Source organism: Nitrosopumilus sp. b3 (assembly GCF_014078525.1).
In the GTDB taxonomy this organism is placed as follows: Archaea; Thermoproteota; Nitrososphaeria; order Nitrososphaerales; family Nitrosopumilaceae; genus Nitrosopumilus.
In genome coordinates this window covers 402,606-459,183 of sequence record NZ_MU078696.1, presented here as the reverse complement: position 1 = coordinate 459,183, position 56,578 = coordinate 402,606, and the positions used below count along the sequence as shown (strand labels likewise).

General features: G+C 34.0%; 72 protein-coding genes and 2 tRNA genes (2 of these 74 only partly in view). 31 read left to right on the top strand and 43 right to left on the bottom strand.

The annotated features are described in order from the left end of the window. Positions 1-88, bottom strand: partial view of a response regulator gene (locus C6990_RS08865; protein ID WP_182130454.1) — the start only. 662 nt of this gene lie to the left of the window's left edge; the window shows 88 of its 750 coding nt (coding positions 1-88); it begins with the start codon at positions 86-88; the stop codon falls past the left edge of the window. Between the two features lie 51 nt (positions 89-139). Next, positions 140-1,216 carry an alcohol dehydrogenase gene (locus C6990_RS08860; protein WP_182130452.1) on the bottom strand — a complete coding sequence of 359 codons (1,077 nt, stop codon included), beginning with the start codon at positions 1,214-1,216 and terminating at the stop codon, positions 140-142. A 95-nt stretch (positions 1,217-1,311) separates the two neighbouring features. On the opposite strand from C6990_RS08860, the gene C6990_RS08855 reads away from it, so the two are divergent. The 11 genes from C6990_RS08855 to C6990_RS08805 all read left to right on the top strand — a co-directional run bounded on the left by C6990_RS08855 (position 1,312) and on the right by C6990_RS08805 (position 7,994). Next, on the top strand, positions 1,312-1,989 hold the full coding sequence (locus C6990_RS08855; protein ID WP_182130450.1) for a chromosome segregation protein ScpA: 678 nt from the start codon (positions 1,312-1,314) through the stop codon (positions 1,987-1,989). 52 nt (positions 1,990-2,041) lie between these two features. Continuing rightward, entirely contained in the window at positions 2,042-2,620 is a 579-nt protein-coding gene (locus C6990_RS08850) for an SMC-Scp complex subunit ScpB (RefSeq protein WP_182130448.1), read from the top strand. A gap of 63 nt (positions 2,621-2,683) precedes the next feature. Then, complete coding sequence (locus C6990_RS08845; protein WP_182130446.1) at positions 2,684-3,067, top strand: 30S ribosomal protein S8e; 384 nt, start codon at positions 2,684-2,686, stop codon at positions 3,065-3,067. Position 3,068: 1 nt separating this feature from the next. After that, on the top strand, positions 3,069-3,368 hold the full coding sequence (locus C6990_RS08840) for a signal recognition particle subunit SRP19/SEC65 family protein (protein WP_182130444.1): 300 nt from the start codon (positions 3,069-3,071) through the stop codon (positions 3,366-3,368). Between the two features lie 74 nt (positions 3,369-3,442). Beyond that, positions 3,443-3,709 (top strand): H/ACA ribonucleoprotein complex subunit GAR1, encoded by a 267-nt coding sequence (locus C6990_RS08835; RefSeq protein WP_182130442.1) that lies wholly within the window; start codon positions 3,443-3,445, stop codon positions 3,707-3,709. Further along, positions 3,709-4,665 (top strand): transcription initiation factor IIB, encoded by a 957-nt coding sequence (locus C6990_RS08830; protein WP_182130440.1) that lies wholly within the window; start codon positions 3,709-3,711, stop codon positions 4,663-4,665. The genes C6990_RS08835 and C6990_RS08830 overlap by 1 nt, the downstream gene beginning before the upstream one ends. Before the next feature lie 91 nt (positions 4,666-4,756). Beyond that, positions 4,757-5,533, top strand: coding sequence for a Fe-S cluster assembly ATPase SufC (gene sufC, locus C6990_RS08825; protein ID WP_182130438.1), 777 nt, complete (start codon positions 4,757-4,759; stop codon positions 5,531-5,533). A gap of 28 nt (positions 5,534-5,561) precedes the next feature. Further along, positions 5,562-5,774 carry a DUF167 domain-containing protein gene (locus C6990_RS08820; protein WP_182130436.1) on the top strand — a complete coding sequence of 71 codons (213 nt, stop codon included), beginning with the start codon at positions 5,562-5,564 and terminating at the stop codon, positions 5,772-5,774. Between the two features lie 45 nt (positions 5,775-5,819). Next, positions 5,820-6,494, top strand: a complete 675-nt coding sequence (locus C6990_RS08815) for a chlorite dismutase family protein (RefSeq protein ID WP_182130434.1) — start codon at positions 5,820-5,822, stop codon at positions 6,492-6,494. A 155-nt stretch (positions 6,495-6,649) separates the two neighbouring features. Next, positions 6,650-7,648: an aldo/keto reductase gene (locus C6990_RS08810; protein WP_182130432.1), complete on the top strand. Its 999-nt coding sequence runs from the start codon at positions 6,650-6,652 to the stop codon at positions 7,646-7,648. Between the two features lie 7 nt (positions 7,649-7,655). Next, positions 7,656-7,994 carry a hypothetical protein gene (locus tag C6990_RS08805; protein WP_182130430.1) on the top strand — a complete coding sequence of 113 codons (339 nt, stop codon included), beginning with the start codon at positions 7,656-7,658 and terminating at the stop codon, positions 7,992-7,994. On the opposite strand, the gene C6990_RS08800 is transcribed toward C6990_RS08805, so the two are convergent. Then, positions 7,991-9,007 carry a siroheme decarboxylase subunit alpha gene (locus tag C6990_RS08800; RefSeq protein ID WP_182130695.1) on the bottom strand — a complete coding sequence of 339 codons (1,017 nt, stop codon included), beginning with the start codon at positions 9,005-9,007 and terminating at the stop codon, positions 7,991-7,993. The two genes, C6990_RS08805 and C6990_RS08800, sit on opposite strands and share 4 nt — an antisense overlap. Before the next feature lie 103 nt (positions 9,008-9,110). Here C6990_RS08800 and C6990_RS08795 point away from each other — a divergent pair, with 103 nt between their 5' ends. The 4 genes from C6990_RS08795 to C6990_RS08780 are packed head-to-tail and all read left to right on the top strand — an operon-like array spanning position 9,111 to position 12,345. Continuing rightward, positions 9,111-9,764, top strand: a complete 654-nt coding sequence (locus C6990_RS08795) for a precorrin-2 dehydrogenase/sirohydrochlorin ferrochelatase family protein (RefSeq protein WP_182130428.1) — start codon at positions 9,111-9,113, stop codon at positions 9,762-9,764. Beyond that, positions 9,761-11,014: a glutamyl-tRNA reductase gene (gene hemA, locus C6990_RS08790; protein WP_182130426.1), complete on the top strand. Its 1,254-nt coding sequence runs from the start codon at positions 9,761-9,763 to the stop codon at positions 11,012-11,014. The genes C6990_RS08795 and hemA overlap by 4 nt, the downstream gene beginning before the upstream one ends. 42 nt (positions 11,015-11,056) lie before the next feature. Then, on the top strand, positions 11,057-12,037 hold the full coding sequence (hemB, locus tag C6990_RS08785; RefSeq protein ID WP_182130423.1) for a porphobilinogen synthase: 981 nt from the start codon (positions 11,057-11,059) through the stop codon (positions 12,035-12,037). Further along, a complete protein-coding gene (locus tag C6990_RS08780) occupies positions 12,034-12,345 on the top strand; it encodes a hypothetical protein (RefSeq protein WP_182130421.1) in 312 nt (103 codons plus the stop codon). The genes hemB and C6990_RS08780 overlap by 4 nt, the downstream gene beginning before the upstream one ends. Here the strand turns inward: C6990_RS08780 and C6990_RS08775 are convergent. Both C6990_RS08775 and C6990_RS08770 read right to left on the bottom strand, forming a co-directional pair. After that, positions 12,342-12,962: an HD domain-containing protein gene (locus C6990_RS08775; RefSeq protein WP_182130419.1), complete on the bottom strand. Its 621-nt coding sequence runs from the start codon at positions 12,960-12,962 to the stop codon at positions 12,342-12,344. The genes C6990_RS08780 and C6990_RS08775 overlap by 4 nt on opposite strands. Next, a complete protein-coding gene (locus C6990_RS08770) occupies positions 12,963-13,580 on the bottom strand; it encodes a hypothetical protein (RefSeq protein WP_182130416.1) in 618 nt (205 codons plus the stop codon). A 187-nt stretch (positions 13,581-13,767) separates the two neighbouring features. Here C6990_RS08770 and C6990_RS10910 point away from each other — a divergent pair, with 187 nt between their 5' ends. Then, a complete protein-coding gene (locus C6990_RS10910; RefSeq protein WP_255465362.1) occupies positions 13,768-13,890 on the top strand; it encodes a hypothetical protein in 123 nt (40 codons plus the stop codon). A gap of 33 nt (positions 13,891-13,923) precedes the next feature. Here C6990_RS10910 and C6990_RS08765 read toward each other — a convergent pair. Then, positions 13,924-14,024 (bottom strand) — tRNA-Leu (locus C6990_RS08765). Positions 14,025-14,143: 119 nt separating this feature from the next. Between C6990_RS08765 and C6990_RS08760 the strand changes: the two genes are divergently transcribed. Then, complete coding sequence (locus C6990_RS08760) at positions 14,144-14,458, top strand: single stranded DNA-binding domain-containing protein (protein WP_048117122.1); 315 nt, start codon at positions 14,144-14,146, stop codon at positions 14,456-14,458. Here C6990_RS08760 and C6990_RS08755 read toward each other — a convergent pair. Both C6990_RS08755 and C6990_RS08750 read right to left on the bottom strand, forming a co-directional pair. Beyond that, positions 14,452-15,057, bottom strand: coding sequence for a hypothetical protein (locus C6990_RS08755; RefSeq protein WP_342752475.1), 606 nt, complete (start codon positions 15,055-15,057; stop codon positions 14,452-14,454). The two genes, C6990_RS08760 and C6990_RS08755, sit on opposite strands and share 7 nt — an antisense overlap. Before the next feature lie 46 nt (positions 15,058-15,103). Further along, positions 15,104-16,012, bottom strand: coding sequence for a coiled-coil domain-containing protein (locus C6990_RS08750; RefSeq protein ID WP_255465361.1), 909 nt, complete (start codon positions 16,010-16,012; stop codon positions 15,104-15,106). Positions 16,013-16,148: 136 nt separating this feature from the next. Between C6990_RS08750 and C6990_RS08745 the strand changes: the two genes are divergently transcribed. Further along, a complete protein-coding gene (locus tag C6990_RS08745) occupies positions 16,149-16,460 on the top strand; it encodes a hypothetical protein (protein WP_182130410.1) in 312 nt (103 codons plus the stop codon). Here C6990_RS08745 and C6990_RS08740 read toward each other — a convergent pair. Next, complete coding sequence (locus tag C6990_RS08740) at positions 16,449-17,117, bottom strand: phosphatase PAP2 family protein (protein WP_182130408.1); 669 nt, start codon at positions 17,115-17,117, stop codon at positions 16,449-16,451. The two genes, C6990_RS08745 and C6990_RS08740, sit on opposite strands and share 12 nt — an antisense overlap. Before the next feature lie 139 nt (positions 17,118-17,256). Between C6990_RS08740 and pgk the strand changes: the two genes are divergently transcribed. Continuing rightward, complete coding sequence (pgk, locus tag C6990_RS08735) at positions 17,257-18,465, top strand: phosphoglycerate kinase (RefSeq protein ID WP_255465359.1); 1,209 nt, start codon at positions 17,257-17,259, stop codon at positions 18,463-18,465. Here the strand turns inward: pgk and C6990_RS08730 are convergent. The 16 genes from C6990_RS08730 to arsM all read right to left on the bottom strand — a co-directional run bounded on the left by C6990_RS08730 (position 18,458) and on the right by arsM (position 30,597). Beyond that, positions 18,458-18,805: a hypothetical protein gene (locus tag C6990_RS08730; protein ID WP_182130404.1), complete on the bottom strand. Its 348-nt coding sequence runs from the start codon at positions 18,803-18,805 to the stop codon at positions 18,458-18,460. The genes pgk and C6990_RS08730 overlap by 8 nt on opposite strands. Before the next feature lies 1 nt (position 18,806). Next, the gene (locus C6990_RS08725) at positions 18,807-19,250 is read right to left on the bottom strand and encodes an iron-sulfur cluster assembly scaffold protein (protein ID WP_182130402.1); all 444 of its coding nucleotides are present in this window, start codon (positions 19,248-19,250) and stop codon (positions 18,807-18,809) included. After that, complete coding sequence (locus C6990_RS08720) at positions 19,247-20,491, bottom strand: cysteine desulfurase (RefSeq protein WP_182130400.1); 1,245 nt, start codon at positions 20,489-20,491, stop codon at positions 19,247-19,249. The genes C6990_RS08725 and C6990_RS08720 overlap by 4 nt, the downstream gene beginning before the upstream one ends. Positions 20,492-20,494: 3 nt before the next feature. Next, positions 20,495-20,803, bottom strand: a complete 309-nt coding sequence (locus tag C6990_RS08715) for a Rieske (2Fe-2S) protein (RefSeq protein ID WP_182130398.1) — start codon at positions 20,801-20,803, stop codon at positions 20,495-20,497. A gap of 5 nt (positions 20,804-20,808) precedes the next feature. After that, on the bottom strand, positions 20,809-22,209 hold the full coding sequence (gene sufD / locus C6990_RS08710; protein ID WP_182130396.1) for a Fe-S cluster assembly protein SufD: 1,401 nt from the start codon (positions 22,207-22,209) through the stop codon (positions 20,809-20,811). Between the two features lie 24 nt (positions 22,210-22,233). Then, positions 22,234-23,634, bottom strand: a complete 1,401-nt coding sequence (sufB, locus tag C6990_RS08705) for a Fe-S cluster assembly protein SufB (protein ID WP_182130394.1) — start codon at positions 23,632-23,634, stop codon at positions 22,234-22,236. Positions 23,635-23,755: 121 nt separating this feature from the next. After that, positions 23,756-24,553 carry a uroporphyrinogen-III synthase gene (locus C6990_RS08700; RefSeq protein ID WP_182130392.1) on the bottom strand — a complete coding sequence of 266 codons (798 nt, stop codon included), beginning with the start codon at positions 24,551-24,553 and terminating at the stop codon, positions 23,756-23,758. Next, entirely contained in the window at positions 24,553-25,293 is a 741-nt protein-coding gene (gene cobA, locus C6990_RS08695) for a uroporphyrinogen-III C-methyltransferase (protein WP_182130390.1), read from the bottom strand. Before cobA ends, C6990_RS08700 begins: the two co-directional genes overlap by 1 nt. Further along, positions 25,290-26,225 (bottom strand): hydroxymethylbilane synthase, encoded by a 936-nt coding sequence (hemC, locus tag C6990_RS08690; RefSeq protein ID WP_182130388.1) that lies wholly within the window; start codon positions 26,223-26,225, stop codon positions 25,290-25,292. Before hemC ends, cobA begins: the two co-directional genes overlap by 4 nt. Beyond that, positions 26,222-27,499, bottom strand: coding sequence for a glutamate-1-semialdehyde 2,1-aminomutase (gene hemL, locus C6990_RS08685; RefSeq protein WP_182130386.1), 1,278 nt, complete (start codon positions 27,497-27,499; stop codon positions 26,222-26,224). Before hemL ends, hemC begins: the two co-directional genes overlap by 4 nt. Before the next feature lie 137 nt (positions 27,500-27,636). Further along, positions 27,637-27,801: a hypothetical protein gene (locus tag C6990_RS08680; RefSeq protein ID WP_160289403.1), complete on the bottom strand. Its 165-nt coding sequence runs from the start codon at positions 27,799-27,801 to the stop codon at positions 27,637-27,639. 91 nt (positions 27,802-27,892) lie between these two features. Beyond that, positions 27,893-28,015: a hypothetical protein gene (locus C6990_RS11070; protein WP_255465354.1), complete on the bottom strand. Its 123-nt coding sequence runs from the start codon at positions 28,013-28,015 to the stop codon at positions 27,893-27,895. 232 nt (positions 28,016-28,247) lie between these two features. Further along, on the bottom strand, positions 28,248-28,694 hold the full coding sequence (locus tag C6990_RS08675) for a hypothetical protein (RefSeq protein WP_182130384.1): 447 nt from the start codon (positions 28,692-28,694) through the stop codon (positions 28,248-28,250). Positions 28,695-28,750: 56 nt separating this feature from the next. Then, on the bottom strand, positions 28,751-29,428 hold the full coding sequence (locus C6990_RS08670; protein WP_182130382.1) for an MIP/aquaporin family protein: 678 nt from the start codon (positions 29,426-29,428) through the stop codon (positions 28,751-28,753). Continuing rightward, positions 29,428-29,823: an arsenate reductase ArsC gene (locus C6990_RS08665; RefSeq protein ID WP_182130380.1), complete on the bottom strand. Its 396-nt coding sequence runs from the start codon at positions 29,821-29,823 to the stop codon at positions 29,428-29,430. Before C6990_RS08665 ends, C6990_RS08670 begins: the two co-directional genes overlap by 1 nt. Before the next feature lie 15 nt (positions 29,824-29,838). Beyond that, the gene (gene arsM, locus C6990_RS08660) at positions 29,839-30,597 is read right to left on the bottom strand and encodes an arsenite methyltransferase (protein WP_182130378.1); all 759 of its coding nucleotides are present in this window, start codon (positions 30,595-30,597) and stop codon (positions 29,839-29,841) included. Positions 30,598-30,660: 63 nt separating this feature from the next. Between arsM and C6990_RS08655 the strand changes: the two genes are divergently transcribed. Then, complete coding sequence (locus tag C6990_RS08655) at positions 30,661-31,038, top strand: winged helix-turn-helix transcriptional regulator (RefSeq protein WP_182130376.1); 378 nt, start codon at positions 30,661-30,663, stop codon at positions 31,036-31,038. Positions 31,039-31,065: 27 nt separating this feature from the next. On the opposite strand, the gene C6990_RS08650 is transcribed toward C6990_RS08655, so the two are convergent. From C6990_RS08650 to C6990_RS08610, 9 genes are all read right to left on the bottom strand, one after another. Beyond that, complete coding sequence (locus C6990_RS08650) at positions 31,066-31,368, bottom strand: P-II family nitrogen regulator (RefSeq protein WP_182130374.1); 303 nt, start codon at positions 31,366-31,368, stop codon at positions 31,066-31,068. Further along, a complete protein-coding gene (locus C6990_RS08645; RefSeq protein WP_182130372.1) occupies positions 31,365-32,450 on the bottom strand; it encodes a sodium-dependent bicarbonate transport family permease in 1,086 nt (361 codons plus the stop codon). The genes C6990_RS08650 and C6990_RS08645 overlap by 4 nt, the downstream gene beginning before the upstream one ends. Before the next feature lie 51 nt (positions 32,451-32,501). Then, entirely contained in the window at positions 32,502-33,488 is a 987-nt protein-coding gene (locus C6990_RS08640) for an inorganic phosphate transporter (protein WP_182130370.1), read from the bottom strand. A gap of 9 nt (positions 33,489-33,497) precedes the next feature. Next, on the bottom strand, positions 33,498-34,127 hold the full coding sequence (locus C6990_RS08635) for a DUF47 domain-containing protein (protein WP_182130368.1): 630 nt from the start codon (positions 34,125-34,127) through the stop codon (positions 33,498-33,500). 130 nt (positions 34,128-34,257) lie between these two features. Further along, entirely contained in the window at positions 34,258-35,886 is a 1,629-nt protein-coding gene (locus C6990_RS08630; protein ID WP_182130366.1) for a hypothetical protein, read from the bottom strand. A gap of 143 nt (positions 35,887-36,029) precedes the next feature. Beyond that, on the bottom strand, positions 36,030-37,568 hold the full coding sequence (locus tag C6990_RS08625) for a 6-bladed beta-propeller (protein ID WP_255465353.1): 1,539 nt from the start codon (positions 37,566-37,568) through the stop codon (positions 36,030-36,032). Positions 37,569-37,696: 128 nt separating this feature from the next. Then, positions 37,697-38,482 carry an ABC transporter permease gene (locus tag C6990_RS08620; RefSeq protein ID WP_182130363.1) on the bottom strand — a complete coding sequence of 262 codons (786 nt, stop codon included), beginning with the start codon at positions 38,480-38,482 and terminating at the stop codon, positions 37,697-37,699. Then, on the bottom strand, positions 38,479-39,477 hold the full coding sequence (locus C6990_RS08615) for an ATP-binding cassette domain-containing protein (RefSeq protein ID WP_182130361.1): 999 nt from the start codon (positions 39,475-39,477) through the stop codon (positions 38,479-38,481). Before C6990_RS08615 ends, C6990_RS08620 begins: the two co-directional genes overlap by 4 nt. A 222-nt stretch (positions 39,478-39,699) precedes the next feature. Further along, positions 39,700-40,206: a PRC-barrel domain-containing protein gene (locus tag C6990_RS08610; RefSeq protein WP_255465352.1), complete on the bottom strand. Its 507-nt coding sequence runs from the start codon at positions 40,204-40,206 to the stop codon at positions 39,700-39,702. Between the two features lie 33 nt (positions 40,207-40,239). On the opposite strand from C6990_RS08610, the gene C6990_RS08605 reads away from it, so the two are divergent. Further along, positions 40,240-40,560 (top strand): nitroreductase/quinone reductase family protein, encoded by a 321-nt coding sequence (locus C6990_RS08605; RefSeq protein ID WP_182130359.1) that lies wholly within the window; start codon positions 40,240-40,242, stop codon positions 40,558-40,560. Here the strand turns inward: C6990_RS08605 and C6990_RS08600 are convergent. Next, positions 40,557-41,315 carry an ArsR/SmtB family transcription factor gene (locus C6990_RS08600; RefSeq protein ID WP_182130357.1) on the bottom strand — a complete coding sequence of 253 codons (759 nt, stop codon included), beginning with the start codon at positions 41,313-41,315 and terminating at the stop codon, positions 40,557-40,559. The two genes, C6990_RS08605 and C6990_RS08600, sit on opposite strands and share 4 nt — an antisense overlap. Positions 41,316-41,463: 148 nt before the next feature. Here C6990_RS08600 and C6990_RS08595 point away from each other — a divergent pair, with 148 nt between their 5' ends. Beyond that, entirely contained in the window at positions 41,464-43,656 is a 2,193-nt protein-coding gene (locus C6990_RS08595) for a beta-propeller domain-containing protein (protein ID WP_182130355.1), read from the top strand. A 1-nt stretch (position 43,657) separates the two neighbouring features. On the opposite strand, the gene C6990_RS08590 is transcribed toward C6990_RS08595, so the two are convergent. Further along, positions 43,658-44,302, bottom strand: a complete 645-nt coding sequence (locus tag C6990_RS08590; RefSeq protein ID WP_182130353.1) for a hypothetical protein — start codon at positions 44,300-44,302, stop codon at positions 43,658-43,660. Positions 44,303-44,383: 81 nt separating this feature from the next. Between C6990_RS08590 and C6990_RS08585 the strand changes: the two genes are divergently transcribed. Beyond that, the gene (locus tag C6990_RS08585; RefSeq protein ID WP_182130689.1) at positions 44,384-44,860 is read left to right on the top strand and encodes a hypothetical protein; all 477 of its coding nucleotides are present in this window, start codon (positions 44,384-44,386) and stop codon (positions 44,858-44,860) included. 9 nt (positions 44,861-44,869) lie between these two features. On the opposite strand, the gene C6990_RS08580 is transcribed toward C6990_RS08585, so the two are convergent. Both C6990_RS08580 and C6990_RS08575 read right to left on the bottom strand, forming a co-directional pair. Then, on the bottom strand, positions 44,870-45,229 hold the full coding sequence (locus tag C6990_RS08580) for a tetratricopeptide repeat protein (protein ID WP_182130351.1): 360 nt from the start codon (positions 45,227-45,229) through the stop codon (positions 44,870-44,872). 106 nt (positions 45,230-45,335) lie between these two features. Then, positions 45,336-46,793, bottom strand: a complete 1,458-nt coding sequence (locus C6990_RS08575; protein WP_182130350.1) for a peptidase — start codon at positions 46,791-46,793, stop codon at positions 45,336-45,338. A gap of 106 nt (positions 46,794-46,899) precedes the next feature. Between C6990_RS08575 and C6990_RS08570 the strand changes: the two genes are divergently transcribed. Next, a complete protein-coding gene (locus C6990_RS08570) occupies positions 46,900-47,043 on the top strand; it encodes a hypothetical protein (protein WP_182130722.1) in 144 nt (47 codons plus the stop codon). A gap of 242 nt (positions 47,044-47,285) precedes the next feature. Here the strand turns inward: C6990_RS08570 and C6990_RS08565 are convergent, their stop codons facing one another. After that, a complete protein-coding gene (locus C6990_RS08565) occupies positions 47,286-48,158 on the bottom strand; it encodes a hypothetical protein (RefSeq protein WP_182130348.1) in 873 nt (290 codons plus the stop codon). A gap of 112 nt (positions 48,159-48,270) precedes the next feature. On the opposite strand from C6990_RS08565, the gene C6990_RS08560 reads away from it, so the two are divergent. Both C6990_RS08560 and C6990_RS08555 read left to right on the top strand, forming a co-directional pair. Next, a tRNA-Glu gene (locus C6990_RS08560) sits at positions 48,271-48,345 on the top strand. Between the two features lie 244 nt (positions 48,346-48,589). Continuing rightward, positions 48,590-49,285: a high frequency lysogenization protein HflD gene (locus C6990_RS08555; protein WP_182130346.1), complete on the top strand. Its 696-nt coding sequence runs from the start codon at positions 48,590-48,592 to the stop codon at positions 49,283-49,285. Positions 49,286-49,320: 35 nt separating this feature from the next. On the opposite strand, the gene C6990_RS08550 is transcribed toward C6990_RS08555, so the two are convergent. Next, complete coding sequence (locus C6990_RS08550) at positions 49,321-49,494, bottom strand: hypothetical protein (RefSeq protein WP_182130344.1); 174 nt, start codon at positions 49,492-49,494, stop codon at positions 49,321-49,323. A 223-nt stretch (positions 49,495-49,717) separates the two neighbouring features. Further along, the gene (locus C6990_RS08545; RefSeq protein ID WP_255465350.1) at positions 49,718-51,199 is read right to left on the bottom strand and encodes a thrombospondin type 3 repeat-containing protein; all 1,482 of its coding nucleotides are present in this window, start codon (positions 51,197-51,199) and stop codon (positions 49,718-49,720) included. A 287-nt stretch (positions 51,200-51,486) separates the two neighbouring features. Between C6990_RS08545 and C6990_RS08540 the strand changes: the two genes are divergently transcribed. Both C6990_RS08540 and C6990_RS08535 read left to right on the top strand, forming a co-directional pair. Further along, on the top strand, positions 51,487-51,993 hold the full coding sequence (locus C6990_RS08540) for a winged helix-turn-helix transcriptional regulator (RefSeq protein WP_182130342.1): 507 nt from the start codon (positions 51,487-51,489) through the stop codon (positions 51,991-51,993). Between the two features lie 12 nt (positions 51,994-52,005). Further along, positions 52,006-52,377: a hypothetical protein gene (locus tag C6990_RS08535; RefSeq protein ID WP_182130340.1), complete on the top strand. Its 372-nt coding sequence runs from the start codon at positions 52,006-52,008 to the stop codon at positions 52,375-52,377. A gap of 80 nt (positions 52,378-52,457) precedes the next feature. Here C6990_RS08535 and C6990_RS08530 read toward each other — a convergent pair whose 3' ends face one another. Next, positions 52,458-53,861, bottom strand: coding sequence for a hypothetical protein (locus C6990_RS08530; RefSeq protein WP_182130338.1), 1,404 nt, complete (start codon positions 53,859-53,861; stop codon positions 52,458-52,460). A 326-nt stretch (positions 53,862-54,187) separates the two neighbouring features. On the opposite strand from C6990_RS08530, the gene C6990_RS08525 reads away from it, so the two are divergent. From C6990_RS08525 to C6990_RS08515, 3 genes are all read left to right on the top strand, one after another. After that, the gene (locus C6990_RS08525) at positions 54,188-55,039 is read left to right on the top strand and encodes a hypothetical protein (protein WP_182130336.1); all 852 of its coding nucleotides are present in this window, start codon (positions 54,188-54,190) and stop codon (positions 55,037-55,039) included. A 171-nt stretch (positions 55,040-55,210) separates the two neighbouring features. Then, positions 55,211-55,366: a hypothetical protein gene (locus C6990_RS08520; RefSeq protein WP_182130334.1), complete on the top strand. Its 156-nt coding sequence runs from the start codon at positions 55,211-55,213 to the stop codon at positions 55,364-55,366. A gap of 54 nt (positions 55,367-55,420) precedes the next feature. After that, positions 55,421-55,954, top strand: a complete 534-nt coding sequence (locus C6990_RS08515) for a hypothetical protein (RefSeq protein WP_048115522.1) — start codon at positions 55,421-55,423, stop codon at positions 55,952-55,954. On the opposite strand, the gene C6990_RS08510 is transcribed toward C6990_RS08515, so the two are convergent. After that, a protein-coding gene (locus C6990_RS08510) for a multicopper oxidase domain-containing protein (RefSeq protein ID WP_182130332.1) crosses the window boundary here: on the bottom strand, positions 55,955-56,578 show its end. Its footprint extends 705 nt past the window's final position; only the last 624 of its 1,329 coding nucleotides appear in the window; the start codon falls outside the window, past its right edge — the gene reads right to left on this strand; its stop codon occupies positions 55,955-55,957.

Sequence of the window (56,578 nt, the reverse complement as noted above, 5' to 3'; positions counted from 1 at the left end):
CTTGATCAAGAAATAGATTGTAGGCAGTAATGAATTGTTTATTTTTTAGATGAGTTAGTGCTATTTCACAATTTATTTTAATTGCCAATATCAGTATCCGTTTTTTTTATTTTATAAGATTTTGTAGGAATTTCTCAACCTACGGATTAATTACAGCACGACCAACTATTTTTCTTGCCTTTAGATCCCCTAATGCTGCATTTGCCTCATCAAGGGTGTATCTTTTTGAAATCATAGGATTAATGATTCCTTTTCTTGCAAGATCAAGTAGTTCCACCATGTCAGTATAATTTCCAGTGTATGCACCTTGAATTACAATTGATTTTAAAGGAATTGTTACAAGAGATATTTCAAGAGATCCTCCAAATAATCCAACCAAAACAATGTTTCCTCTTTTACGAACAACACCCAAAGCAGTTCTTACAGTTTGGGGTGCATTTACAAAATCAATAATACTGTCAGCCCCTTTTCCATTACATATAGAAATAATTTTATCAACGGGGCTTCCAGCACCGCTTGACAAAGAACCAGATACACTTGTATTTACAACAAAGTCTGCGCCCATTTTTTTTGCAGTATCAAATTTTTTGTCATCATTATCGATGCAAATAATTTTAGCTTTAGTGATTGCCTTTGCGATTTGAATTGCCATCAGACCTAATCCACCTGCCCCAATAATTAGTAAAAATTCAGGTGAATTTTCATTTGCTTTTTTCACAGCATTATACGCAGTAAGACCAGAACATGCAAGAGAAGTTGCAGAATCAGGATTAACACCATCAAGTTTAGCTAAATATTTGTAATTTGGAATTAATGCATAATCAGAATAACCACCATCTTGAAAAACACCCATTGATTTTGGGGTATCACATAGATTTTCGTTTCCTACCTTACATGCAGGACATTCGCCACATCCAATCCACGGAAAAACTAGAACGTCTTCACCTTTAGATATGTTAGATACATCATCGCCAATTTCTTCAACAGTACCAACAATTTCATGGCCTGGAGTTACAGGATATTTAACCCCTCTATCAGTGACTTTCATGAAATTACCATCCCCTAGATCATATCCACCTTCCCACAAGTGTAAATCACTATGACAAACACCTACAGATTTTACTTTGAGTAGAACCTGACTTCCTTGAGGTTGGGGAGTCTCAGATTCAGATACTGCAAGGGGTTCATTTGGGCCTATTATTCGAGCAGATTTCACAAAGTGATTTTTTTTCTGAACAATATAAGAGTTGACTGGAAGTGAGAAAAAAATAGAGCCCTTAGATATTATTGAATAGGTTAGAAAATTACCACGTGAGCGAGGTCCAAACTCCCAATAGCATTTCTCAGGAGCCAGTAAACATACTGTTTAGCCCATCATCTGTTGCCAAAAAAGATGTGTGGGAGATTGATCTAATACAAATTTTAAATTTATTAATAAAAATTCTGGAGAAAACAGGCAAGAAGGATCTTAAAGTAGCTGGAATGGCTGCGTTATCATCATCATTAATTTACAGAATGAAAGTTGAAAGTATTTTTGCATTACAAAAAGCTGCAATGGAGAAAAAACCTATGCATCAAAGGACAGATGTAGATATCGAATTAATAGATATTCCATACAGACACGAATCCACATACCCAGTTTCATTAGATGATTTATTGGGATTACTTCAAAATTTAATTGGAACTATAGCAAACCCACAATCCAGAAGAAACAGACAAGTAGATATTGAGCCAATTGTAGCACCAGATTTTCAAGAATATTTTATTTCACTAGAAAGCATAATAGGAAAATATGAAGATCTAGTTATGAAAAAAATTTCATCAACAGGGTTTGGAATACTACAAGATATTATTTCAGAGCTGGATCAAGTTGATTCAATTAGGTGCTTCTTTGCAGTGCTATTTTTAGCAAGGGACCAAAAAGTGGATCTTGAGCAAATAGAAGACGATATCAAAATTATTTTGATAAAAGAAGAATTAACAAATTGATCAAAAATGGAGAAAAGATTTCTTTAACTAGATTTTAGAAGAGATGTAGATATTGGCAAGAATTGAGAATATGGATGAAGCAACTGCAAGAATTGAGGCGGCTTTGTACTCAGCAGGTAGACCACTTAGATTAGAAGATATAATCAGAGCTTCAGGCACGGAATCAAGGACTAAAACGCTAGAGTTGCTTCAAAATATTATGAAAAAAACAAAAACTGCCTTCAAAGCATTGGAAATTGTTATTCTACCAGATGGATCTTATGTCATGCAACTTAAACCAGAATACAGTTCAACTGTCAAAAGATACGCATCAAAACCGGTTCTTCCAAATGCCACACTTAAGACATTATCATACATTGCATATATGCAACCAATATCATCAAAACAACTTGTAGAGACAAGAGGGTCTGGTGTATATTCACATCTAAAAGAACTTCGACAGTTAGATTACATCAGCCATCAAAATGTTGGAAGATTGAAAATTTACAGTACAACAGATAAATTCCAAAAATACTTTGGAATTCAAGGAGATGTGGAAGATCTTAAACAGAGGTTATTTTCCAAAGTCAGAAAAACAGCTAGTATGAGTAAAACGAACATCACACCACAAATAGTTACAGAAGTAAATTAAAAAAAGTAATTATGGCTAATTTTTTGCGTTTTGTATAAATTAGAGTAATTCAGACAAGTTTTTGTGAGAAAATCCGTAGAGAACTTAGCTACAAGTAAAATTACTGGAGGTAGAAGACACCCACTAAGAATTAGAAGAAAATATGAAACTGATAGGTATCCTAATGAACCAAATACAGGAGCTCAAATTACCATTACAAGAAGGGTTCGAGGAAATAATAGTAAAACAGCATTGAAGTCAATTGATTTTGTCAATCTAGCAACAGGAGATGCAAAAGTAAAGAAAACAAAAATTCTCAAAGTATTAGATAACGCAACAAACAATGATTACAAAAGAAGAGGCATCATTACAAAAGGTGCAATTCTTGAAACACAAGAAGGTAAATGTAAAGTTGTTTCAAAACCAGGACAAAACGGAATAGTTAACGCAATTTTACTAAAGGAATAAAATGAAAGATTACGAACACATCGTAATCTGGTTGGATTATTTTAATAAGAATTTAAAAAAATCAAAAGGTAGACGTTTAGGATTAGAGAAATGTGTTTTTGATCCTTCGCTAAAAGAATTAATGGATGCAACTACTGCTGCGGGATTTAAAATCACAGAGTCTGATGACAAAGTTAGATTTCCAAAAAGACCATTTGTCAGGTCAGGGTATGTCGTATTACCAAAAGAATCTTCAAAGACAAAAATTCTTAACAAGATTTCAGAAAAACTCGTATCAAAAAGAAGTAAGCACTCAAAATAAAACCAAATCTAGCTCTTAGCTAAAGTAAAGTTGACAGAAGTCTATGATAAGAATATCATGATTAGTATTTTTAATTGCAGGAGGTAGGCGAAATAATGCACCTAGCCGGTAGTGGCAGGGTAATCATCCAACTATCTAAAGAATTAGTTGAAGGACAGATACTCTGTGACGAGAAGGGAACTAGAGTTGCAAAAGTAAACGAAATGATTGGTCCGGTAAGTAGACCATTTGCATCAGCAACGCCATTAACAAACAGTATCAAAAAATACATTGGCAAAAGCGTTTACGCAACAGAGCAATCTCCTGTCAATAAACCAAAAAAATTTAGGAGAAGAAAATAATGAACATACTAGAAAAACAAAACTGTCCTGAATGTAAATCTACATTAGTAGATGACATGCAGAATGGTGAAATCATCTGTTCTGGTTGCGGCGTAGTAGTCGATGATCAGATAGCAGATTATGGTCCAGAAACTATTAGCTCAAATTTCGAAGACAAAATGAAATTAGCAAGAGCTACAGGACAAACAACTTATTCCCAGCATGATTTGGGGATAACTACTGAGATTTCAATCAGTGCAAAAGACTTTAGCGGAAAAACAATCAACCGCGATGTTGTAAACCAAATGCACAATCTCAGAAAGTGGCAACAAAGAGTAAGAGTTTCCTCACCAAAAGAGAGACGACTTGCAAATGTTTTAACAAAAATGGGAGAAACATGCGATAGTCTTAGTCTTTCAAAAAATGTTTTGGAAACTGCTTCTATGATATACAGAAACTTGGATGGACATGTTGATGTGAAGGGAAAATCAGTAGTTAGCATAACTGCAGCTACAATTTACATGGCATGCAAACAATGTGACGTAGTTAGATCATTGGAAGAAATTTGTCGCGGAATTTGTCCGGCAAAAGATGTAAAGTCAAAAACAAAACTTGCAGCAAGATACTACAGAACCATGGTAATGGAAATGGGACACTTAGCATCCCCAGTTGTAACCATGGACAAATACATCTCAAAGATAGCCAACATGACACAAACTGAGGTCAGAGTTGAAAGACTAGCCTTGGAAATTGCAGAAAAAACTAAAGATAGCAGTATTGCAGATGGAAAAGCTCCAAATGGAATTGCTGCAGCATATCTGTACGTGGCATCTGTATTACTTGGGCAAAACGTTCTACAAAGAGACGTTTCAAGTATTGCAGGAGTAACAGAAGTTACTATCAGAAATAGATGTAAAGAAATTCTAACATGCTACAAACTCAAAATTACTTTAAGACCATCTCTGGCCAAATATTAAACCCCCCCCCCTCTTTTCATTTTATTAAAAATCACATTAGGATCAGCTAAATTTCGTCGGTATTATATAGAGAAACAAAGGAATGCGTATAATGGCAGTTTTAGAAATTAAAGATCTCCACGTTTCAAGAGAAGGAAAAGAGATTCTCAAAGGAGTCAATCTAAAGACAGGGCCTGGAGAAGTACATGCCATTATGGGACCAAACGGTTCTGGAAAAAGTACACTAGCTTACACATTACTTGCACATCCAAAATACGAAGTAACAAAGGGGGATATTTTGTTAGATGGTGAGAGCATTTTAGAATTATCAGCAGATGAAAGAGCCAAAAAAGGATTATTCTTGGGATTCCAATATCCAACCGAAGTTTCAGGTGTAGGATTTTCTCATTTTCTCAGAACAGCTTACAATTCATTGAGTAAAGCACTTGAGGGAGACGACAGGGAAGTGTTCATCACAGTTAGAGAATTTCAAAAATACCTTAAAGAGAATTTAGAAAAAGTTGGATTAAAAGAAGAATTCCTATCAAGATATCTAAATGAAGGATTCTCAGGGGGGGAGAAAAAGCGTGCAGAAGTATTGCAAATGGCAGTACTAAAACCAAAGATTTCAATTTTAGATGAACCAGATTCAGGATTAGATATTGATGCAGTTCAGGCAGTTGCACAGGCAATTAGTAAAGTTTCAGGCAAAGATGCAACAGTGATTGTAATTACTCACTATGCAAGAATTTTAAAATTCTTAGACAAACTTGATTTTGTCCATGTATTTGCAAGAGGCCAAGTTTTGAAAACAGGTGACGCATCTCTTGCAGATAAATTAGAAGCAGAAGGTTATGATTGGGTTTTAGAAGAACCGCAAACTAATTAGATTTAACTAGAAATATTTTCTATAGACATTGATTTACAAAGTACACGTAGAGTTCTCTAAAGAATTTTTAGAAATAAATGACAAACAAATTAACATTGGAATTAAAACAAAACCACTCAAAGGCGAAGCAAACAAGGAGATAATCAAAAAAATTGCAAAACAGTTTGGCATATCAAACTCATTAGTTCAAATAAAATCAGGTCATAAATCACGAGATAAAATTATAGAGATTCTAGAATAGAGAATCTAGTTTTTGTTTAAATAGGGTCTCAAAATTGTAGAAATCATGTCAGAAGATAATGATCAATATTATTTTAATTTCTCATTTTTCAAAGTAGACCCTAAATGGAGATGGATGGCAGATTTGGCAAAAGAAGAATCTGCAAAAGAAGTTGAAAATGTAATTAATAATTCAGGAATAATGTTTAGATCATATTCAAATTTGGGATTAAGAGATGATGCAGACTTTTTGTTTTGGTTTGCAGCAAAATCAGTAGAGGAAATACAAATAGTGATTGAGAAAATTTACAAAACAGTTTTTGGAAAATACATCCTTCCTTCTATGACATATTTGTCATGTACGAGACCATCAATTTATGTTCAAGAACAAAAAGCCCATGGATTTGTAACAGGAAATAATCCAAAAAAACACGTCATTGTTTATCCATTTACAAAAACTAGAGAATGGTATCTACTCCCAAAAGAAAAACGTCAAGAGATAATGGATGAGCATATAGAGGTAAGCAAAAAATATCCTCAAGTGGTACTAAACACAACATATTCTTTTGGAATACATGATGAGGACTTTATGCTAGCCTTTGAAGTAGACAATATCAGAGATTTTCAGGATCTAATTATGGATTTAAGAGAAACTCAAGTTTCAACATATGTTAAAAACGACATTCCAATGATCGTGTGTGTTAAAAAAGATCTTGTTCCATTGATTTCCAGTTTAGGATAATTATTCAAAAATAGAGTTAGAATACAAGTCAATAACATCTCAAAAATCAAAATATCACGCATGCAAATCTCGGATAAACATAAATGATGAAATTAGACACGAAAAAATAGTTTTGAAATATATAATATCAAAATCAAAACTCGAGGAGATAAAAATTGAGATATAATAAACTAGGTAAAACAGACATCAAAGTATCAGAACTTGGATTTGGTGCATGGTCTATTGCACTTGATTGGTGGGGTAAAAAAATCGAAGAAGGCGAAGCAAAAAGAATGCTCAAAAAGGCATATGATTTAGGAATTAACTTTTTTGAAACAGGTGACATGTATGGTAAAGGAAAAAGTGAAAGACTAATCGGCGAAGTCTTCAAAGATATGAGAGACGAAATTGTAATTTCTACAAAATACGGGTATGATTTTTCAGAAGTTGAACAAATTGGACACAGCGAACTACCACAAAGATTTGACGAGGATTTCACTAGAAAGGCATTAAGAGATAGTTTGGAAAGATTACAAACAGATCATTTAGACATGTATGGTTTACACAATCCAAAACTAAAACATATCAGAGATGATTCAATTTTTAATGTATTAGATAATTTCATCGAAGATGAATCAATTAAGACATATCAAGTTGCTTTAGGCCCTGCAATTGGATGGACGCAGGAAGGTCTAGAGGCAATGGAGAGGCCAAATGTCAGTGCAGTTCAAACAGTTTACAACATTTTAGAACAAACACCCGGAAATGAATTGATGAGAAAAGCAGAGGAGAGAAATGTAGGGGTTCTAGTAAGAGTTCCAGAAGCATCAGGAATTTTAACAGGAAAAGTAAATGCAGAGACCAAAATTGATGAAAAAGATCATAGATCAGTAAGAAAAGGAGAATGGATTAAAGCATCATTGGAAAAAGTCGAACAACTAAGGCCTATTGCAGAAAGGAATGGATTAACAATTACAGAATTGGCAATGAAATTTATCATGACAAAGAAAGGATTTGCATCAGTTTTCCCCACAGTAGTAAGTGAAGAAGAGATTGTAAATTATGTTGATATGACTAAAGGAGAATATATTTCAGCATCAGACATGAAAGAGATTGAAGAATTGTATAACACATGGCCATCTTACGAATTAAAGGCAACACCTCAGGCAAATTAAGCATCAAATGGACATTCCCATAGATTCAGAAAAAACTTTAGAAGTCATAGAGAGAATGAAACTTGCCAAAATTGGCAATTACAAAAAATGGAAAATAATTATAAAAAAAATCAAAAATGAAGAGCCATTAAATCCGGGAGAACTAGAATATTATACAAATCTGACTAGAATTTACAAGGATTCAGCCATCTCTAGTAGAAGTAAAATATACCATACAAAGCTCTCAGAATTGGATGAAAAACCACCATGTATATCATGTGGGAAGAATTCAGATTTCTATTGTAATATGAATGACCAATATTTTTGCACCGTTCATGTTGTCGGACATGACGAAAATGAGTTTTAGGAAGCAGGAACTTTCTCTTCCAAACTAAAAGAGTTCTCTACAAAATACTCAACTCGTGTTTTTTTGAATTCACGAGAACTAAAGAGAATTTTATAATCATCAACATGTATTTGGTCCTGAATTGTTTTTGCCATTTCATTGGCCTCATCATGGGTTTTACAGTGAATCATTGAAAATACATTGTATGGCCAGTCAGCATATGTAGGTCGTTCATAACAATGACTCACCTGAGGAAATGATCCCAGAGTTTCTCCAACTTTTGAAATTCTATCTTCTGGTACTTTCCAAACAATCATTCCATTTGCAGTAAATCCAACTTGCCTATGTCTTAATATTGCTGCAAATCTTCTCATCACACCAATTTCTTCATAGTATTTCATTTTTTCAAATAACTCGTTTTCAGTAATTCCGAGATTCTTAGCAGCTTTTACAAAAGGTTCATCAATTATTTCCATATCTTTTTGTAATTCACGGATAAAATTTTTGTCGTCTTCAGTGGGAACAAATTTAATATTTTTGATTTCTTTTTTCTCTTCTGTTGGTGCAACTTCATGTTTTTTGTCATCTACCATGTCAAGTTTTACTCCAATCTTGAATAATTGTAAAGTTGGAAGCATTCTAACTTTTTTAATACCAGAAAGTACATTGAATTTTTCAAGCTCATCTTTTAAATCAGCACCTGGAGGAACAGCTAACGTGAACCAGAGATTAAATTGATGATCTCGCTCATAGTTATGGCTAACACCAGGATGACGATTAATTTGACTAGCAACATATTCTAGTTTATCGTCTTCAATTTCCATTGCAACCAATGAACTAGTATATCCAAGTTTCCTAGTATCAAAAATTGCACTTAGTTGCCTTAGAACACCAATCTCTTTTAACTGATTGAGACGTTCTTTGATGAGTTCTGGGGTAGTGTTAAATTTTTCAGCAATAGCATCAAAAGGTCTTGTAACAAGTGGAAAAGTCCATTGAATTTCATTTAAGAGTTCTTTATCAGATTCATCCATCGAAGTCATCAAGTCAATATTTTGACCATTCAATTAAAAATGTAGCTAGAAATTTACTCCATGATTTTTAATACATAAATAGAAACTCCAGTCCTTTTGATCGATGATAGTTGATCTTAATCTTCAAAATAAGATGGTAATCGTCATCGGGGGAGGAAATGAGGCAGAAAAAAGAATCAATTCCCTATTAAAGCAAAATTGTGATATACTAGTAATCAGTGATTCGGCAAGTATCAAAGTAAACAAATTAGTAAAAGCCAAAAAAATCAAATTCAAAAAACAAAAAATTCAAAATACAAAATTTATTTCAGAATTTAAACCACATATGATTATCACAACAACAAACGACAAAAAAATAAATCAGAAAATTATCAATGCTGCAAAAAGAAAAAAGATTATTGTATATAGTTCAGATAATCCCGAAGAGAGTGATTTTTCCAATCCAGCAATAATTGATTTTGATAACATGGTCCAGATTGCAATATTTACAGGAGGTCAAAGCCCTGCAATGTCAAAGAGAATTAAAGCCAAAACAGAAAAGCCACTCAAGGAATTAATTACAAAAGAAGACATTGCGCAGATTAGAATTCAAAAGATCGCAAGGAAATTTGCAAAGGAAACTATCCCCTCACACACTCAAAGAAGAGAGTGCCTGCGTAAAATCATCAATGATAATGAGATTGATCAGTTAATAAAAGACGGACAGATAAAAGATGCTGAAAAGCGAGCAATTACAATATTGAGGAATTGGAAATGAAGCAAAATATCATCAATGCACGTGTTACTTTTCGTAACTCACCAATTCACATTCTTGAACAATTTACAATAAAAAATATGGAAAGTGCATATGAGCAGTTCAAAAAGCATTCAGGATTAGATGAGTGTGTAATAATTCAAACATGTAATAGAATCGAATTATTTGGGAAATCAAAAACATATGATATAGATAAAATCAAGAAAACATGGGCAACAATTACTGGACTTGAAGAAGAAGCGTTTGATGAAAATATCGAATGTGTAGAAAACAAAGAGGCTCTTCATCATTTGTTAAAACTAACATCAGGATTAGATTCAATGGTATTAGGTGAAGAACAGATTCTAGGTCAAATAAAAAACTCTATCACTTCTGCCAGAGAAGTTAAAGCATCAGGGCAACATCTCAATAAATTATTTGATAAAGCAATTCGAATAGGTACAAGAATTAGAAACACCAGCGGTATCGGAGCTGGGGGAATATCAGTAGGATCTATGGCAGTAAAGCTTGCAGAAGAGAATATAGATGAATTAAAAGAAAAGAAAATTTTGCTAATTGGTACAGGTGAAGTATCTACACTTGTTGCAAAGTCATTACAAAGAAGAGGATATGCTTTTGATGTTACCAGTAGAACACTCGGAAGATCAGAATCATTTTGTGAAACAATGGGAGGAAACCCAATTAAATTCGAACAGGTTCTACCGGGTTTTGGAAAATATGACGTAATGTTTGTGGCAACAACAGCACCATATTTTCTTGTAACAAATGAAAGGATTTCTAATGCAATGAAAGAGAAAAAAGGCGGAATGATGATTTTAGATTTATCAAATCCAAGGACAGTTGATGAAAAAGTTGCAACGATTGGAGGTATCAAGCTAATGAATCTAGATCAAATTGCAGAAATGGTTGAGAAAAATATGAATGCACGATTAAACAAAGTAAAAACAGTTGAAAATATAATTAGTGAGGAAGTTTGTGTATTAGAAGCCTCAATGAAAAGATTAGATGCAGAGCCACTAGTGAAAGATGTATTCAAAAACATAGAGAATCTAAGAGAAAAAGAATTACAGAAAGCGCTACAAATGCTTGATGAAAAAGATGAGAAAAAAATTAAGATTATTGAAGAGTTGACAAAAGCAGTTGTTGAAAGTATCGTATCAACCCCAATGAACAATATCAGGAGGGCATCTGAGCAAGGAAAACCAGACGTTTTAGAATTGGCAAGTAAGCTATTTGACTATAAAAAACAATAACAGGCAGACTAGGATTATATTTTACCCATAAAGAATTTCATTATGTCATTTCCAGCAAGACGATTACGTAGGCTAAGAACATCTGAAAAAATGAGAGAATTGATTCAGCAGACTACACTGTCACCTAAAGATTTCATTTGTCCAGTATTTGTTCAAGAAGACCTTAAGACCAGAGTTAAAGTAGAATCAATGACAGAAATTGAAAGGCTGCCTTTAGAAGAGGTAAATGAGGAGGTAGAAATAATTAGCGATTTAGGAATTCCTGCAATCATGCTTTTTGGAATTCCAACTCAAAAAGACGAGTCTGGGACTTCTGCATTTGATGATAATGGGATAGTTCAAAAAGCTATATCTAAGATTAGAGAAAATTTTGGAGATAAAGTTGTAATCATGGCAGATGTATGTCTATGTCAGTTTACATCAACAGGTCATTGTGGAATAATTCAAGGAGATAAAATTGATAATGACACTAGTTTGGATACTCTATCAAAAATTGCGGTTAGTCAAGCAAAGGTAGGAGTGGATACAGTATCACCATCTGCAATGATGGATGGTCAAGTTGCCGCAATAAGAAAAGCACTTGATGATGAAGGATTTACAGATGTGTCAATAATGTCACATTCAGCTAAACATCGTTCAAATTTTTATTCACCATTTAGAGATGCTGCAGAATGTGCTCCAAAATTTGGCGATAGAAAAACATACCAAGTTCCATACACAAACGCAAGAGAAGCCATGATGGAAGTAGAAACAGACATCAATGAAGGAGTAGATATCGTAATGATAAAACCTGCATTATCTTATTTGGATTTAATTGCTGAGACCCGAAGAAAATACAACATTCCAGTTTCTGCATACAGTGTATCTGGAGAATATGCATTAGTAAAAGCAGCATCACAATTAGGATATGTTAATGAAAAGGACATTACAGAGGAAATCCTATACTCAATCAAAAGAGCTGGTGCAGACATGATAGTAACATATTTTGCAAAATCTGCTTCAAGATTTCTTCAAGAATCATGAGAAACGACGAACGATTTGAAATTCAAAGAGCATTTGATTTATTGCCACATGTTGTAGGCTCTAGTTGGGCAGTCATATGGTTCAGAATGAAGGGGATTAAAAAGCCAACAAGAGAAGAATATAGAGATAAAACATTAGAATTTTTAAAAAAAATAGAACCAGTTTTCGATTCTTACCCTAAAGATGAAGAATTTTCAGAAATTATGAAATACATCGAATATAGAAAAAATGAAGAATATGATAAGATAAAAACAGGGGAAAACAAAGAGGTTGAAACTAGATATGATAGATATGTGGATTATGGCTAAATCTCATCTTTAAGTTGTTTTAAAAATTCCTTCAAAATTTCAGTTCTCTTCTTTGCCTCTGCTTTTCCAGATTTTGTATTCATCAGAGATTCTAGAGTAAGTAATTTTTTGTAGAAATGATCAACTGCCCATATATTATCATCTGGATTTCTTTTTTTGCAGAAAGGATCATCTATGTCATAAAATGGTCGTTTTAGTGAACCACTTGTAGCAAAAACTCTAGCAATTCCAATGGCACCTAATGCATCTAACCTATCAGCATCTTGGAGAATTTTTCCTTCTATAGTATTAGGAATTTTTTTTTGTGAAAAACTATGATCTCGAATGGCATCAGAAATAATCATAATTTCTTCATGGGAAAAATTATATTTTTTTAAAATACTTTGTGACTTTTTTGCACTTTCAATTGAAGATAGTTTTGAGCGTTTGTCAGATTTTGGATAAGATACTAAATCATGTAATAAAGCAGCACTCAAAACTAGTTTCTCATTTGCTCTTTCTTTTTTACATATTTTTTTGGCATTTTTATAAACTCGCATAATATGCTCAAAATCATGAGCAGGATCATTTTTGATTATTTTTTTGACTTCGTCTTCAAGTGAATTAAGAACTTTCATTTAGATTCTCCAAATTTTTGGTTTGACAAATTTTAATTTTTTCTGAGTTATTAAGACAGTCCAATTTATAGATGCAAAAACTATGATAGCACCAATTCCTACACCATCAATCAATAAAATTCCTGTGAGACGATCTTCAAATATTTCAAAAAAGGGTCTTAAAACAGCATCACCAAAATAAATCATGACAATATATGAAAGGGTTCTACCAAACCAAAATCCCAGATAGATACTTAGACTCTTTGCACGCATTAATCCATATGCAATAAACAGCATATTGCTTGGAAGTGGCGTGGCTCCAAACAGAAAAGATGCAATAATGTATCCATATTTTTTCCTATTTAGATAGTCACCAATAATATCAAGATTTGATTTCTGTTCTTCTCCAACAAATTTTCTAAATAATCCACTAATTTTTTTAAGAAAGAATCTCCCAAGTGTAGCTCCTGTTGCACCAACCATTGCAAGAATTACAATATTCAAACTTGGATCAAGAAGGTAGAAGGATGTCAAAACTATCCAACTAGGCGGCATCAATATTGGAGCAGTATTAACACCAATCAAAACAAGAAAAATTCCTAGATATGAAAATTCACTAAAAAATTCAAAAATATCCAACTTCTTTCAAGAAATCTTTCTCATTTTTTGTTTCTAAACCCTTGGATCACCATTCAGTCAGAAGAAAATATCATTCTGATCTAAAAAATTAAAAGAATTACAAGATTTTTGAAACAATGATAATGTTTTGTAACAAATTGGATCAATCATGCAATATCTTTATAAGCAATTTGTGCCTAAACCAAATATGTCCGAGTTAGTTTGGAAATGTTTTAGATGCAATCTATCTTTCAAGGACGAAGAACTGGCAGAAATGCATAAAAAAATATCAACACATACCACAACCAAAGTAAAAGCAATTGTTGCTTAATTTTTCAATATCAATTATTCAATCATAATAAAATGCAGAGGGTGGGATTTGAACCCACGAACTCCTGAGAGAAGGGATTTCCTATTATGAAGATCTTGAGTCCCTCTCGGTTGACCGGGCTTCGATACCTCTGCAATGAGTTTGTGTATAGACCAATATTTCTCAATTACTATTAGGACAAAAGAGAAAATTGATCTGAAATTTCATTATTTTTGAGAAAGCTTATAATCGTGCTAATTTGATTCAAAAATAGATGACAGAGTTCATACCAATTTCACAAGCAAAGAAAATGCGCAGTGGAGTTAATGTAAACGCCGAAGTTAAAAGTAAAGGAGACCCAAGGACTGTAAATCTAAAAAGTGGAGGAACAGTTGATGTCTGCGATGCAGTTATAGCTAACGGTGAAACTGAAGATGACCAAATGAAACTCACGTTATGGGGTGACGACATTAAAGCAGTTAATGTTGGAGACACCGTTGTGATCACTAATGGATACACAAATGAGTTCAAAGGCGAGGTATCACTTACCAAAGGTAAGTTTGGTCAAATGGAAATAAATCCTCAATAACTTCTTTTATTGCCTTGATTATTTTTCAAATCTACTAGTATTACTGTTGTTCCGATTACCGAAATAATTATTCCAAGAATTAATAAAAATCCAGAGAAGGCTAGAATTAGTACAGTATTCATAGAAGTGTCTGAATTTGATAGAGGATCAAAATTATCTGGATCTTCAGAAAACATTGCTGTGACATGAACATTTCTTGTTCCAATATTTTTAATTTCTAAATTTAATGTGTCAGATTGAGCGATGTTTAGCATCTCAAAAAGAATAGGATCATTTTGAATAAAATCGCCATAATCATCTCCAAAAATATTTGAAACTTTTATTGATAATTTATCACTGGGGTGATAATCAGTTATTCTAATTCCCCATAATAATGGAACATCTGATGAAAATATACTATAGGAAAAATAAGTTGAATCACCAGGCATGATTTGAATTTCATCAGTTATTTCATCAAACATTTCTTCAAATAAGGAATTAGAAAAATTGTTTATTTCGGAAATATTGTTTGGAACAATAGAAGAGGCAACTGAAAGCGAGATAACAATTAGTCCCAGTCCAATGATGGAAATTATTGGACCACGTTTCTTCACAATCATCTTATGGAGCCAACATGTTTTATTTCTAGAAACAATATAATGAGATTTATCGCTTAGATTTCTTTACTGGTTTTCTTTTTGCTACCTTTTTCTTTGCTGCAGTTTTTCTAGCTGGTTTTCTTTTTGCTACCTTTTTCTTTGCTGCAGTTTTTCTAGCTGGTTTTCTTTTTGCTACCTTTTTCTTTGCTGCAGTTTTTCTAGCTGGTTTTCTTTTTGCTACCTTTTTCTTTGCTGCAGTTTTTCTAGCTGGTTTTCTTTTTGCTACCTTTTTCTTTGCTGCAATTTTTCTAGATGGTTTCTTTTTGGAAGATTTACGTTTATTTGCTAAAAGTACCCGTAGTTTTGAAGAAGCTTTTTCTAATGAATTTTTAGCAGATTCTTCAGTTTTTATTCTTTTTTCTAATTCTTTTTCTAGTTTTTGAGCAGCCTTTCGACTTTGAGTAATTGTTTCACGTAATGTTGGTTTTGATTTTGTTTGTTTTTTAATTTTTGAATCTATTTTTGATTTAACATCAGAATAATTTGAAACGTCGTCTGAAATCTTTTTGGCAGTTTTTTGCCTGTTTTTTATTTCGGACTCTAATTCTTCCACATGTGTCTTTAATGAGCGTAATCTACCCTCAGCATTCTCTTTTTCTTCTGGATTTTCAGCAAATTCTATTTCTTGCTGGGCTTGTTCTATGGCCTCTTTTTCACGGATTAGTTTTTCCTGAGCAACGGCTACTAATCTTTCAATACTCTCTAGTTGTGAGTTTTTTTGTGTGAGTACAGTTGATACGTCAGATACATCCTCTCGTTCTGATTCAATTTTTTTATCAATTGTTGTTAAACCAGACGAAGATCGTTTTTCAGCAGAACGAACTTGTTTGAATTCTTGTTCAGCTTTTTGTCTAAGTTTTGATGCTTCCTGTTTCTTTTTTCTTAATTGAAGAACTAATTTTTCTAATGATGCCAATGATACAATCAAAGAAAAAGAATCGGTTAAGTTGTTAATATAATCAGGATTTGACTTACCTGTTAAGAAAATTAACTAACTTTGATCGCAAAAATCATTTTTTAAAAAATATTAGTCAATAGGTTTTAAGAAGTGTATGGATTTTCATCCAAAAGATTTGCCAGTATCAAAGACATATGATCTAAAAAATGAAAAAGATGCTTTAGATGCAGTTGAGGATATGATAAATCTAGGATTCAGAGAAAGAAGAGAAGGATTCAGAGTCCTTATGCCAAAAGAAACTAAATTAGCTAAAAGGATAGGATACTCTGTAACAACGGGAGTTACTCACGGTCTCAGACAAAAAAATGAAATTAGAGATGTCAGGTATTGGACATATCATCATGATGATGAACATTATGCAATAGTTTTGATAAGTAATTCTGCATTAACTGATTTAGGTTTTTGATTTCTCAAAAAGTTTGTAAAGTTTTGTGCGTTTTGCCATTACTCCTGCAAGCATTATTCCAATTACAGTACCACCAATGACATCCATTGGATAATGTTGTAGAACATAAATTCTGCTCAGAGATATCATTGTAGGATATAAGAACATCAGATATGCTCCACGGGGGAATCTCTCTGAGAGAGCATATCCCAAAATTATTGCAAAAATCATTGATCTTGCAGCATGGCCTGATGGGTATGATGCATCAAATCCACCCTCACAGAATAATGCAAAAGTATCACGGCTGATTGTTACAGGAAAATCAACCCCCTCATACTCAAAATCAGGCCTATCTCTATCCACCCCACATTTGATATAACCCGTAAGGAGTGTTGCGATTACAATTAAAATCATAAGAGTAATTCCTACTCGTCTAGTTTTCGGGATGATTAAAACAATAATTCCAAATATTAGCATATTGAAAACATCGCCGCTTTCTGTTACATATTGCATAAAGATGTCAATTGTAGGATTCCCAATATTTTGTGAGAAAAATAAAACAATGCTTTGATCAAAAGTTTCAGTGACTCCAGAATAAACCAAGGAAGTTAGAACAAGAAATAATCCAGTCAGTAAAACAAAGGAGCGGGACCTAATATCAAAAATCCAGTTTTTCAATTAATTAAACCTCAAGCTGGTAGTTTTTAATTTTTGTCAGTAGATAAGTTTTGAAAGTATCAATCACGGTTTGTAAATATCATTAGTGAAAATAAATGATCGGCTCAAAGAATTTAACCAAGTGGATAATAGAAAGGGCGTGAAGGTACTCACACTAGATGATTTTGATCTAAAAGGAATGACTGTTTTTGTAAGAGTTGATATGAATTGTCCAATAGATCCAGACACCATGGAAATTTCAGGTACCAAAAGAATTGAAGAGGCAATTGGGACTTTACAAGCACTAAAAGAATCCAAAGTAGTTGTGGCATCACATCAAGGAAGGGTTGGCAATAATGATTATACCGGAATGGACAAACACGCAAAAGTTCTTGAGAAATTAATGAATAGGGAAATTAAATATGTTGAAGATACTATTGGCGAAGCAGCTCAAGACGCAATTAAAAATTTAGAAGATGGAGACATTTTACTTTTAGACAATCTAAGGTTATGTGCAGAAGAAAATTATGAGTTCACACCAGAAAACGCTGCAAATACAATAATGGTTTCACGATTATCAAAATTCTTTGATCTGTGTGTTTTAGATTCATTTCCTAGTGCACACAGATCACACCCATCAATTGTTGGATTCCCACAGGTAATACCTGCTTGTGCAGGAAGAATTGTAGAGAGGGAAGTTAGAAACCTCGACGAAATAATGACTGTAGCCAAGGCCCCACATGTTATTGTCCTAGGTGGCTCCAAAGTTCCAGATAGACTAGAAGCAATTAGGCTATTAATTCAAAATGGGCGTGCAGATCATGTGTTATTGACAGGTTTGATTGCCAATGTGTTCATGCGTGCACAAGCCAGAATCAAATCACCTCTCGGAATTAAAAGAGAGGACGAGGTAGTAGCAAAAGCTCATGCTTTGATTGGAGAATATCCAGATGTATTTGCAACACCTGTTGATATTGCAATTGACAAAGATGGAGCAAGAGTAGAGATGGATGTAAGAGAAATTGCAAAAACTGATAAAATTTATGATTTGGGCCCCAAAACAATCGAATATTATTCAAAATTAATTGCAGGTGCTGGTACTGTCTTTATTAGCGGACCGGCAGGATATTTTGAAAAAGAAAATTTCAGTTTTGGAACAAAAGCATTACTTGATTCAGTTGCTAACTCCATGGCAACCACAATTGTGAGTGGCGGTCACTTGACATCTGTTCTTAAAAGACTCGGGCTAGCAGAAAAAATTAATCATGTTAGTACTGCAGGTGGAGCACTAGTGCTTTACCTCACAGGAGAAAAACTACCAATGATTAAAGCGTTGGAAGATGCGGCTAAAAAATACAGATCTAAATAGAAGATTTACAAGAAGTGTTTGGACATATTCTTTCTTCTGATGGGCCAAGATAGATATCATGATTACAAGAATTGCAATGAAGTTTCTCAATTGGATCAAATAATTTCATCCATATCGTTGTAAAGTTCTGTGCAATGTTTCTGACAAGACCAGAATCACAGATTTCGTTAAAAAAAGATTCAGTATCATCTATAATCCAAGAAGGATCAAGATCACCATTTTTTTTTATAATTTCAAAAATTTCATCGTTAGTAAATTTGCCATCAGGATCATTGTATTTTTCAAAAATTATTTTTCGTATTTGCAATGATATTGGTATTGTAGGAGTAAAATCACTCATACTAATACAGATTTGCTGCCTCTTCTTTTAGTTTATCTACATCAGGAGTATCTTCCATATTCTTTCCAATGTAGGTGTAAAGAGCAGATTTCAGTACTTTGAGAGAAAGTAGTGCACATTTTATTCGTACAGCCTGAAGATGCTCAAGACCCAATTCACTTAAGACATCATTCTTTTCAATTGCTCTTGCTTCATCAAGAGTCTTACCTTTGGTAATTTCAGTTAGAACAGAAGAGCAAGCCATACAAATTGCACATCCTTTTCCATGAAATTTGATATCTGTTACTTTGTTATCATCAATTTTCATGTCAATGTCTATACTATCACCACAAAGTGGATTAGAATCATGAAATGTAACATCATGGTTTTCAATCTCTCCATAATTTATTGGATTTCTAGAATAATCCACAATCATTTCATGATAAATATCTGCATTACCACTCATAATTTGAACACCTTTGCCACAATGTTTAATGAATTTACCAGAATATCAATGTCTTCTTTAGTATTGTAAATGTAAAAACTAGCCCTTGATGTTGCAGCAACATTTAGTCGCTCCATCAATACTTGAGCACAATGATGTCCAGAACGCACTGCAATTCCTTCTTCATCAATTATTTGAGCAACATCATGAGGATGTACATCTGCAAAATTAAATGAGATCACACCACCACGTTTTGACATATCCTTTGTACCATAGATATGGAGTCCTTTGACTTCAGATAATTTTTCAATAGCGTACTTTGTCAGTTCAATTTCGTGCTCTCGTATAGTGTCCATTCCAATTTTTGTAAGATAATCAATTGCAGCACCCAATCCAACAACATCTGCAATATTTGGAGTACCAGCTTCAAATTTGTATGGCAAGTCATTCCAGGTTGTTTCATACTTGTGAACTTCTCTAATCATATCACCACCACCATGAAATGGAATCATAGTTTCTAAAACAGATTTTTTAACCCATAAAACACCAATGCCTGTTGGACCCAACATCTTGTGTCCTGAAAATGCAAAAAAGTCACATCCTAGTTTTTCAATGTCAACTTTCATGTGAGGTACTGCCTGAGCACCGTCAACTAGTGTAAGAACTCCTGCTGCTTTACATTTTTCAATTATTTTTTCAGCATTAGTAATTGTTCCAAGAACATTTGACATTAAACTAAAGGTCACAAGTTTGACTTTACCTGTTGCAAGATATTTGTCAAGATCATCTAAAATTAGTTCACCATTATCATCCATTCCGATGTATTCTAGTTTTGCATGTTTTTCTTGCGTAACTAATTGCCAAGGTACAATGTTACTATGGTGTTCATATTCAGTAGTAACTACAATATCACCTTCGTTAATGTGAGGCCTACCCCATGCATATGCAACTAGATTAATTGCTTCAGTGGTTCCTCTAACAAAGATAATTTCTTGACGATTTTTAATGTTAATGAATTTTGCAATTTTATCCCTAGTTGCCTCATAAGCCTCAGTTGCTTCTTCTGCTAGGGCATACACGGCTCTATGGATATTTGCATTATGGTTTTGATAATAATCAGTGATAGAGTCAATTACCTGGTTTGGTTTTTGGGTAGTTGATGCATTATCAAGATACACAAGTTGTTTGTTATCTCGAACAGTTCTTTGGAGAATTGGAAAATCTTTTCTTATATTTTCAAATAATGATTCGGTACTTTGCATTTCTTAAAGCTCCACGTAAATTTCGTTGTCATCTATTTTAACATTGTATACTTTGAGAGGAGTTTCTGCAGGAAGATTTTGAGGTTTACCATCATCTAAATTAAAAACAGAAAGATGTAGTGGGCATCGCACTCCTTCTTCGCTTAGAATTCCAGTGGAAAGGTCTGCATCTGCATGAGTGCAGATTAAATCAGTTGCATGAATTTTTCCTTTGAGATTTGCAAGTAAAAGTTTTTTATCATTATGAGTAAATCCAAAAAGTTGTCCTTCTTTTACCTGCTCTAAATTGCAAGCTTTAATCCATTCTGACAAAATATTCACCGATACTTGTAATGTTGCTCAATCTCTGCGTCTTCGTTATAACGTGTCTCTTCTACTTCAACAAATTTAGTTAATTCTGCATCAGTGTTAATTGTTAGTTCACGGTTTTCCCATTTAGATTCAATAAGATATGCAATCCATGCTCTTACTTGGAAGGACATTTTCCTGGAAAGTGGTTCCAAGAATCCTTCAACAATGGTTCGTTCTGCCTCTTCATGAGTCAGACATCTAGTTTTAAGATAAAATATTTGCTCTTCGTCAATTTGTGCAACAGAGGCAGAGTGAGTAGCCTTTACATCATTTGTAAATATCTCTAGTCCAGGAATTGCATCAGATTTTGCATCCTTATCTAAAAGAATAGAACGGCCAGACAAAAAGGAATTTGACTTTGCAGCATGCTCTTTAATGCGTATCATTCCCTTGAAGAGAGATTTTGATTTGTTTCTAAGAATTGATTTTTCAACTACTCTTGCTTCAGTTGATGGACTTTCATGATTGACATTAGTTTGAATATCAAATGATTGTTCATCATTTCCAAATATTACCTCAGAGTCATTTGCAGATGCACCACTCCCATTAAGGAAATAATCAATTTTGTATCTAGATAGAACAGAGCCAAACAAGCCAGAATACCAATTTACTTTGGCATCTTGTGCCAAATCAGTACGCCTTGTTGAAAAGTTTACTGTATGTTGATCCATTAACTGTAAAGTTGTAACATCTAGCTGTGCATTGGCTGCAACATTTGCGTTTAGTAATTCGAGATATGCAGGTTGTTTTTCTGTTTTAGGAGAATAGATTTCTTGTACAATTGTAGCTTTACTACTTTCATCTGCAAAGATAATATTTCTAGCAATAGTCGAATTTCCATCTTCAGAAAGACATGCCAAAAAGTGAATTGGTTTCTCCAAGATAAGGTTGCGTGGAATATGGATGAAAACTCCTGAGTTAAATGCTGCGTTGTTTAATGCGGTAAATTTATCGTCTTTAGAGTTTGAGGCTTCTAGTGCCTTTTTTACCAATTCAGAATTATTTTGAATTGCATCAGAGATTGATGAAACTACAAGACCTTTGGATTTTAGATCATCGGAGATATTGATTTTATGAACATTTGTTCCAATCTGAATGATACATGTTTCATTTTCTAGCTCAGTTAATCTCTTGTTTAGAAAACTTGGAATGGTTTCAGTTGTAGATGTTGAAAGTAATACTTTTTCTGGATCCATTTTTTTGGCATCAGTGTATTTGTTGTATAGTGGAGACATTTCAAGTGGAAGGCTATCATAGATGGTTAGAGAATTTTTTCTATAGTCTTTGAGCCATTCAGGTTCATTTCTTAATGAGGAGATCTCATCAATATGGCTTGTGTTGATTTTTGATAGGGCTTCTTGAGACATTTTTAATCAAAGTGAATTGGGAGTTTATCCCACAGAGTCATCCATTTCTAGTTTGATGAGTCTGTTGAGTTCTACTGCATACTCCATTGGAAGTTCTTTTGTAAATGGCTCCATGAAGCCATTGACAATTAATGAGAGTGCTTCCTCTTCAGTAAATCCTCTACTCATCAAATAGAAAATTTGTTCATCACCAATTTTTCCAACTGTTGCTTCGTGTGTAATTGTTGCATCTTCCTGATTAATTTCCATGTATGGATATGTATCAGTCTTGGATGTGTCATCTAAGAGTAATGCGTCACATCTTACAGTTGCTTTAACATTTGTAGCACCTTTTGCCACATTGAGTAAGCCTCTGTAAGTTGAACGTCCATCTAATCTACTTACTGACTTTGATGTAATTTTAGAGGTAGTATTTGGTGCAAGATGAACCATTTTAGCTCCAGTATCTTGATGTTGTCCTTTTCCTGCAAATGCAATAGATAGAGTTTCACCATATGCTCTCTCACCCATAAGATAGATTCCCGGATACTTCATTGTTAGTTTACTTCCAATGTTTCCATCAATCCATTCTACTGTTGCACCTTCATATGCATAAGCACGTTTTGTAACCAAGTTATACACATCACTACTCCAATTCTGGATTGTTGTGTATCTTAGTTTAGCATCTTTGTGTGCAACTAGTTCTACAACTGCAGAGTGAAGTGATTCTGAAGAATAAACGGGAGCAGTACATCCTTCAATGTAATGAACTTCTGAACCTTCATCAGCAATGATCAATGTTCTTTCAAACTGACCAATGTTTTCAGCATTAATTCTAAAGTATGCTTGTAATGGCATGTCGACTTTGACACCTGGTGGAATGTAGATAAATGAACCACCACTCCAAACTGCACTGTTTAGTGCGGCAAATTTGTTATCCTCTGGAGGGATAATTTTACCAAAGTATTTCTTGAAAATCTCTGGATGCTCATGAAGAGCAGCATCGGTATCTAAGAACAAAACTCCTTGTTTTGCCAAGTCTTCTCTTAGAGAGTGATATACAACTTCAGATTCATATTGTGCACCCACACCAGCTAAGAATTTCTTTTCAGCTTCTGGAATTCCAAGTTTATCAAATGTTTTTTTGACATTGTCTGGAACGTCTTCCCAGTTCTTTTCTACTTTGTCTGATGCTTTTGCATAATAGTAAATATTTTGGAAATCAATAACACTAAGATCTCCACCCCAAGTTGGCATTGGTTTTTTCATAAAAATTTCAAAAGATCGTAATCTAAATTCAAGCATCCAATCGGGTTCGTTTTTCATTTTACTGATGCTGATTACAGTTTCCTTAGACAGGCCTTTCTTGCTAAGGTGGACATAAAGTTCTGTAGAGTCTTTAAAATCATATTTGGAATAATCCATATCGAGGTTTTCTGTTGCCATGCCCATCATAACCCCGTTATATTATAAATACATGAGGAAAAATAGGCACAGCTAAATAGCTTCAGCTAAATCCAAGTGCATAGTTCACAATCAAGTATTGAAAATAATTAAGCACGAAAGATTATACAGTTAGAGTATTTTTCATTGCATCAAATGCTCCTGCAACTGTATGAACTTGGGATACAATATTTTTAACATTGAATTTTTTTAATTCATCTGAAGTGAATGGACCAATAGATACCACAGATAATTTTCCAAGGTTTTCAAGTAATTTATCATCATCATAATCTTTTGACATTATCTCAAAGAATCCACGAACAGATGATGCACTGGTAAATACAATGCCGTCGACTTTGTTCTGAGAGAATAGTTCCCTAAACTCATTCCATTGAGTAGTATCTCTAAATGCACAAACATCATAAAGATGAATTTCAAGTACATCAATTCCAATTTTGTTTAAAAGTTCTTTAAGAAATGGTGTAGATGCACCACTGCGAGGTACAATCACTTTTTTTCCAACTGCATTAATTTGTGTGAATTCCTCCCCCACACCAACAGATGAAAAGGTAGTAGGTTGAAAATTTACTTTGATTCCTTCATTTTCAAGAGCTATTGTTGTTTTTGGACCAACAGACATGACCATAGTATTTGCAACAGCCAATTGCAGTTTATCTAATTTACCAATATTTTTTGCAGTATCAAAAAGAAGTTTTACTGCCTTTGAACTCATAAAAACAGAGTAATCTGGATTGTATTTCTCAACAGATTCTAAAAACTCATCAACAATTTTTTCTCCCTTACTTACAAGTTCAATTGTAGGTAACGGGAGTGGTTTTGCATGATTTTCTTCAGCAAGTGAAATGAATTCATCGGCGTCATCTTTTGAACGAGTGATTGCTATAGTTTTTCCATCAAGCATTATTTCCACCCAATTGAATCTGAGAGATTTACAACATTTCCAATAATAATATTTGTTGGAGGGGTAATTTTATTTTCTTTAATTTTTTTTGCAATGTTTGTTACTGTCCCTTTGATCATTTTTTGACTAGGAGTAGTTCCATTTTGAATTACAGCTACAGGAGTTTTATTATCCATGCCTCCAGCAATTAGTTGTTTACAAATAATATCAATTCTTGAAAGCCCCATCATTATTACTATAGTATCAACAGACTTTGCTAGTCTTTTCCATTTTACAATCTCTTGTTTCTTCTCTGGATCTTCATGGCCCGTAACAAAAACTACCGATGATGCATGTTTTCTATGAGTCAGAGGAATTCCGGCATAAGTTGCCGAACCAATTCCAGAAGTAATTCCTGGAACAATTTCATATTTTATTTTATTTTCTTTTAGAAATTCTGCTTCTTCACCACCGCGTCCAAAGATTATAGGATCACCGCCCTTTAGTCTAACAACATTTTTTTTTATTTTTGCATATTTTACCATCAATTCATTAGTGGTAATTTGATGAGTTGTGTCATCACCCACGGCTCTGCCAACGTAAATTTTTTCAGCAGATTTTGGAATCATTGAAATTATTTTTTTGCTTACCAATCTATCATACAAAACAACATCTGCTTTTTGGAGTAATTCAACTGCACGTAGCGTAATTAATTTATGATCTCCAGGTCCTGCTCCAACAAGATACACTTTTCCAGTCATGATTTATTCCATTCCTCCACTTTTTCTCTCCAATTTAATGCAAGATCATTTACACCCTTTTTGCGCAATTCTTCCCCAGCACTTTTGCCGAGAAATTTAGGATCATTTTTGCTACCTGTCTTACTTACATGAAGTGATTGCTTCCCATCAACAGAGAATGCAAATACTGTTAATGTCATTTCAGAGCCATTTGATTTTGCATATGCACCTAGTGGAAATCTGCATCCAGAATCCACATAATCAGATAATGCTCGTTCTGCTTCTATCTCTAATCTAGAGTCTGCATCCTCAATTTTTTTTAGCATGGAAATTGTATTTTCATCATCGGCTCTAGACACAATTGCAATTGCTCCTTGTCCAGGTGATGGGGAAAATGTCTCAATGGATAGTGGCGAAAATTTCACATCAACCCCCAATCTTGAGATTCCAGCTTGTGCAAGAACTATTGCATCAAAATCTTCTCCAGATGCTTTTTTAATTCGGGTTTCAATATTTCCTCTAATTGGTTTGACTGTAACATCAGGCCTAATTCTAGATACTTGAACTGCACGTCTAAGTGAACTTGTTCCAATTACAGCGCCTTTCTTAATATTTTCCAAGGAAGAGTCATCAGATGAGATAAAGACATCATTTACTGCTTCACGTTTTGGAATTGATGCGATGATTAAACTCTCATCTAATTCTGAGGGAACGTCCTTTAAACTATGTACTGCAAAGTCAACCTCTTTTTGAGATACTGCTCTATCAACTTCTTTTTCAAAAATTCCTTTCTGATTAATTGTAAATAATGGTCTAGAATCAGTATCGCCTTTAGTAGTGATGGATTTAATTTCATACTCGCAATCAGGATTTACTTTTTTTAGTTCTGATATTACCCAGTTTGTCTGAGCAATGGATAGTTGACTACCTCTTGCACCTACAATGTATTTCATTTTTTCACCGATTTTAGTGCTGCATCATATGCATCAAGTGTTTTGTTCAGAACATTTTCTGTATGGGCATCAGAGAGAAAAACAACTTCAAATTGTGAGGGTGCAATGAATATTCCTTTTTTCAGTAAAGTTCTAAACATTTTCTGAAATTTCTTAGAGTCTGCTTTTTTGGAGGTTTCATAATTTGTCACAGGTTTATTTGTAAAGAAAATCTGAAACATTGAGGCCGTAAAGTTGATTTGATGAGGAATATTCATGTCAGTTGCCATATCATCAAGTGCAGTAGAAAATAACAGATTGAATCTTTCTAGTTTTGAATAGAGTTTGTTTTTTATTTTGTTTATGGTCTTAATTGAAGCAATTGCAGCACTAACAGAAATAGGATTTCCTGCAAAGGTACTTGCTTGGTAAACCTTTCCTCCAGGAGACAACAAATCCATGATTTCTTTTCTTCCGCCCACTGCAGCAATTGTAAAACCATTGCTCAAGGCTTTTGCCATTGTAGTTATGTCAGGTTTGATTCCAAAATGTTCTTGGGCCCCACCAGGTGCAACTCTAAACCCAGTAACAACCTCATCAAAAATTAAAGGAATGTTATTTTCTTTGGTAATTTTTCTTAAATCAGAAAGAAAATTCTTTTCAGGCAAAATCAATCCCATGTTGGCTAAAATGGGCTCTACAATTACACCTGCAATATCTTTATGTTTTTGTATAGTCTTTTGAAGATCTTCAATGTTGTTATATTGTACAACTAGAGTGTTTTTTGAAACTTCATCCAATCCACCATCTGAAACAGAAATTCCATTATGGGCAGAGCCAGAACCAGCTTTTACCAATACAGAATCATGGGCACCATGATAGCATCCTTCAAATTTAATTATTTTTTTCTTTTTTGTAAAACCACGAGCTAATCTAATTGCAGTCATTGTTGCCTCACCTCCTGTATTTACTAATCTTACTTTGTCAATAGATGGAAAGTTTCCAATGATTAATTTTGATAATTCAATTTCTGATTCTGTTGGAGTACAGTACAGAGTCCCCTTTGAAAGCTGATTTGAGACAGCAGAAATAATTTCTTTTCTTCTGTGTCCCAAAAGTAATGCACCGTAACCATTACAAAAATCAATAATCTTTTTGTTTTCTGAATCCCAAAGATATGCACCATTAGATTTTTTTGTAAAGAATGGGTATGGTTCAAAATACCTAACAGGGCTATTAACTCCTGAAGGAATGACTTTTTTTGCATCTGAGAATAATTTCGAATTAGTCATCACAATTGGCTAAACTAGGTCATTATTATTCGTAAAATAATAAAATTAAATGGTATTTAGGCACAAATTATCCCACATAGGGGCGATCTGATGGTTCTTGTTTGCACCAACAGTTAGGACTGCATAGATATTTTTGATTTTCAAACATCATATTCTCCTGTATTGTTCTTCCCATCATTGCCATCAAGATGAATCGACTTTGTGGACTCTCGTACAACCTGTTTAATGATGTCTGCTACTTCTTTTGACAATAAAATTTTTGAAAATGAGGAATTGTCTTGCTCAAGGAAGGTAGTAGCACACATTAAACACAGTTAGAGATAATTTCATAAAACATAATTGTGATTATTTTCCATAGTAATCTAAAAATTTGTAATCTATATAGAAATTTGTAGTTCATGTAAGTTTATTGCAAATGTCATCACAGTAAGGACAAAATAAAACATCTTGGGCAAATTTTCCACGTCTTAAAATTTCTGTTTCATGATTTCCACATTTTAGACATTTGATTTTTTGCATGTAACAACTATTAATTTTTGATCTAAAAGAATACTCTAAATGATTTATGATAAAGATGTAATTAAATACAATTTACATAATTACCGAATTATGACTATATTCTTTATTACAATTATGGTATCGTGGTAAAGTTTTTTGATTACAACGATAACAAACATACTGAAATAAAGTATTACAATTTTTGCATTTGGAAAAATTTTTTAAAAAATAGCCACACTTTCTGCAACATTCATCAGGCATAATACACTTGAGTCTTTTTTGGTGCCCAATCAAAATCACGCAACATAAACAATATTTTTTTTGCTAGATAATTTGGGATCACATCTAAATCACATACTATCAGCATCAATCCTTTAGAGTATGGAAAAATTAATTCCAAGAAGGTTTCCCTTTGAACTATAATGAAATTTAGAGGGCCAACCAAATCATCAAATTCTTTGGATAGAGATGTCTGTAATGTTCTTTGCATGTAAAACATTTCTATTTCAGTTTTTGACATTTTTTTAACGATTCTGTCATTGCGAAATTTGTATTCGATTGCTCTTCCATTTTTGTTCAAAGATGACACAAAAAAAATTCTCTCATTTGAAGCCAAAATGTCCTCACATAGGCGTGTAATTCCTAAATTTTGTTCAACATTTGATGATATCATGATTAATTTTACACAAGACAAAGACAAAAGATGACAGTCTTTAGATTTGATAACAACCTGTAATCTATGTAGTTGATAGATGTCTATAATTCCTGTTTTCTTTGATTCTTAAATTTTTTCCTAAACAAAAATGCAACAATAGTTGTTCCGACAAATGGTGCACTCCAATAAAGCCAAAGATTATCCATCACACCAGACAATAAGGCAGGTGCCAAGGCTCTTGCAGGATTCATTGATGCGCCAGAAATAAATGCCAAAAAGAGAATATCTAATCCCACAATACCACCAATTGCAATTCCACTGAATCCTTTGAGTCCTTTTGTGTACACTACTGTAAAAATAACTGCCATAAGCAATGCTGATGCTAAAACTTCTACTGGGAAAATTAAAAATATCGAATAGTCAAAATTTGGCGCATTTGCTCCAAGATTTGCTTCTTCTCCAATAAACATCATCACAAATAAAGAACCAAGTATCGCTCCAATTAGTTCAGCTGCAAAATACCAAATGATTTGAATTTTAGAAATGTGGCCAGTGATATAATAACCGATGGTTACTGCAGGATTGAAATGTGCAAGGGATATTTTTCCAAACGAATAAACTCCAATGATTAACGCAATAAAAGGCGTGACTGCCGCAAACCAAATACCATATGGCCCTCCAATTTGAACATCATATACAATAGAACCTGTAGCAAAAATTACAAGAATAAAAGTACCAATTAATTCAACCGTAAAGATTTGTAGATTAGAATAAGACATTATTTGTTCTCTAAATTTTTTATTAGATTCATTACTTCATTTTTTATTTGATCACGAATCTCTCTAATTTGATCAAGATCTTTTCCTTTAGGATCTGATATATTCCAATCAATCACATCTTTTACAAATAGTGCCGGACAAGAATCACTTTTCATACAACCCATATTTACGGTAACAGATTCAGAAATCATTTCAGGGGTAAGTTCTTTAGGTTTTTGATTTGTTATATCAATCCCAATTTCAGCCATTACCTTTACTACATTAGGATTAAGTTCAGATTTGGGTTGAGTGCCTGCACTCATTACATCAAAGTTAGCGGCATATTTTCGTAGAAATCCTTCAGCCATTTGACTCCTTCCTGCATTTTCAACACAAACAAAAAGAATTTTTTCCATATCTCAAAAAATAAATTATTTTATTGCCTTAATTACAAGACTAGAGATTTTCCTGTTGTTAAATTTTTCTCCATCTATATATGATCTTTCTTCCAATATTTCGATTTTTTTAAATCCAGCTTGTTGAATGCATGAAACATAATTTTCTTTTGTAAGAGCCCCATCAATACACTCACACCATTGATCGGAATTAATTTCTCCTGAAGGTAATTCGATATCAGTGATTAAATCAGAGATAACCATTCGGCCATTTTTTCTTAAAATTCTAAAAACTTCTTTGAATGCATTTGTTTTATTTGTAGTGAGATTAATGACGCAGTTACTAATCACAGCATCAACAGAATTAGGATTTAATGGAATGTTCTCTTCAATATCACCCTTCTTAAATTCAACATTAGAAAAATTTCCTTTTAATGCATTTTCTCTGGCTTTTTCCAACATTTTATCAGTCATGTCAATACCAATTGCTTTTCCAGAATTCAACACTTTTCTTGCTGCCAAAAAAATATCAATTCCAGCTCCTGAACCTAAATCTACTACAGTTTCACCTTCTTGTAGATTTGCATGGTTAATTGGAGATCCACACCCAACACCCAAAATTGCTTCTTGGGGAATTGATTCAAGATCTTTTTGATCATAACCAATCATTTTTGTTACATCTATCGGAGAATCTCCACTATCACACTCACCAGGCATGCAACAGCAGTCAGTATTTCCAGATACTACAATCTTTGAATATCTTTTCTTAATATCGTCTTTAATCGAACTTTCCATGTTACGGTTTACAAGGTAAACTATTAAAGTTGTAAAGAGAAAAGCATTGTAGTTAGTGTAATTATGGAAACTAAAGGGAAAAAACTACATATTATTGAAAATAAATGTGAGTTTACTGGGTATGATGCATCAAAACTATTGAAAGAGACTTCAATCATTAGAAAATTAATTACTAAAAGAGCAACGCTTGAAATTTTGTTTCCATTGTGCTGTACAACAGAACCTGTAAGACACAAACAATTCAAAGAATCTCTCAAAGGAATTAGCAGTAAAACATTATCAACTAGATTATCAGAACTTGTTTCTGAAGGAATACTAGAACGACAAATGTATGCAGAAGTACCTCCACGTGTTGAATACAAATTAACAAACAAAGGACAAGAATTGATTGAATCAATTTCTAATTTACTTGAATGGATGAGAAAATGGTCAAAGAAATGAATATGGATTATTATTAATTAAAAATTATCAAAATTTTTCAGTTCGTACTACGCCAACATCACTAACATAGAGAACAATTGCAAAGTTTGCAAACAGAGTTCTTGAAATTTCTTCTACAACGTCTTGTAGTTTTTCTTCACGCATAATTACTTCAACTTTAACATTTTTTTCAGTTTTTAATCCTTGTCCACGGATTCCACGTGAACCATTTCCATCTACCTCATAGGTTGTATATCCAGTGATGTCATGTTTGCCTAAAATTTCAAGGATATTTTTTTGAGCAAGGATCTCACAAGTGATTGTTAATAATTTAACATTGTACAGTTTCACAAGAATCCCTCAGCAATGAAATTGAATAAGTCTATCGTTCCTTCTCCTGTATGAACAAGTGTGGATATTGTAAACAAGATAGGCAATGTGACAATAATATTGAATGGGAATGTTATGCCCAAGGCAGATGTAATGTACAGACTGGGTTTTGCTTCGGGAATTGCATGACGCAAAACTGCAGGTGCTGCAATAAATGAAGCACTAGCCATAAGCAATCCAAACATGACTGCACCTCCTATGCTTAATCCCAGTGCAGTTGAGACTAGAACTCCAACTATTCCATTGAATAAGGGCATGATAATTGCAAAGGATGTAAGAAAAATGCCTACTTTTTTAATATCATCAAGTCGTTGGCCAGCAATTATTCCCATTTCAATCATAAAAATTACAATTGCTCCAGTAAACATATCATCAAATACAATCTTGATTGATTGAAAACCATCCTCGCCAATTATGTAGCCAATTACAATACTACCAAGTAAAATTACAATTGCTTTTCCAGTAATAGACTCGTGTAATACTTTAGAGAGTTTTGTTTTTGTTTGGTTTAATCCAATGTCAATATCCGTAGAGTCATCATCTGAAAAAGACTGTTTTTTCTTGTGGATTTGTTTTGATACTGCCATATTTGTCATAAATATTGCTAAAATAAACGCAAGTGGTTCTAGCACTGCAAGAATTGCTGCAATATATCCTTCCGAAGTAACTCCTTGATTTTTTAAAAAAGATAAACCAACAGAGAAATGAACTGCACCAACTGCACCATAAGTAGATGCTAAAGCATAAGAATCAAAAAGATTGAACTTCCCAAGTCTTCGTAAAATTTGATAATGATTTAATGTAAACAGCAAAGAAAGACCAATTGCAACCAACATTGGAATCAACATATTTTCAAACCCTGTATTTCTCATCTCTATTCCACCATGAAGTCCAATTGCAGCTAGAAGATAGATTGGTAAAAATTCTGAAATTGCCTCAGGCATTTTCAAATCAGATTTTATTCTTGCTGCAATAATTCCAAATAAGAAAAATAAAATGATTGGAGTAAGAAGATTAGCTTGAATTAGTTGTAAAATATCCATTATATTATATCAAAAAAATTTGGCGGAAATAAAAATCAAGGTATGTTAAAGTCACACAAATAGATCAATAAGGGAGGTAAATCCGATTCCAAACAAGGCAGCTCCAGGAATGGTGATTACCCAAGAAAATACAATTTGTCTACTTACCTTCCATCGTACAGCACGTTTTCTACGGGCAGCACCTGAACCCATTATAGTTCCTGTAATTGCATGAGTAGTACTAGCAGGAATTCCAAATACTGCAAATATTGCCAACATTAGGCCTCCACCAGTTTCTGCTGCAAATCCTTGGTATGGTTTGAGTTTTGTAATTTTTACTCCTAATGTTTTGATTACTTTGTACCCACCAAAGAAAGTACCTAATCCCATAGCAGTTGCCGCAGCAAAAATTACCCATAAGGGCATTTCAAGATTTGGAATCATTCCTGCTGAAAATAAAATCAATACAATAATTCCCATAGTTTTTTGTCCATCATTGGCACCATGAGTTAAGGCAAACCAAGCTGAAGATATAATTTGCAATCTACCAAAAGTTTTGTTTACAGGTCCTGGTTTTTTACTTGCAAAAACTGTAATTATCGCAGTTGTTAGAAGAGCACCAAAAATTATTCCACCTATTGGTGCAATAACAATTCCTGCAAACACTTTGGTTAGTCCGCCTAAAACTAATTTTTCAAATCCCAATCCTGCAATGCCTGCACCCATTATACCACCAATTAAAGAATGGCTGTTTGAAATTGGCAACCCAAAATATGTACATAGAGTACTCCATGTAATTGCACCAGATAGTCCACCTACTATCATATAGACAGTAATATCATCAGGACTGACTATTCCTTTTGCAATGGTTGTGGCTACTGCTACACCAAAAACAAATGGTCCAACGAAATTCATTAAAGCAGATAACCCTACTGCTTGAATGGGTTTTAACACACGGGTTCCAATAACAGTGGCAACAGAATTTGCTGAATCATTGAATCCATTTACAAAATCAAAGATTAGGGCTACAATTATTGCACCTATTGCTATCTCTAACATTTAATCATCTCAAGTATATTTTAAAACAATATCTTCGATAACATCGGCAACATCTACACATCTATCTGACGCTGTCTCCATTGTTTCATAGATATCTTTGAGTTTGATGATTTTAATTGCATCACTAGATTCAAACAGTTCTTTTATTGCATCTCTATACAAGTCATCAACTGCGTGTTCAATATCACTGGTGTTTCTGCAATGCTCGATCATGTCTTTGGGATTTTTTATTTTCTGTAATTTTGAAATCATGTACTGAACTTCTTTTGTAGCCTTTACAAGATCATCAGCCATTTTTAGACAATATGGAGGAGTTTCAGTAATTTGATAGCTGTAAAGTCTTGCTGCAATGCCATCCATGAAATCAATGACATCATCGATTTTTGAGGCTATTCTCTGCATATCCTCACGATCAAGTGGAGTGATGAAAGTCTTGTTTAATTCTGCGAAAATATCACGAGTTAATTGATCAGCCTCAGTTTCAAGTCTGTGAATTTTTTGATGCTGCTCAATATTTTTTAGATCAGATAGTAAGACAACTACGGCTTCAGATGTCTCAACTGCCTTTTTTGCTAAATTATCTAGAATTGTTAATAGTTCTTTTTCATTGGATTTTATCCACGATAACCATTGTCCCATGATTCATCGAATATAATTTGTGAATTAAGGTTAGCCAACATAGAGTCTATTGCTCTATATAGTTTAGTCAACAATATACAGATCTGTATTTGATCCACATCATTTAATTAAAAATAAAAAAAGAAAAAAATTATTCCACGTAGAATCCTTTGGCCCAGTCATCAGTTTTTCTTAAATCACTGCTGCTGGTGGTTTTTGCTTTTTCAACAACAAACATTGCATCATACATAGGATTGTTTGGATGATATCCTTGGCATTCAAAGTCAAAAATATTTTCTAGTGCAAACTTGTTTTTGACATAACTTTCTTCTTTGTTGGGTTCTGTAGAAACTACATAATCAGTTGATCTACAGTTAGAATAGTTAAAGCCACGAATTTCTTCATTGCCAGATACAATCTTTACATCAATATCAACAAGGTTACGATTATTAGTTCCAATCACTCCTTGAATTGATAATGCATCATCAACATGGTTGTATAGTAATGGATAATCACCAACAATTCCTCTCAACTCTAAAGTTGGGTATGATGCTTTTCTTGTAAATTCAGAAGGGGCTGGATTATCTTTATCTTGAAGAAATACATCCTCTGTTGCAGAAAGTACTTCACTTTGTTTGAACATGGAGAACTCTACAGTTTCAACACCATCATCAAACGTGAATGTAGCAAAAGCACTCAAACCCTTGTCAGTATTTTGAAGTGGTTCTTGATATTCATGTACAATGTCAATAGATTTCCAAGATGGTGTATCACCTCGAAGTTTATCATAATGCATATTCAATGATTTTATTCCTGAACATTCAAAACCAAGTTGATGTACAGTGACAAATCCACTTTTTCCAGTAAATCCTTCTTCTTTGTCTGTCAAAGTGGTGATTTTTGCATCCTCAACATGACAACTTGAGAAATCAAATCCTCTGTATGTTTTTTCACCATTAGAAAATTCAACTAATGCATTAAAATCATCATTAGATTGTGATGTGAGTCCAGATACTTTTCTAGCATTATCAATTTTCTTCTGCAAGATAGGATAGTAATCCAAAACACCCTCTACTGAGAATTCTGCTTTAACATTTCGTCCAGATTCAGCATATCCTGAAACTAGATTAAATACAGGAAATTGAATTTTTTCCTTTCCTTCGTTAAATGAGAATGTTACAAATGTTTTCATTCCGTTAGCGAATTTAAATCCTGAATCACCATGATCTATCAGTGTTCTAGGATTTGTGTGTGTAGAATCATTGTTTGATTTCAATCCACTACATACAAAGTCAATTTTGTCTACTATTGCAAATCCAACTTCTTTGTGATAACTCTCATAGTCATTAGAATCAAGTGTTTCAACTTGATAGTTATCAATTCTACAATTGTTGTAATCAAGTAAGATTATAGATTCCCCTTCTTTTACAAAATTAGCATCTACATCAAAGTATTTGAATTGATGATCAAATGCTGCATTTGAGTATCGATAGATATATGCTTCATCCATTGCTTTATGCAGTAAAGGAGAGTGGGTTACAGTTCCTTCTACTGAAAATGAAACTCCTGAATCATCAACAAAATTTTCTCCCATTGTGAAAACAGGGAATTGGAGTGTTTCAGTTCCTTCTCGGAAATTAAATGTAAGTTCTGGCATTACACCACCTACCATTTTGTAGTTTCCTTCTTCTGCATATGAATTTGAAAATCCAAACGCAGTTACGGTGAATAAAGCAACAATGCTAAAAATTGCAATGTTCTTTGCGTTTTTGTAAGTCATTAATGGTTGAATGTGAAATTTGTATTATAACCTCAATGATCATTTTATACTTGGAAAACATAGTCATAGATAGTTTATAGTTTCTATATAGAGGAAAAGAAGACGTTGTTTCGATTATAAATAATTAGAACAGAAGTTTAAAATCAGGATTCACAATTTAGAATAAGATCTGTTTTAGAGTCTGCTGGTGAATAGCATCCATCAGAATCATCACCACCATCCAGAACATCAGAACCTGAATTGGAATATAGAATGTCAAATCCTGAATCTCCTTTTAGGACATCATTTCCAGGTCCACCGGATAATGTATCAGTTCCATTATTTCCATAGATAATATCATCACCATCTCCACCAAAAATACAGTCATTTCCATCATTACCACTAATGATATCAGCCCCATCTAATCCAAAAATCAGATCATCATTAGGAGTTCCCTGAATAAAATCATCAGTATTTGTACCTACGATCATATTATAATCAGAATAAACATGTCCGCATGCATTGATTGTGATGGTTTGGTATGCTTCAGCAGTATTTCCAGCATTGTCAAATGCAATCCAAGTAACTTTGTTTACACCTAAAGAGAATTCTTCAGGAGCATTATTCAAAATTGATTTAATTCCACTTTCACTATCAGCAGCTATTGCCTCACCAATATTTACAAAAGTAGTCAAACCAGTTGCCTCTAAAATCATATCACTTGGAGGCATTATTGTTGGATTTATTTTATCACGGGAAAATGATTCAATTATTTCAGGTACTACTACAGGAATTTCAATAACTTCAATTATTTCAGGTTCAGTGTAAGCTGGCGTCTCAAGTGAATAAATTTTGTGTGCACTAGAGTCTACAACTAGTAATTCACCATTAATTCCTAAAGCAATATCAGTTGGAGTTCTAAAGGTTTGTGAAAAAGGTCCGTTTTTCTGAAAAATATTTAGATACAGATTATCATCTTGATCAACAGACAAGACTTTGCCACTTTCAGAATTTACAACATAGATTTTTCCATCAGGGGAAATCTCAATGCCTCCAGGAGAAAAGGTGAAATCATATCCAGTAAAAGCAAGTGTTATTATCCAATTTCCAAAAGAATCAAATTTTTCAATTTTACGATTTCCCTTATCAGTAACATACACATATCCTTCATCATCAACGTCTATTCCAATTGCCGTAAGGAATTGGCCTGTTCCCATTCCACTTGAGCCAAAAGATAAAATAAATTCCCCATCAGATGTAAATTTTTGAATTCTTTGATTTCCTGTATCTACAACATAGACGTTATTTTCTGAATCAACTGCTATTCCATTTGGATATTTGAATTGTCCATCGTGAATTCCTTTACTCCCCCATTGTTCAACAAATGTTCCATTCAAATAAAATTTTTGAACTTTATGTAAATCATGGTCTGCAACATAAACAAAATTACCACTTACTGCTATTCCAGCAGGATAATGAAATTCACCAGGCAAAGTTCCACTTTGTCCCCAGTGAGTAAGATATTGCCCATCACTGGAAAATTTTTGAATTCGTTTATTTCCTAAATCACTTACATATGAATTTCCTTCTTCATCTACTGCAATAAATTCAGGATATGAAAAATGTCCATCTTTTGCAATACCAAACTGTCCCCACTCTGAGATTAAATCATAATCACCCAGTGCATATGAAGTAGGAATCAAAGCACTAGACACTAAAAAGATGGTAAAAACCATTACAAGCAGGATAAATTTTGACAACAGATACTTTTTCTAAAATTTGGCAAAGATCAACAGAGTTAACAAATATTTCATTTTTTGTCAACTTTGTGTCAAAACGGTTTGTTCACTTCACGCGTAAAGACATAACTTGCAAGTCCCACCATAACTAGAACAAATACAGAGATTACCCCCAGGCTCAATACAATTGAGATTCCACCTTCTGAAACACCAGTCATCAATTCCCTTACAAGCAATACCGTGTAGGTCACAGGGTTGAGTTTTGCAATTACTGCAAGCCAATCAGGGAGTAGTTCCAATGGGAACAATGCAGGACTCAACATGAACAGAGGCATCCCTAGAAAATTTATGACACCCCAAAAAGTTTCTTGGGACTTTGCAGTAGCTGCTACAATTACAGATATTCCAGAAAACCCCAACGAAAACAAAATTACAATTGCCATGATTGGCGCAATCATTATTGGATTTGGAAAGTTAACACCTATTGCTAAAGCAATTCCCAAAATCAAACTAGCTTGCAGGGCAGCAATTAAAGAGATTGCAGACATTTTTCCAAGTGCCACAGCAGAACGAGAAATTGGAGAAGTCAATGCCTTATTCATAAAGCCATAACGTCTATCCCACAAAGTATTGACGCCACCAAAAATACTCGTAAAAATTGCAGTTAGAATTACGACACCAGGTGCCATAAACTCTATGTATTCCCCTTCAAACCCAACTGATTGAATAAGTGGTTGAGTTCCTGAAAAAGTATTTCCTATAACAATAATCCAAATCGCAGGTTGAATTAAACGAATTAAAACGCCACTTCGGGATTTTTTGTATCTCTTTAGCTCTCTCCAAAAAATTGTATATGTATCATACATCAGAGTATTCATGCACGTAACCTCTTCATCTTTGCATGCTCTCGTTTTCGATTAAACTTTGAATCATCATCTCTTATTTCATGTCCAGTGTATGAAATGAATACATCATCAAGTGTTGGTTGTGTCAAAGCAATTGAAATAATTTTGATTTTAAGGGCTGATGAAATTTGAAAAATTTTTGGGATTACCTCTGCTCCATTTGAAGCAAAAAGAGTTAGTTTGGAGCCATCCACATTAATTTTGTTTACAAACTCTATCTCATGAAGTTGTGATAAAAATGAATCATGATTTTCATCATCTCCAATGATTATTGAAATTACTTCATTGCCCATTGCATTTTTCATATTTTGAGGAGTGTCAATTACCTGTATTTTTCCACCATCGATAATTCCAACTCTATCACATAGCTGGTCTGCCTCTTCCATGTAGTGTGTCGTTAGAAAGATGGTCATCTCAAACTCATCATGGATTTTTTTCAGATATTTCCAAATTTTCCTCCTAGTCTGTATATCCAAGCCCACAGTAGGCTCATCAAGAAACAATACTTTTGGTCTGTGTAAAAGGCCACCTGCAATATCTAACCTCTTTCTCATGCCACCTGAATAAGTGACAACAGAGTCATGTTGTTTATCACTTAATTCAATTAATTCTAAAATATCATCAATTCTTTTATTGATTTGGTTTTTTGGGATATGGTTTAGTTTTGCCTGCAAAATTAAATTCTCTCTGCCAGTTAGATATTCATCAACAGTAGTCTCTTGTTGAACATACCCAATGCTTTCTCTAACTTTTTTTGCATCAGTCATCACATCAAATCCAGATATCAAAGCTTGACCAGATGTTGGTTTTAGCAAAGTTGTAAGAATCATCATGGTTGTACTTTTTCCAGCACCATTAGGTCCTAGAAATCCAAATATTTCTCCACTTTCGACTGAAAAAGAGATATCATTTACAGCAATAACATCTCCAAATGACTTTGTTAGAGATTTTGTTTCTATAGCAGACAATACTCTGATCGCATTTTACAATTATAAATTGCTAAGTATTTGAGAGCGCAAAAAAAATTTAAAGAGTAAACGGAGGACTAGTGGCATGATAGGATTATGTCAAAAATGTCACTCATCTAATGTAGAGATAACAGTTCAGGAAGGAATTCCTGTTTGTAAAGTATGTTCAAAGAAAGCAGACTAGACAAAAAGGTTATTTTTAAAAAAGAAGAGAAAAAGAGATCATTCAAGTTTTTTGAATTCTTCTTTGCTCATTCTAAGAATGACTCGTTCACCAATTCCCCAAATTTCGGATTTGGATAAAATTTTTGAATGCATCAAACCATCACTTACTTCAATTGATTCCAGTTCATTTGTGTCAGGATTTCGATGTAATCGTTTGACTTTGCCAATTTTATGGCTATCAATATCAACTACAGGTACTCCTGTTCTCACTGGAGGTCGGCTAAGTAGCAGAGTTTCTTCAGAAAATTTGTCAATATAATCCTCTGAAAGAAAATAATCCTTGTTGAATCCCTGGTGAATTGTCACTCCAGATACAGTTAGGGTGTCTTGATGGATGTGAATATGTTTGACTTTTCCATATCGTATTCCCTCTCTATCAATGACTTTTTTTCCAGTAAAAGAGTCAGCAGTTGCAATGTTTGTAGGCATTCCTTCTAGTTTTACGGACATGGTACCATATCTGCAGATTTGCTTATCATACCAAATATCAGAAATTTCTATCAATGGGGTTAAATTACTTGACAGAAAAAATTACGCGTGGAGATAAAGGAGAAATTATTCAGACCAGTCCTAATTACAAAGGGAAGAAAGACAGGCAACCCACATTCAGTAATGCTCAGAGCAGTAAATCATAATGGCAAAATATATTTTTCAAGACACCGACCGGACGGAGACTGGTTCAAAAACGCACTGGCAAATTCAGAAGTAAAAATACAGTATAACGATATGACTTTTTCTGGGAAAGCAAAGTTAGTGACAGATGAAGAGTATAGCCAAAAGATTTCAGAATTAAAGTATCCCGGAGAAGAAAGAGCAAAAGAAAAAAGAGTTACAATCGAGGTTACTCTGGATAATTAATTTTTAAAATATTTTATCAAATAGTAAACAGTGATGCCGCCCAGTATTGCTGTAAGAATCACAAATGGAATAAATAACTCTGTTCCAAAATTGCTAACATCAGAATCAATCACAGTCTCTACAATATCCGAATTTTCCTGAACATAATCCTGAGATTCGACACTTTCTAGTTGTATATGTGATTCAGATTCTGCCACCATTGGTGCAGCAGCGATAGATTCTGCAGATTCATCCATTCCAACAGATTCAGAAGTTTTTGCGGAAAGCTCAGGTGATGCAATTCTACTTGAAATCATACTTGATGGAACTTTGTCTTCCAGTTGAGTCAATGAAAAAATTGCAGAGAACCCAGTTGCAATTCCCAGTCCTGCAACTTTGTAGATATGTCTAAAGGAACGGACAAGTAACTTGCTTTCTTTGGTTTTTTCTGAGAAACTTGGGGGAACAATCACAATACTGAATTTTGTTGCAGTGTAGATTTTCATGTCTTGAGACTTTGAGTTTTTTTCAATCTTTGAAATTTTTACAACACCTAAATCTTGAAGTTTGTTGAGATGATACTTTACTAGTTGGAGTGAAATCTCAGTCTTTTGAGAAATCTGAGTTGCAGTCAACTCCTCATTGAAAAGTAATTGAAGGATTTCGCGGCTAGAATCGTTAGTAAACAGTTCACCGAACATCTTTATTTTTTTGTCATCAGTTGCAAGAATTTTGATTTTTTCAGTAAAATCATCATCAGGGATTTTAGAGGACATTTGAGTTCATACTTCAAATCCTGAATATGTAAGTTGTTTGGTAAAATTCAAATTTCACTAAACCTTTTATCCCAAACTACAAAATAGTAGTAATCGCTAAATTCTAGATTTCAGAAAACGAGATACGGAAAATAGTGAGGAGAAAAAAATGAATTCAAAAATAACAATCCCAATTGCAATAATCGTTTCAGTAGCCATAACATCTGGAATTATGTACTCTATTGACTTTGAACAAGATATTCAAGTAACTCAAACTCCAGAGCCAGAGATAATCTATGTTGATAAAACTTTAGAAGAATACTTTCAAGGAACTCAAGATATCAAAAAAATATCTTCACAAGAAGAATTAAAGAAAATTCTAGAAGCATCATCTGTCTTTAATGGTCAAATTTTTGATGAAAGAATGCTGAGAAGCTTTTCTGTAATGGATGGAGACATGGCAGTAGCAGAATCTGCACCACAGGCAGAGCCAGCAGTTAAAACAGAATCTGGCGGCTCAGAGTACTCTACAACAAATGTCCAAGTTGCAAATGTTGACGAACCAGACTATCTCAAAAATGATTCAAAGTATATCTATATTGTATCAAGAAACACACTTTCAATAATTGATGCGTATCCTGCTGAATCTGCAAAACTAATTCTCAAAATTGCTCTTGATATTGAATCACAATACATACAAAATATGTTCCTTAACGGAGACAGACTAGTAATATTTTACAACGGACAAAGCGATGATCAGATAATTCCACAATATGATTTTGTTCCACAAAGATCATACGAACCTGTAACACACGCATTAATTGTAGATGTATCTGATAAAGAAAATCCAACAATCCTAAAGGATTACTCTATTGATGGGCACTTTAGAGATGCAAGAATGATTGGAGACTATGCATACTTTGTAACAAATAGTCACATCAATTACCAGTATCCAAGACTTCCAGTAATAATGGAAGACTCTGTTAGAATAATGACACCCGAGGCATTTTACTTTGATAATGTAGAGCAATTCTCAAACTTTAGCACACTTATTGCAATTGACATCTTTGGAGATAAAATTAATTCTGAGACATTTCTCATGGGATATTCAGGAACATTTTATGTATCAGAGGATAACTTTTACTTGACTTACCAACAAAACATGCCATTTGGATTTTATGAAAACTCATCACGTGATAGATTCTTTGATGTAGTTGTTCCTCTATTACCAAAAGATATTCAAGATGAAATAAAATCAATCAAAAGCGATTCTTCATTGAATTCATCATCACAATGGATGAAGATTTCAGAACTGATGCAAAAGTCATACAACACAATGAACAAAGACGGCAAAGAAAAACTATTTGAAAAAATAAAGCAGGCTCTAATTGAGTACGACACAAAAAAACAGCAAGACACACAAAAGACAATTATTCACAAAGTATCAATTAATGAGGACAAAATAGAATATGTTGCAAAAGGTTCAGTCCCAGGACGACTACTTAATCAGTTTTCAATGGATCAGAGTGGGGATAGATTCAGAGTTGCAACTACTACAGAATACCATATACAGCATCAAGGCACCATTCGTTCAAATTCAGTATATGTCTTAGATGAGAATCTAAACATAGTTGGAGGTTTGGAAGATATTGCACCTGATGAGAGCATTTTCTCATCAAGATTTATTGGAGACCGACTATACCTGGTTACATTCCAGCAAATCGATCCATTCTTTGTAATTGATTTGTCAACTGACACTCCGAAGATTCTAGGCGAACTCAAGATTCCAGGATTTTCAAATTATTTGCATCCATATGATGAAGAACACATTATTGGAATTGGCAGAGACACAAAAGAACTTGACAATAATAGAGTTCAACAACTAGGCATCAAAATAGCATTATTCAATGTAAAAGACGTAAAGAATCCAATTGTAGCAGATGATATTGTAATTGGAGATAGCTCCACTCATTCAGAAGCACTGTTCAACCACAAGGCATTCTTCTTTGATAAGACAAGAGGAGTCCTATCAATTCCAGTAAACGGAGATGCAAAAAGTCTCAATGAAAGTTCATCCAAGATGTTTGCGCCAGAATACAACAGGTGGAGCGGTTTCTACGTATTTGAAATTGACTCATCTAATGGAATCAACACAAAAGGAACAATCACTCATTCAGAGGAAGATTCAAGATACTATGGAATGGGAGAGGCAAGAACTTTCTATATCGATGATGTGCTGTACACTGCATCTGAGCAATATCTAAAGATGAATGACTTTGATAGTTTGGAGAAAATCAATTCAATAAAACTTGAAAACACTGGAAAGTTTATCGAATACATGGAAGATGAGATTTTACGTTAAATCATACCAGATGAACAACTGTTGAAACTCCTCTTCTGTCAATTTCAACATCATTTTCAATTTCACAAACAGTTACTGTAAACGAAATCACATCACGAGTCTTTGCACTTTCAGCATGTAGTGTAAGATGAATGTCCAAGAATTCAGATTCTTGCGTTGGCAAATCAGTCTCATCAATGTATGCATCACATGTAGATTCTATTCTAAATCGATCATCTTTAAAATGAAAACCAAGTTTTGTTTTTCTTCCTTCTCTTCCAATGGCTTTAACATTCACATCAATTGTACCAGGTCTTGTTTCAGTGTAACCTGATTTTTGATTTACAAAGACACCAATTTGAAATGGTTTTCCCGCAGTGGATTCGGCCATCTTTTGTATTCCGTCATTCATTACCACATCAACTGCCTTGATTGATTGGGCAACCTTTGCAATCCATTCATTTGTTCTAGTAATTGTTGCACGAATGCCTGCACGCCTTCGTTTATCTTCATCTTCAGGCAATTTGTAATAGTCCACCCATGCCTCATAATCATGAGAGATATCCTCTATGAAATCAATGCAGGTTCTTCGATATTCATCAACATTATCTGTTCTCTCTGATGCATCATCAGTTCGCATACCATCAAAATCCATAGGCATTGCCATGCTCAGAATCAACCCTAGTTCTAAAAAAACCAATCTTGGAAGAAATTAATGATTATAATAGGAATTTTGGCTAGAAGATGCATGATATTTTCAGAAATTGTCACAGATTTGCAAGAGCAATTAAAGAAAGACTTGGCACAAATCAGATTTCTATTAAAGAAAAATCCAGGTATGGGATATGCAAGAATTGTAGAGATTGGAAAAGAAGTGGGTAAAAAATATAATATCAAATTGATTGTAAATTTCCCAAAAGAGGGAAGAATTGAAGAATTTGAAATGTATGGGAAGAGAGATTTGAGTTTAATCATAGATTATGATCTGAAGAGATTTCCAATAGACAGAGAAATCATTAAACAAAAAGCAAAGGAGATGTTAGGAGACATTCAGACAGAAGATGCATACATGTATGAAAACAAAGAAGGGGTTAGAGTATTTACAGACGATTGGAAGATAGACATACTCCCACACTCTGTGCACATATGGACTGAATTTAATGAAAACGTTACAGCATTTTGTAATTGGTTATTAGAAAATGCATATCCTATGAAAAAGAAATAATTTCAGAAATTATAGATTTTCCAAATCATCTAAAAGTAGTTCAGCTTCGGAATTATCTGGTTGTATTTTTAAAATTTTTCTACAACAATCAATAGCCTCATCTTTTTGTTCTAATGCCAAATGAACATTTGTTTTCAGAGTAAGATTTTCTACATCAGTGTTATCCAGTTCGTATGCTTTTTCAAAATACGGCAATGCCTTTTTTGCGTCCTCTACAATAAAATAAACACTGCCCATGATGAACATAAAATCATGATCATCAGAATATTCAGACTCCAGATTCTTTCCAAATTTTATGGCCTCAGCATATTCTCCGTCTCTTAGCAACTTTTTCAGACGACGTTTTGGATGTTTGAAAAGACCTACCATCTTAGTTCGTTTTTTGAAAGGAGATATTGTAATTTGAATGTAGAACTTGAATAATCACTGGCCATACCATGGTTCAGGTTCAGAACACTAAGATTTTTGACTCATCCTAAGGATTTTCAATCTTCATGATTCCTTCTTTGATTAAGAATTGAATACCCTGAACAAATGAATTATCATCAATTGAGCCATCAGCCCACCATCCTGCGTTGTTCTTAATCCAATCAGGGATTTGGTTTGAGGCACCGCCTGAACCCTGAGAGGTTGGTGGAATCTTCATGATTCCTTCTTTGATTAAGAATTGAATACCCTGAACAAATGAATTATCATCAATTGAGCCATCAGCCCACCATCCTGCGTTGTTCTTAATCCAAGATGGAATGCTTTGAGGTGGACCTGCATCCTTTGAGTCATAAATTAAAACAGGAACTTGCAGGTAATCAGAAGCCCCAGATGGCACAATTCCTTGAGGAGCTAAACCATAAATCCATACTACATAATTTGCAGTGCCAGGTTTTTCTTTAACAATCATATCAAGGATGTATTGTCCTGAAGGAGAATACAAGAATTGTTTACCTTCTTCTTGTGCCAAAGAACGTAGTGGATTTAGATCATTATCAACTACTAAGAAATCAAATTGAACCTGGTTTAAAAATTCTGTATCATCATATTTGCTAATGAATTTAATGAGCCATTGCATCTCACATCCCTTTACAGGATCTTCAGGACCATAAAAAATGTGAATTTGATAATCAAAATTCTTTGTAGGTTTCTTTACACTAACTGATTTTTCAAAGTCTACTTCACAACCAGCATCTAGGAATTCATCAGCTGTGGAAAGTATTCCTTCAAATGGACTTTGTTGTACATTTTCTTTATAATCCAATAACGTGAATTCATATTCAGTCGGAGGGATTCCTTCTGAAACATGAGTGTATGTTTTAGCTTTTATTGGAAATGGAAATCCATCTACAATCCATACTTTACTGCCAGTACCACCAGTTTTCCAATACATTTGAACAGTCTCCCATGTACCTGCAGGAACTGTGATTGTTTCAATAGCCTTTGGAAGTACTTGCTCACCACCTATGTTACCAATCTTACCCCATGATGCAGCTTTGAATTCTTTAGGACCTTTACCGCCAGAACTAGAATCTGAAGTTGCAAATGCAGAAAGCCACACTACAGAAGATTTGAAAGCTCCACGATATACACCAAGTTCGATGCTACCGCCAGTTGGTTCAGGTGCAATTTTTCCAAGCTCCAATTCACCAACAATTACTTTGCTGCCATCATACACGACAACTTCTGCCAACCACTTGGTCTCACTTCCGACTTGCTTGTCACCTTTAATCCAAATATCCATTTCAAAAGGGGCGCATTCCTTGTAATCCACATGGCACATAGAATAGGAAAAGAAATCCCCCTGTTTGAGACCTTCTCCGGCATACCATGATCCTTCTTTATCCACACCTCCCGATTGGAATTGAGCAGATGCAGATGGAATAGACAATGATCCTAAAAGTAAAGCTGTAAAAATTGGAATTATTAGCAATGATCCTTTCAAATCTGAAAAAAATTGTCAAAACGGATAGTTAAAGGTTATTCAAATAAGCAAATATAGAGGAAAATTTACAGTAATTCCAGAAATGTGTGAATGCTCCAAAGTGCACTTGTTTGAAGTAGAATTCAAACTAGATGGCATGATAGTTGTTCCAACACACAAAAACTGCGGATTCGGATTAGATGAAAAGCAGGCCGACAAATTCCAAAAAGAACTAGTAAAATCATGGGGCTTTGAGGAAGAGGAAGAATAATTAAAAAAATAAAAATAAAATTGTGATAAACTATCGAATTACATACTACCGACAGCTTCTTTACAAACGTCTGTTGAACATTTGCAATCTGCGCTGCATATACAATGACCTTGCATAGCACAATCGCATGAGTAATCTGGGTCGCCGCTATCAGCTTCGCAACCGCATGCTTGATCTACCATGACTAGTGAGTAATCTTACTTGTTTTAAAAGGTTAGTACAAGTGATGAGAAATTCAGCCTTCAAAGAATGCCCAGTATAGAATTGCATGATTTTTCAATACTATTTGCTTGCTGCTCAACTAAGTTCAGATCAGCTTCTACGTCAAATGCTACCTTGAGAATATGAATAAGATCTTGTTCTCTATTTAGATTATCCTTAATTTTTGTGAAATTTTCTTTGTTAATCCAACCCAAATAAAAATAACAGTCAGATAGCATGGAGTTGGTTACAAAATAATCATATTTTTGTTGAATAGTTTGAGAATGGTTATTTTTTTCAATTAAATCAGAAAACCCCATAGTTGATTTGAGCATCCTCTCAAGTAAGGGGAGAGTAGCCCTCTCAATCCCCACAGTTTGAGTGACAGTTGAGATATTTTCATTGATTTGAGTTTTTTCTAATTTTCGTAAAAGTTCAAGCATGTGAGATGGACTGATTCGCTGATAATTCAATGATAGAATAGCATCAGATAGATAAAATGCAGCACACTTTTGCCAGCAAGAACCAAATGAATCAGTGGATTTTAAAGATTCTTTAGTTTTTTGACAACAAAATAGCGACTCTATCAAAGAATTTTTTGCAAAATCACGATAAAGTAAAATACGTTTTTCAGAAATCTTGGATAAAAACATACGAAGTTCCCAAGATTCATCTTGAATAATTTTCATTCCATCGTATTGCAATAGTTGTTTGGACTCTGATTCAGATAGTGATCCATGATGAAGCATTACTGATTCATCTTCAAACTTTAGAATTTTTTTTCCTGATTTCTCATCAAAAACAAAAACATCATGATCACATGAATTGTTATTAATTCCAGATACTCTACAACCGCCCACACCAACAGGGAAACTAGTCAGATCATTTTCGTGGATGAATTTGGCAATATCCATAAATTGAGAGTCCATTCTTTTTTCTATAAAGGAACCAACTCACAAAGTTTTACAAATTCATTCAAAGTCAAAACATTTCCTTTAAATTAAGATTGGATTAGATTTCCATCAAGCTCCTATAGTGTAGTCCGGTTAAGCATTTTGGCTTCTCAAGCCAAAGACTCGGGTTCAAATCCCGATGGGAGCACGGGATTTTAGGGGATATATACACGCCCCTAATTTTTGCACTAAGTTTGATCAGGTGAAAAGTAGTAGAATCCTCATTTTACCAACGAAGAGTGAGCCAAAATACAAAGGCCGGAAGATTTTGCACTAACTCGTATAAAATCTCCTGATTGGAAATTTTATTAGATGGAACATTTCAGAAATAACGATACCTCATAGTAGAAGAAATTATTCGAGAGATTGGAACGCTGACACCTGCCCTTGTAATGGGGCTTGGATTGGCAGTTGGAATGCAACATGCATTTGAGCCAGACCATATAGCTGCTGTCAGCACGCAGATATCAAAATTCAAAATAAAGTCTACAAGACATTTACTCAAAGAATCATTCACAAAGTCCTCTGTCCTCGGTGCGCTCTGGGGCGCAGGACACACCACAACTCTGGTGTTAGTTGGATTTTTAGTCTATGCACTTGCAATTACAATACAAGATCAGATATTCTCAGGATTAGAGTTTGCAGTTGGAATTATGCTTGTATTTTTAGGAGTAACTACAATCATCAACAGAAAAATTAAATTCAGACACAAACATCCTCATCAGCACACAGATGGCTCTCTACACTTTGATGAGCACAAACATGATGACTCAGACCATAATCACACTCACAAATCATACTTCATAGGATTGATTCATGGGCTTGCAGGAAGCGGAAGTCTTGTTGTTCTGACGGCCGTGACATGGGATGATGTAGGAATGCTTTTGGGATTCATTGCAATATTTGGTGTAGGTTCTATGATTGGAATGGTACTTGTTGGAAGCCTTATGGGGATTCCTCTTGTTTTTGTAAATAAAATTGGAATTCTTCAAAAAACTTTCAGATATGTGGCTGGAATTTTTAGTCTTGTTATTGGTTTTAACATAATGTATCAGATTATGGTCGTCGGACATTTGTTTAGAATCTAATTTTCTTTTTATCTCTCAAGAATAAGACCTAGTTTTCATTTTCTTTTATCCCATAATACTATTGCAGTAATAATTACTATCAGAGGAATTATCATGGTTTGGATAAATAGGATGTTTGTTTTTAGTTTCTGATCAAGTGTTGGCTCTTCTATTCCTTTAGATGTACCACTACATGTAAGGTAAACGGTCTGGGAATTAGCCACCAACATATCAATCACAATTTGGATATCTCAAATTATAAAAAACTACATGAATAAGTCATTCATCTTGTTTAAATTCAAGAATTCCAACCCACATTTACTATGAGTTATCAATACGATGACTATAATGATGACATAGATTATGAATCAGACTATGAAGATGAGGATTAGCAGTCCTCTAATTTTTTTATCAAATAATATTTTTTCAAAAATTAATTTTTCTGTTTTATTGTCATGGTAGTGGAGTAATCATTACCAATCCCGAATTATCAGAGACAAATCTTATCATGGAAATATCTTCTCCCAAAACATTTCTCTTTGCATCTAGCTCATCAGGAATCTCTCCCCCAACTGTCACTACCATTTTTGAAGTCACATACTCATTTGGAATATACATTACCACATATTGTGGCCGGTCAATTACAAATGAGATGAATCCTGCCTCAGGGATAAAGTGAAAATCAGTTACTAATGCAGGACTTTGAATGTCAATTACGTTGGATGTTCCTTTTACAAATTGTGGTTGGAATTTTTCTCTTTCATCTAGTGTCAAAGGATCTGTTTCATATTTTTCTGAATCTTGAATCTCCAGATTCAACCCTTCAAGACAATAATTTTGAGATTGTTCATGTGGGATTAATTTGCAAAATTCCGTACCTCCATCCACATCATGATTGGTAAAAAATGAAAGAGTGGTTCCAACGGACATGCTGCATTCCATAAAATCAACAGAGCTCAATTTTGATTCATCACACAAAGTTGAAAGCGTATTTTGAGTAATTCCTTGTCTGGTCAGAACATTATCAGTATACTGCATCATCACACCTTTGACACACAGCCTGTCCTGATAAAAGGACATTTCATGACACATATCCAAAGAAGAGGTGAGATCTTCACCAAAAAAATGCACTAAACCGTGTCCCAATCCATGCACACAGTCTTGATAGTTTGAAGAACCTATCAGTTCATCACATATTGATTTGTAGTCTGTCGGAAGTTTTTTGTTGTTTTCTTGAACTTCATGAAAATATGCAGCTAAAACACCATGAAAATATCCACCCCTACACATTGTCCCATCCATTCCAATTAGATTGTCAATTACATTTGGATTCTCAGCGTATGCAACATGCCCTACTTCATGAGAAACAAAGTGACAGTCATCAATTGTTCCAATCTTAGATAACACAATTGAAAGTTCCAGTGCATGAGAATTATTTTCCTCGTTTTCTGCAATCTTGCCAAAAAACGCAGAATAGCACACAAGACGCGATGTTCCGCTATCCATGTCAGCACATACACGTATGTCATGAAGGTATTTTGTTGCCAAGCTTTCTGAAATAGGTAAAGGACTAGAGTCTACCACATCTAAAATCCCGTCATTATCATCATCGGTGTCTTTGAATGAGCCTATCCCATCAAAGTCAAAGTCTGCCCAGTCTTCAGGATCTGTGTCAAACTGATCAAGTGAATCAGAAATCCCGTCATTATCATCATCAATATCACATTCATCTCCCAATTTGTCGGAATCAAAGTCTGTCTGGTCAAAATTGGTATTTCTTGGACAGTTATCAAAAGAATCAGGCACTCCGTCTTTGTCCATATCAAAGCCAAACAGATTTGCATCAGACATACCATCAGAATTTAACAAGTAGAAAGTAAAGGACAGACTAATTACGATGGCAATAGGAATGACGAAGAATCTACGAACTGCCAATTGTTCTTTTTTTGTGATTTGAATATACTTTGTTTGTGATACAAGATTGAATTTGAAACTATTTTCATGAGCAATTATTCACATCAATCTAAAAAAATAGGCAAGTATCGATGAACCAAGCAGCCTAACAGTCATGAGAAAACTACCTGCCACTAGAGTTTCTAGCAACTGCCTAAAACATTCTATGATACAAGTATAGATCTGAGAAAACAAAATTTGTCAAAAAACTGTAATTGTTTGCAGAATAGGTTAAATTCTTGATTTTGTGAATAAAGATTGTAAGAAAAATGCTAGAATCTCCACAGATACAGATCTTAGAGTTCATAATTAACAATCCTAGTTCCCACCTAAGAAAAATTAAGAATAATCTAGGATTCTCAATGGGCACAGTTCAATACCATCTTAATGTTCTTGAAAAAGAAGGGAAAATCAAATCAGTCAAAACAAAGTTTTACAAAAATTATTACCACATTGACGAATCAAGCGATAAAGTACTTTCCGTATTTAATTTAGAATCTCCACGAAGTATCATTTTATGTTTACTTCAATATGAGCCTTCTACGCATCAAGACATAGCAAAAAGAGTTGGATTGTCATCTTCGACTGTTAGTTGGCACATGAAAAGATTATTGGAATTAAACATTGTAGAGTCAGAGTATTCTGGAAAATATACCCTATACCATCTCACCAGCAGAGAAAACGTACTAGAAAATCTTAGGAAATGCAAATCAACCACATGGAACTCTATTATTAACAACATGGTAGATGTCTTTTCAGCATTTGAACAGGAATAACAAAGATAGAGAATGTTTGAATCGTATTTATCGGCAATATCAAATATTTTTCTACAGATTGATTACCTTAATCCATTTGATGATCCATCAGATGTTGTTACACAGGATGATGTTATTGCAGGATCTGTAACTGTTGCCATTGCAGGACTATCAATATTTTTAACAATCATGGCAGTTTCTGCGTATAGGAAAACTGGTGTCTCTCAATTAAAATACATCGCATTAGCTTTTTCATTGTTTACCATATATCTTACAACTGAAGCAATACAAGAATTATTTACATTTGATGATGATTCTTTTGATTTATTTTTATCATTAATCATGTTAGGCATTCTGATTTGTTTCTTTTTTGGGATTATGAGAAAAAAGAAAAACCACGTTTAGAAATGATGATGTTTAGATTTAATTTGTTATAGTGTGAAACTTTGTTTTGAGCAGAACGAAGTATTTTCTGATTTCAAACTTTATGATTCTATTTTGTATATGACTTGAAAGTTAGTCGTAACATCTTCGGTATCATCCTTAACTATTACAGTATAAGTTCCAGGTGCCAAGTTTTCTGGAATCTGCCATACTTCAGAAAAAGTGCCCTCATTCGTTACCTCTGGGATTAATTCGAAAAACGCCTTAGTAGATGTTATCTGAATTACAGATTGAAACTCTGAATCTATGCCTGTTCCTGAAATAGTTACAAATTCTCCTTGTAGATATGGTTCTTCTTTGTCCAGTTGTACCGTTAGAATTTTTTCTTTTCCTACTACCTCAAATGTCAATTCAGAAATTCTTTCAGCATTACTAACCTTGACTGTCCACAATCCATTTTGTTTTCCAAGAGATAGTTCTAATGGATATGTAAATTTACCATCATTATCAGTGTAATATTCAATTTTATCAATGACTTCTCCAGTAGGATCAATCAATTCTATCAGAATCGTGGTATTGTCTGAAGACTTTCCGGTGAGAAGAACTGTCTCTCCAATTTTGTAATAATTATCATCTATTTTGATATCAATAGGAGTAATTCCTTTACTCAACCCTACTGAAAACTCCTCAATTGTTTCTTCAGAAGCATAGTTTAGCACTAAATAGTAATTTCCTCTTTTGTAACCTGAAAGATCTAGCAAATATTCAGCATGACCTTTTTTGTCAAGCAGTACTTTGTCCTCAAAACGTACATTGTCACGAGAGTCATAAACTGTCAAGGAGATTTTTGCTGAAATGGGTCCAAAAATTTCAATTGAAGCGTTTGAGTCATAATCAAAGTGGAATTTTTCAACAACAGCTGCAATATCCCCTGCAGATTCTCCAATTTGTACAGGTACTATTTCAGAGTCATCTCCATGTTTTAAAATCAAAAAATATGCCCCCTGAGTAAAAGAATCATCAGTTTTTATTTCAAATTGTACTATTCCAGAATCATCAATCTCTAAAATATCTGTGTAAACCTTATTCCCATCAGAATCTTCTAGTTCAACTTCAAGACTTGTATTTGGCTCGGATTCTCCTGTAAAAGTCATTGTAGAACCTAAAACATACGAATCACGTGCAGATTGTACAAGGATTTTTTCTGGTGAAATGTCAGTTTCTACTTGTCCATTATCTGATGAAGTATCGTTATTTTTTAAATCTCGAAGGGGTAAATCTACAATTTCTGCCCTTTGCGAACTAACCCATTTTTCTATAGAAGATGATTTTACACATATTGCATCACCATTGCTTCTTATCATTAACTGTAGTCCAATTTTGCACATTACGTCTTCTGAAGTTACTCCATTTGCCATTTGTTTTCTTGGAGAATCTATATCGCCCATCGCAGTAGAAGAAACCAAACTAGTAAACAATACTAAAAAAAGTAAAATTCGATTCACATGTCTTAGTAAGTTTTTTTATAATTAAAACCCTTTTACACAAAGATACACATGTATTTAGAATTTCATGATACAAGATTGAATTTGGCATGTACTCAATTAATTTTGTTTCAAATATAGATACAGTATAGAATATTCATTCCATTTTAATGTCAAATTAGTGAGTAATAGTAATAGTATTCTATACACTATTTTTCTAATACAATTCTCGATCCGACTCTAGAAATTTCAAATCCCTTGATCATTTTTTTGAATACTGTGAATTAACTTTATTTTTTCTAATCAATTGCATGTACAAAATAACTTCTATAGTACTACTATCATGTATGATGGGACTTTTTCTTGCAAACCCTGCATGGGCAGTAGAAGATTTCATGCTTACTATCAGTAGTTTGTCAGAGTATGAAGAAGGTCAACATTCAATAGTACATGGAAAAACAATGACTTTGGATGAGGAACCTGTTTCCAAGGTTTTGATCAGTGTGTACTTTCCTTCTGGAATAATCAAGACCTCAACTAATTCAACAGGTCAGTTTTCAGTAACATCCCCTATTCCTGTAGAAATTGGAGAAGACGACATTACAGTCTATGCAAAAAAAGACAATAGATACACAAGTGCAGAAATCACATACAAAGTAACAGAAAGTAAGACAAAGAAAATTCAGGAACCAGTGACAAAAACTCCAAAAATAACTGGTAAAAAAATAGAGTTGGATCCTTTTTCAAAGATGCTGCAAGAGATTGAAAAACAAAAAAATGATGAAGTAAAAAGAGAAACTAGTCTCAAAGAGAAGCAAGAGATTGATGAGAAAAGACAACTTGCCAAAGAAGATCTGCAAAACGACTTGAAAGAATCTGAGAGGAGAAATGAGGCTCACAGCCCACGAAATGTATTTTACAAATTTATTCAAGAAGTAGACAGTTCAGTCAGAGGAATATTTTGGCAACAATTCCTGTTTACAGAGAGGATCACAAATCAAGCAGCAGAAGCCAAAAATGATGCTCTCAAGGAAGGAAAATCATCTTTTGAAGCAACAAAAATATTCCAAAAGAAAGCTGCAGTTTCACAAAAAGAAGTCATAGAGTTTAACAAAGGTTTGAGCATAACACATGGTAATTCCACATCAGGAATTCAAAATTTGTTTGATGAAAACGGAAAACTTCCTAGAACAGAATAGAACTTCTTCTTCCTTTTTTTATATGCATAGCTAAAATTTGTCATTTAATGGTTTTCAAAATTTGTTTGCAGATACTTTAGTTTCTGTCATTAACTAAAATGCAATCTAGAAAAAAATGCAGAAGCAGTTGAAAATGTTGAAAATCCATACAATTTCATCCACGGGTATTTCATGGGAGATCTACAAGGAATTGCTTTTGCCACTGCTTATTGTCAGTTGGGAAGAAACATGGATGACAAAGAAAGAGAAGATGTTGCTAAAATTATAAAAAGCAAAGCAGTCATAGTTGAGGAGATTATCAAGGAAATAATGGATACTTGCAAATAATTCCATTAAATGAAATAAAATACATTATTAACGCATGAGAAATAATCATAATACTTGTCAGATGAACAAAAAAAGAAAACAGAAACAATGTCATTCAGATTGGATGGCAGTGTTCTAGATAAGATAAGAGCAGAATCTGAATCGCAAGGAGTTAGTCTTAATGTATTGGCAAACAAAATTTTTTCAAGATATGTCGATTGGGACATGTTTGAGCCCAAGGTTGGCATGATTCCAGTTGCAAAACCAATAGTAAGTGCATTGTTTGAAAAACTCTCAGAAGAAGAGACAGTGGAATTGGCACGACAGATTGGCCAGAGCATAGTGTCAGATATTTCCACGTTTATGAAAGGGACCATGGATATTGACTCGTTCGTATCATGGTTTGTAACGAGAATGAAGATTTCAGATTTTGAGATGAATCACACAATCAATGGTTCAAAGCACAGTTACATAATAAAACATGATTTAGGATATAATTGGTCATTGTATCACAAAACGGTATTGGAGTTAATTTTTAACAACGTCTTGGAAAAAAAGATAGATTTTCAAATCAAAGACATGATGATGGAATTGTCTTTTGAAAAATAATTATTTTATTTTCACCGTTCCAGTCATCCATGGATGAAGCATACAGTTGTACCCGTATAACCCTGCCTCTTCAAATGTTTGCTCAAATGTATCACCAGGCATCATCATCCCAGAGTCAAAGAGACCATCATCACTGGTAATAGTATGCACAGAAGTGTCTTTGTTAGTCCAGGTTACAGTATCGCCAACGTTTGCCTGATTGAATTTTGGACTGAATGATTTGTTTGATGATGGTACTGCAGAACCAGTTTCCACATCACAAAGATTGGTTTCAATTATCTTAGATTCATCAAGTTCGGTAGATGTTGGAGTATGTTGGGAATGTTCAGACGAACTAGCAGATGTTTTTGTAATTTCGCCATTTGCGTCTGGTTGCTGTAAGTTAATTGCAATCTGTTTTTGCCATTCCCACATATCAATGGATTTTGTTTTTGCAACATCCACTCCATCAACTGCATCAGACGTGGCATCCCTTACATCAAAGTAAGCCATAGTTCCCTTTTCTTCGGGGACGCCATGCAAGTGGAAAAGATATCTTCCAGGTTCTTTCCATTTTGCCTCAAATATTGCAGCATTTCCGGGACTGACTTCCCATGTTTGGGTCCGTATGGGTTCATTCTCCCA

Bases quoted from the DNA above. Each gene is read 5' to 3' on its own strand.
- C6990_RS08700 (WP_182130392.1), bottom strand. From the start codon at position 24,553: ATGCTTGATGGAAAAACTATAGCAATCACTCGTTCAAAAGATGACGCC.
- C6990_RS08535 (WP_182130340.1), top strand. From the start codon at position 52,006: ATGTTTGAATCGTATTTATCGGCAATATCAAATATTTTTCTACAGATT.
- C6990_RS08800 (WP_182130695.1), bottom strand. From the start codon at position 9,007: ATGGATGAATCTGATAAAGAACTCTTAAATGAAATTCAATGGACTTTT.
- arsM (WP_182130378.1), bottom strand. From the start codon at position 30,597: ATGGAAAGTTCGATTAAAGACGATATTAAGAAAAGATATTCAAAGATT.
- hemB (WP_182130423.1), top strand. From the start codon at position 11,057: ATGTCATTTCCAGCAAGACGATTACGTAGGCTAAGAACATCTGAAAAA.
- C6990_RS08665 (WP_182130380.1), bottom strand. From the start codon at position 29,823: ATGGAAAAAATTCTTTTTGTTTGTGTTGAAAATGCAGGAAGGAGTCAA.
- sufB (WP_182130394.1), bottom strand. From the start codon at position 23,634: ATGGCAACAGAAAACCTCGATATGGATTATTCCAAATATGATTTTAAA.
- C6990_RS08595 (WP_182130355.1), top strand. From the start codon at position 41,464: ATGAATTCAAAAATAACAATCCCAATTGCAATAATCGTTTCAGTAGCC.
- C6990_RS08590 (WP_182130353.1), bottom strand. From the start codon at position 44,302: ATGGCAATGCCTATGGATTTTGATGGTATGCGAACTGATGATGCATCA.
- C6990_RS08815 (WP_182130434.1), top strand. From the start codon at position 5,820: ATGTCAGAAGATAATGATCAATATTATTTTAATTTCTCATTTTTCAAA.
- C6990_RS08600 (WP_182130357.1), bottom strand. From the start codon at position 41,315: ATGTCCTCTAAAATCCCTGATGATGATTTTACTGAAAAAATCAAAATT.
- C6990_RS08730 (WP_182130404.1), bottom strand. From the start codon at position 18,805: ATGAGTGATTTTACTCCTACAATACCAATATCATTGCAAATACGAAAA.
- C6990_RS08655 (WP_182130376.1), top strand. From the start codon at position 30,661: ATGGAAACTAAAGGGAAAAAACTACATATTATTGAAAATAAATGTGAG.
- C6990_RS08720 (WP_182130400.1), bottom strand. From the start codon at position 20,491: ATGCAAAGTACCGAATCATTATTTGAAAATATAAGAAAAGATTTTCCA.
- hemA (WP_182130426.1), top strand. From the start codon at position 9,761: ATGAAGCAAAATATCATCAATGCACGTGTTACTTTTCGTAACTCACCA.
- C6990_RS08780 (WP_182130421.1), top strand. From the start codon at position 12,034: ATGAGAAACGACGAACGATTTGAAATTCAAAGAGCATTTGATTTATTG.
- C6990_RS08635 (WP_182130368.1), bottom strand. From the start codon at position 34,127: ATGGGACAATGGTTATCGTGGATAAAATCCAATGAAAAAGAACTATTA.
- C6990_RS08775 (WP_182130419.1), bottom strand. From the start codon at position 12,962: ATGAAAGTTCTTAATTCACTTGAAGACGAAGTCAAAAAAATAATCAAA.
- C6990_RS08550 (WP_182130344.1), bottom strand. From the start codon at position 49,494: ATGTTGGTGGCTAATTCCCAGACCGTTTACCTTACATGTAGTGGTACA.
- C6990_RS08640 (WP_182130370.1), bottom strand. From the start codon at position 33,488: ATGTTAGAGATAGCAATAGGTGCAATAATTGTAGCCCTAATCTTTGAT.
- sufC (WP_182130438.1), top strand. From the start codon at position 4,757: ATGGCAGTTTTAGAAATTAAAGATCTCCACGTTTCAAGAGAAGGAAAA.
- C6990_RS08540 (WP_182130342.1), top strand. From the start codon at position 51,487: ATGCTAGAATCTCCACAGATACAGATCTTAGAGTTCATAATTAACAAT.
- sufD (WP_182130396.1), bottom strand. From the start codon at position 22,209: ATGTCTCAAGAAGCCCTATCAAAAATCAACACAAGCCATATTGATGAG.
- C6990_RS08760 (WP_048117122.1), top strand. From the start codon at position 14,144: ATGACAGAGTTCATACCAATTTCACAAGCAAAGAAAATGCGCAGTGGA.
- C6990_RS08745 (WP_182130410.1), top strand. From the start codon at position 16,149: ATGGATTTTCATCCAAAAGATTTGCCAGTATCAAAGACATATGATCTA.
- C6990_RS11070 (WP_255465354.1), bottom strand. From the start codon at position 28,015: ATGCAAAAAATCAAATGTCTAAAATGTGGAAATCATGAAACAGAAATT.
- C6990_RS08580 (WP_182130351.1), bottom strand. From the start codon at position 45,229: ATGGTAGGTCTTTTCAAACATCCAAAACGTCGTCTGAAAAAGTTGCTA.
- C6990_RS08520 (WP_182130334.1), top strand. From the start codon at position 55,211: ATGGGAGATCTACAAGGAATTGCTTTTGCCACTGCTTATTGTCAGTTG.
- C6990_RS08620 (WP_182130363.1), bottom strand. From the start codon at position 38,482: ATGAATACTCTGATGTATGATACATATACAATTTTTTGGAGAGAGCTA.
- C6990_RS08555 (WP_182130346.1), top strand. From the start codon at position 48,590: ATGGGGCTTGGATTGGCAGTTGGAATGCAACATGCATTTGAGCCAGAC.
- C6990_RS08830 (WP_182130440.1), top strand. From the start codon at position 3,709: ATGAACATACTAGAAAAACAAAACTGTCCTGAATGTAAATCTACATTA.
- C6990_RS08565 (WP_182130348.1), bottom strand. From the start codon at position 48,158: ATGGATATTGCCAAATTCATCCACGAAAATGATCTGACTAGTTTCCCT.
- C6990_RS08585 (WP_182130689.1), top strand. From the start codon at position 44,384: ATGATATTTTCAGAAATTGTCACAGATTTGCAAGAGCAATTAAAGAAA.
- C6990_RS08840 (WP_182130444.1), top strand. From the start codon at position 3,069: ATGAAAGATTACGAACACATCGTAATCTGGTTGGATTATTTTAATAAG.
- hemC (WP_182130388.1), bottom strand. From the start codon at position 26,225: ATGAAATACATTGTAGGTGCAAGAGGTAGTCAACTATCCATTGCTCAG.
- C6990_RS08645 (WP_182130372.1), bottom strand. From the start codon at position 32,450: ATGGATATTTTACAACTAATTCAAGCTAATCTTCTTACTCCAATCATT.
- C6990_RS08630 (WP_182130366.1), bottom strand. From the start codon at position 35,886: ATGACTTACAAAAACGCAAAGAACATTGCAATTTTTAGCATTGTTGCT.
- C6990_RS08670 (WP_182130382.1), bottom strand. From the start codon at position 29,428: ATGTCTTATTCTAATCTACAAATCTTTACGGTTGAATTAATTGGTACT.
- cobA (WP_182130390.1), bottom strand. From the start codon at position 25,293: ATGACTGGAAAAGTGTATCTTGTTGGAGCAGGACCTGGAGATCATAAA.
- C6990_RS08680 (WP_160289403.1), bottom strand. From the start codon at position 27,801: ATGTGTGCTACTACCTTCCTTGAGCAAGACAATTCCTCATTTTCAAAA.
- C6990_RS10910 (WP_255465362.1), top strand. From the start codon at position 13,768: ATGTCCGAGTTAGTTTGGAAATGTTTTAGATGCAATCTATCTTTCAAG.
- C6990_RS08525 (WP_182130336.1), top strand. From the start codon at position 54,188: ATGATGGGACTTTTTCTTGCAAACCCTGCATGGGCAGTAGAAGATTTC.
- C6990_RS08805 (WP_182130430.1), top strand. From the start codon at position 7,656: ATGGACATTCCCATAGATTCAGAAAAAACTTTAGAAGTCATAGAGAGA.
- C6990_RS08795 (WP_182130428.1), top strand. From the start codon at position 9,111: ATGATAGTTGATCTTAATCTTCAAAATAAGATGGTAATCGTCATCGGG.
- C6990_RS08725 (WP_182130402.1), bottom strand. From the start codon at position 19,250: ATGAGTGGTAATGCAGATATTTATCATGAAATGATTGTGGATTATTCT.
- C6990_RS08755 (WP_342752475.1), bottom strand. From the start codon at position 15,057: ATGATTGTGAAGAAACGTGGTCCAATAATTTCCATCATTGGACTGGGA.